The organism is Pseudomonas sp. IT-196MI5 (assembly GCF_949767415.1).
Taxonomy (GTDB): Bacteria; Pseudomonadota; Gammaproteobacteria; order Pseudomonadales; family Pseudomonadaceae; genus Aquipseudomonas.
Window position 1 is genome coordinate 512,488 of the sequence record NZ_CATKPZ010000022.1, and the last position, 57,460, is coordinate 569,947.

Sequence of the window (57,460 nt, forward strand, 5' to 3'; positions counted from 1 at the left end):
ATTTACTCTTAGGGTTATGGCTTTACATAAGGAGTGATCACGTGAAAGGCACAAATTTCAATTGGGACAAATTTGCTCAGAAGGCATCGTTTGATGAAGTGAGAGGGCTGCTGGTTCATGCTGGCCGGATACCCTCGATGTACAACCCGGAGCGTACTGAGTTGTATCTGTCGTCCATGGATCAGGCGGTAGGCGTCGATGACATTGAGCAGCTGAAAAACATTGCAAATGAGATCAAAGATTATCTCGAGAGCATTGGTTCCGGCTCTCTCAGTGATCTTCGGAAGATTGTCGACTTGCGAACAGATCACAATGAAATCAGCAATCTACTCTACGGGTTGGGCCAGGAATTTGAACCTTTGAACCTCTGAGGCACTGACACGCATCACGAAATCAACCCTCGGAGTTTTAGCTTGCACGGTTATTGTTGGATTTTCCGACGCTTTCAGCTGGTATTGAGCGAAATGGGCTCACTCTCAAAGTGATGGGTACGCCAAGCGATACAGAGCCGGGGTTTCGGCCCAGTTCTTCCTCAGATTGAAGGTGGAGGAGAGGAGACGTGGCCTCCCATTTCGATAGGTCAGGTGTCGCGGAGTCGATGTCGAGGTAAAGTCGGATTGCGGCTTTGGTTCGGATGGCTCAAATGTGAACGAGGATCACAATTGAATCGCGCCTGCTCCAGCCTGCTGTCACGCCACTTCGAACGATGGCATGAGCTAGTATCGCTAGGTACTCAATGGCCGTGCTGGAGCTCAAAGATATGGATATCCCCTCACCATTTGCTGGCCTTCATCTTGATCGAGAGCTCGTTTGTGAGTTTTTCGCTGTTTTCTCACGGTTTGAGTTTTCGCTTAAAGAGGCAGGGTATTGCAGGGAGGCTCGAGGTTTAGTTGAGCCCGCGTGGTGGAGGTATGCTGAAAAGGTGGCTGAGTTGGTGATCGTGGATCCGGGTTCGCCCCTTGAAGAGGACATTAGTTATCTTTGTGACGAGCCACCTTTGTTTCAGGTCAGTGCTCAGCGGTGGGAGCACCGGGCTTTGCATGGTGTTGGCAGGTTTGAGCAGGCGATAGATGCAGCAAAGCAAGTCAGGAACAATCTATTTCACGGTGGCAAACACACGCCACACTCACCGCCAGGGCGGGATAATAGATTGGTGAAGTCATCCTTAACTGTCCTGTACACGTGCCTCGAGGCTGATGCGGAAATACGGGACGTGTACATACAAAATCAATTTTGAACAGTTTCGAAACCGGAACTTTTCCAATCAGTGTGACCGAAATATTTCACTGAGACTAAAGCGCTTTACTGCCGCAATACACCCCTTCATGTGTTTTGCGTACTTTCCTTACTTCGATTCGTAATGACTCCCATTGCTAGGAGTTCTTTTACAACCTCCTCGGGAACTAGGGGCTTGCCGTCTCCCACGTGTTCTGCCAAATTTAGAAACCATTCGTATTTTGCAGAGTGCTGGGGATATTGTTCCCATAGCTGAGCAACCCGATTTTTCGCCGATGCGAACCAATAGTGATTGAATGGATTCACTACATTGAGGCCGTCGAAGTGCAAAAGGGGCGCTGAAAATTGCCCATCGCGAAATCTGGTAAACCATATGCCCAGCGGCACCTCAACCTCAGGTGATAGGACAACACCAGGCACTTTCACTGTCGATTCGAGATGCACAGCTCTAACCAAGGCGTCGCTGACTACAAAAAGATTCCCGTTGCTCCGATCTTCCCAGTACTTACCATAAGCAATCCCGCCCCTGATTAACCAGTTCTGCGTTAGGGTGGCAAACCACAGGCTCTGCACTGCATATAGAAGCGGAGGTAACTCATCACAAACGATGAGAATCGAGTCGGAGTAAACGGAAACATTGGCTTTTTCTGGGAATGGCCATTCTGAGATTCGTTTACTGAATTCCTTGTACAGAAGAATAGTTTGTTCGAACTGATTCTCCACTGCATGGGAGAATCCGAGTACGTCGCAGAAAGCGACATACTTATTGGGTATTGCATCATCAACGCCGAGCTGGTCTGGTTGTTCCATAGAGCGCCTTCTCCCTCTACGCGGTCTTGAAAAGCCTTTCCAATCCAGGAGCCGCAAAAATTGCCTGGTATGGCTTTTTAAAGTTTCTCCCCGGGAGCTATACGTGAACAGCACAAAACATCAGCCTCTAGCGTCACGCCCTGGCTCATCCTCTGCTACCCGAAACCGCCAATATCGATCCGGCTTCACCCAGACCACCGTGTCCTGAGTCAGCTTGCGGAAGGCGGCCAGCACTTGCTTACCGATCACCTGATTGCCGTCTGCGTTTTCGGCTAGCAATTCCTCCCGCTTAGCTTTCACCAGGTGGTCCACTACATCGTCTTGGTAGATGCACTCTTCCCGTTGGATCTGAGCGAGCATCCATTCTGCAACTGAGTCCGCGTCCATCAAACTCCCTCTGGGTTAGGCTCTACCAGTACTAAGCTATGGGGCCTAAATTCGCCTTGTTCAAGCTTCTTCCCTGCAAACCATTGGCAGGTAAAGATGTCGGAGGACGCGCGAAAACCTTTGACTGTCATATCAGGACCTCCCGACTTCAGTTTGACAATGTCCCCAATCGTAAACTCTATTTCTGTGCTCATTTCTTAGCCCTTCATGTATGCCGGGGGAAATTTCCCGAGCCTCACAGTAGCGGTGTGACAAATGGCTTTCAAGGAGGCTGGGTCGAGATTTTTACTGGGGCTCTCAGTGAGACCGAATCGTCTCACCGAGACTGATGCAACTCACTCAGACACGCCAAACCTAATATTTCTTATGGGAAAGTTAAGGGTGTAATAGTCATTATATTCTTCGCTGGCACCAGTAATTTTGAGGACGATTCGATGAAGGATGAGCTTCAGTAGCTTCGTATCTCTAATAAGAGAGATGTAGTCTCCATCGGCTAATTCATTGCCGTGGGCCGCGTCGTTGCGTCTTTGCCATGCGTTGAGCTCGGCGCTTCCCATATCCAAATTCAAATAGTCAAAAAAACGCTGTGACTTAACTTTCAAAGATACGGCATTGCCATTATCAAGTTTGTTTTGAAATGTCTTTTCAATCTCTGGTGTCAATTCAAAACCTTTCATAGCATCAAGCACTGCCCTTCTTAGAATCTTATATTCACTTTTTGGGATGATAAGATTATTGAAGCGAGTTCCCTCCCCGTCAATGTATTTCTTTTGAATCGTTTCAATAGCTGCTCCAAAGTATGCCGCAGCCATATGCACCGGCGCCGTTATTGCGTGCCAATAAACCCAGTTGAGAGAGCTAAGGCCAAAGCTGTTGTAGTTAGCAAAAAAAGAGCCTACCACTTGCTCAAGCTTGCCTTTGTCTAGCATATTGCTGCTCGCTGGCTCACAAATTGGCGCTGGTGCCATAACAGGCACGCTGAAAGCTCTGCCATCCATCGAATAGCCGTTTATCGCCTTGAAGTTGAGCAGCTTCAATTCCTCATTATATTTCGCATACCCCAAATTAACGATGGGGAAGCCAAGGGCGAAAGACAAACTATCTCTTATTCGCTTGCGAGTTTCTTCGTCTGGATTACCAATATACAGAATGTATCCCGGCTTAACATTGTCAAGTTCGGCTCCCAGCGTCGAAGAACCTAGTATCACCCGAAAACCGCCGACAGTAATGTCTAAGCAATTCCTTGACCCGCTCTCATTTGTGGAGGTCGCGGTCAAAGTCACAGGGTCAGCACCGTACCCGAAAATTCTAGTCGATACTTCCTGTGTCGAGTCTTTTACACCGTCGGGCCATAAGTAAGATCCCTTGTCAATATTAGCCAGCCAATCAAAAACATAAGTTACAGCACCTTCGGAGGAAGTAGTGCTCTCAAAATGATGCAGAGAACAAGTCTGAATCGTTTCATGCGTACCGTGTTGATGGTTCGTATGGCTTTTTGATCTCCTAATATCTACTCCAAAGGCACGAGCGGTTCCGCCACCAGGGCTGATAAAGTCCACAGCATCTTCATTCAAGCGCACGGTGCCTGGAGGATGCTCCTGTTCCCTCATGGTCGTGCCGTGCTGCGCAGATTTGGTCTCCATTACAAGGCGAAGGTTTTGATCCCTCCATACCCTCACACTGCGTACCGGGGACAATAGCTTGCCAGGATCGGAGACCCTGAAAAGGTTGTTTTCTACATACGACTCTAAGCGTTCCCATTCCCAGAACAACATGACGTTCTTCCTTGTGTCTACGATCAAGCCCGAAGGATAGCTGGTATCGTGATTTTCGATATAAGCAGATGCGCTTACTTTCACTGAGAGGTGTGCTCAGCTTTGAGCGCATTTACCCCCCATGACGCTTTCGGATGAGATGCGGTGGCGCAAAGAGTTGCCAAAATGGGCGAATGCTGCGGGAGCGGGCGACCGCCCTGAGTACGACCTGTGGTGTGGAGCAGGAAGGCATTGAATCAGGCGCTTTCGGCTCAGACGACCCGGGTGCTGATCGGCCTCGGCTAGAGGTTGAAGTCTAAGCAGACAAACAGCGAAAGCTTCGTAATAACCAAGGCACTACCCCGCAACAGGGTGGTGCCTTTTGCTGTGGACTGTCATCTGGGCCTGGCGAGTAATGACTGCTTTCAACGGCTGGTATGGTAGATATCTATAAGGGTGTATTGATTCGATACAGGAAGAATCGATTTAGTGGTATTGAATCAATACACGATGGGGCAGTTTCTGAACGCAACCGGACGGAACGGTACTTTCGGTTTTTCTACGTGTATTGATTCGATACCGCTACGTGTATTGATTCAATACCGGACTAATCCGAATTTGTCAGATCCCTTACGGTTTTCGGCGGGGTGGTAGTCGGGGATATTTCGAGTTCCTTCCCGGGACATTCGTCAATTGCATACCAGGAAAGCGCGTACAGCGCGCACCTTGACCCATGGCGGGAAAAATAGCTGGTGCGGGTCTGGATGATCCACCCCCCATTTAAGAGATCAGTCAGCGCCTTTTGCAGAATGTTCGGAGAGCTCACTCCCCACTCTTTTGCCATAGTGCGCGTGGCTGACAGATCGCCGTTGTTGTTGCCGTTGTACTGCATGTGCAATTCCATCAGCACCCCCCTGGCGGTAAAGCTCAGCGCACGATAGGGGGCAGACTGCCCCATCTGCCAAAGCATCATGGCAAATGGTTTGGCCTTGGGTTTGAACCCCTTTCTTTTTATCGCCATCAGCGGCTCACAGGCAGGCGCAAGAGGTCTCCGCAAATTACGGAGACCTCTGCGATCTCTGGATTACGACGCTTCGCGCATCAAGATGTACTTGGCCACCCGGTGCGGCGGGCGGCCTGGCTCGGTGGACTGATGCGTCCAGTAGGTGCGGATTTCGTGCCCCTTTTTCCTGAGGCGGCGAATGGTGTTTGGTGGCTGGACGATATCCAAATCCTTTGCCGCTTCGATGGTCGAAACTGGACCGTTTCGCAGCGCCTCCATCATCTTGCGGTCTTGCTCAGTTGAAGTATGGCGTGTCATAGTTTGCCCTCACGTTGGTGCTATCCAGTGTGTTTTCGCTAAGGCGGTGTTCGAGCACCGCCTTGGCAATCCTCCGCGCAGTCCTGCGCAATACTTCCCCTTTATTCTTTTCGTGTTTCACCGTGCGCCGGCCTTAGCTGCGCGCTCAATGAACACCTTCAGTTCGGACGCCAGTGCCAGGCGCCGTCGACCAATCTTGAAAGTCTTGATTTCGCCTTGGGCGATGAGCTCGTAAGTAGCAGAGCGCGAAATACCCAAAATGCGAGCAGATTCTTCGACGCTCACCGACAGCGGAGCCATTTGTTGCGGGGTTTGTTCCATGGTCGTATCCCTAAATTCCGGCACTGAAGAGGATGCCAGATGTTGCTAGGTTACAATGCATAAATCTAACAATGCAAGCAAATGCTATACAGTCTTGTACTTGCATGGATTGACAGTGGTTTGCGCGTCGAGCAAGCTGCACCTATCAGGTCGGCTGAACCGACCGCTACAGAACAGATGGAATGGTATGGCCACTAAGACGAGCAAGCGCACCGGCGAGACGAGCACAACAGTCAGTGTCGGGATCAGAATTGATCCGAAGATAAAGTTCGCTTTGGACATAATGGGGAGACTGCAAAAGCGCTCTTTGACAGCCGTAGTTGAGTGGGCAATTGCGCAGGCGATAGCCCAGCAATCTGTCGACTTTGATGGCAGTACTCTGTCCACTGTTCTCGATAAAATTTGGTCTACTGACGAGTCTTCAAGGCTAGTGCAATTGGCCATTCATATGCCTGAAGCCTTGACGTACGATGAGCTCAGGACCTGGGAAACCATCAAGGCGACTGAGCATTTTTGGCAGCGATACGCGGATGGATCGTGGTCAGCAGAACCATCTCGGCTGCTTGCATCGCGAGTACGCTCTAGCTGGAAAGAAATACTTGATCACGTTGAGAGGAACAAAGCGTCGCCGACTATATTGCCTATGACCGATGAAGATTTGATGCCTGACATTCCCTTCTAAATGAGCTCCACCGCCGCCGCCTTGGTACCCGGCGCTAAGTGGGCATACCTGAGCGTCATTTTGATATCGGCGTGCCCTAGCAGATCCCGTACCGTGTTGAGCGGTACGCCCGCCATAACAAGGCGTGACGCGAAGTCGTGACGCATATCGTGCCAGCGAAAGCCGTCGATCTTGGCTCGTTCAAGCAACTTGAGCCAGGCGCTTTTAACATCCTCTAGGCGGCCCCCTCCCTGGCTCGGGAAAACATACCGGGACTTCCCGACCTGCTTTTTCCAATCCTCCAGTACGCCGAAGGTTTCCTTGTTCATGGGGATATGTCGTGTGTCACTCGTTTTAGTGGTGGTACCGGCGGCGGTGATTGTCTTAGTGTCGAAGTTCACCGCTGACCATTTCAGGTCGAACAGTTCACCGCGCCTCATCCCAGTATTCAGCGACACCAGCACCATCGGCTTCAGGTGGTCGGTGAAGGGAAGCAGTAGCAAGCTTGGCATCAGCTCTTTGCCGCGGTCTTCCCGCCACTTGTTGGCTGTCTCGCGCTCGGCCCGCGCTTCGTCTTGGCGCGAGTCCAGAGCTTCGCGTAGTCGTTTGGTCTCATCCTGGTCCAGGTATCGAACCTTACCCATTGAGTCGACCTTGAGCTGCTTAAGCTTGGCTAGCGGATGTGTGGCGATGTACTCCCATTCAACGGCCCGGCTGAATACTCCACTGATCGAGCCCATTTTTCTATTTACTGTCGAAGGCTTGTTGCCGGCCTGCATCCATCCGGTGCGGATCTGCTCAAGGTCGCGGCCTGTGATTGAGTCGATCCGTTGAGGCATTATCGGCAAGAAATTGTTGTCGAGCGTGTGCAGGGTTTTCTCATGCCCTTTGTGGTGAGTCTTGAACCACGGCATATAGGTGTGGTCGATGAAGTCGCGCAAGGAGGGCAGGGCGGCACCCTTGCGACCTTGAGACACTGCCAAGGGCTCGCCGTGCTTTCTGGCGTCTGCTAGGTATTGCGTTGCTTCTTGGCGAGCCTGATCTAATGTGAGAATGCCAACCCGGCCCAAGGTCTTCTTGCGGCCTCTAGCCCAAGTCACCACATAAGATCGCGCACCCGCCGCGGTGACCCGCACGAATAGACCGGTTATGGTTGTGTCATGGACTTCATATTCCCGGCCAGTTACCTGCAAGCTGGACAGTAGTTTGGCGGTTAGCTTCTCTTTCACTTTGTTTCCATGGGTGCATGGTGGGTGCAAAAGGAACTATACGGCGCCGTTTTCTCGGACGCAACCGGACTGGAGGCCTGATAAATACTGGCCTTCTCCTTTCTTTGCTATGCGTAAATTGACCCTCCTAAGGGGAAGGCTGGCAGTTCGAACCTGCCCTGGGACACCATATTTCGCAGCTCCCCCGCCTGTTTCAACACTTCATTTTCATGACCTGTAGATAAAGTTCGACAAATCCTGGTGCCTGGGATTGATCGAATCCATCAACCCTGCCTCCGCGACTTTCCTTCTCCCCTCCCAAGTAGTCTGAAACTCCCATCCCGCCTGGGAGTATCGGCCGATGTGCATCGTCCGGTGCTTGTTCATAGTTGTGACCAATAGATCAGAAAATGGTCCAAGGTCGACCCCCGATGACTGGACCCGCTCAGGAGAAAGTCATGTCTATGCGCAAGAAAATCTCATCGCTAACCAATGACCTGGCCAATAACGCCGGTGACCATCCTTCCCCCGTCAGCCACGACTGGACGTTTACCTACATTCCGACCGTCACCACCGACCTTGGAGACTACGCCCCCGGCAGCACCGCCATCATCACGGCCAGCGGTTTCGCCGCCGGCAGCACCGTGACGCTCGAAGTGGACCACGCCGTCGGTGCCGGCGCGGATGGTGTGTGGGGTACATCCGACGACGTACTCAATACCAATATGGGCGCGGGGCACGAGCCCTGGTCCGTGACCGACGGCGGTGTCGGCGATCTCGACGGCCAGGTCAACGGCAGCGTCACCACCTCGTGGTACGTGAATCCCGACGACTCGGCAGGCGCGACGTTTCTGCTCACTGCGACCTCTGCGGGCGCCGACGGTGTGCTCGGCACCGCTGACGACGCCGTGGCGACAGCGTCCTTTACGGACAGTGTTTTGAGCGTCGTGGCGACCGGCGAGGACGTGACCCTGGACGAAACGGCCGGGTTGCAGAACGGCACGGCCACTCCAGGCCCCGTGGGAGACGCTGACGACAACGACATTCTGGTGACGTCCCTGCCCACGACCTTCGCTAGCCGTTTGACTGGACTTGGAGCAGGCACCGCAACGGGTGCGGCCTTGAGCGGCTATACCGGTGTCGCGGGCAATACGGGCAGCAATGCGTTCACCATCACCTCTGCACCCGGAGCCAGCATTACCGATGTCAGCTTCGTCGACAGCACTGGCGCACCGCTCAGTGGCGTGGTCAGCGGGCTGTCTACCCTCGACGGCATCAGCATCCTTCTCTATACGGATACGAACAACAACATCGTTCTGGGCCGAGCCGGGAGCGCAAGCGGCGCGATCGTGTTCGCAGCCTATATAGAAGAAACCGGATCGCCGGTCACGGGCGGCAAGATCTGGACCGTTGAGTACCAACCGCTGCTGCATACAAATACTGCGAACGCCGATGATTCGCTCAATCTTCTGAATAAGATTTTCATCGGAGCCAGCCAGGACATGGAGTTCAGCCTGGCCAGTGCACCCTCAGGTCAGAACCTCTTTCTGATGTTTACGACGGCGACCCCGACTGTTGTCAACGACGGTGGTGTGTTGCGGATCACGGACCCCACCATCATCGCCACCGGCAAGGACCCAGCAGACCAGTCAAGCGGCGCGAATATCACCACTGGCGACACGATCAATACCAGCCAGGCGGGTGGGCCGACCACCTTCGGCACCAACAATCAGATGATTACGGAACAGGAAGGTATCCGTTTTTCGTTCGTCACGGGTGCCAGGCAGAATGTGACCATTCCCAACCTGGATCAGAACGAAGCCGATATTGAATCCAACGTCGACTTTACCGGCGTCTTCAATGCGAAGTCGGCCAGTTTCGACGTCGTGCAGTTGCAAAGCGGCAAGAGTGCTGTGGTAAAAATCAGCGCATTCAGCACCGCGTCTGAACCTGGCGTGAATTTCATCAACGGATATGTCGGTGATACGTCGGTTGAAATCACCAATATTCGCGTCATCAATAAAAGCACCGGGCAGGTGCTCGAGAACTCAGACGGATCGGTGAATAGCCCGAGCATTGTCATCAGTACGGTTGGCGGGGTTGCAACCATCACCGGCGTTTTGGCCGGCTACCAGATTCAATACACCACAACGTCGGATCACAACCGCGTACTCGTCGAGAACGGGGCGGCCGTCGACGCCAAGGGCAATAACCACGCCGATTTTGATATCGGTGGCTTCAAGTTGGTCCAGGCCTCTATTACAACAGCCGAAATCGGCTCCAAGATCATCTTCGACGACGATGGGCCGAGCATCAGCACTACCGGCACGGAGCCGACGCTGACCGTGGACGAAACGGCACTGGCGACCAACGCCACCCAGAGCTTTGCCGCCAACTTCAACTCGGCGTTTGGCGCCGATGGTGCCGGCACGCTGACCTATGCGTTGGGCGTGGTGGCCGGAGCCTCCGGGTTGACGGACACGGCCACGGGCGAGGCGGTGAACCTGTCGCTCAATGGCGCCGTGGTGGAAGGCCATACGGCCCTCACCAACCAACTGGTGTTCACGGTCAGCGTGGCTGCCAATGGCAGTGTCACGCTCGACCAGATCCGCGCCGTGGTGCACGCCAACACAACCAATCCCGATGATTCGACGAGTCTGACCTCGGACAATCTGGTGACACTGACGGCAACCAAGACCGACAGGGATGGCGACAGCGCCCGGGCGACGCTGAACATCGGGCAGAATCTGGTGTTCAAGGACGATGGGCCAAGCATCACCACCACCGGCACGGAACCGACGCTGACGGTGGATGAGACGGTACTGACGACCGACGCCAGCCAGAGCTTTGCCGCCAACTTCAACTCGGCGTTTGGTGCCGATGGGGCCGGTACCCTGACCTATGCACTGGGCGTGGTGGCGGGAGTCTCCGGGCTGACCGACACGGCCACCGGCGAGGTGGTGAGCCTGTCGCTCAATGGCGCCGTGGTGGAAGGCCATACGGCCATCACCCACCAGTTAGTGTTCACGGTCAGCGTGGCGGCCAATGGCAGCGTCACGCTCGACCAGAGCCGCGCCGTGGCGCATCCCGACGCCACCAATCCCGATGATTCGACGACTCTGACCACGGACAACCTGGTGACGCTGACGGCAACCAAGACCGACGGGGACGGCGACAGCGCCCAGGCGACGCTGAACATCGGGCAGAACCTGGTGTTCAAGGACGACGGACCGAGCATCAGCGCCACCGGCACGGAGCCGACGTTGACCGTGGACGAGACAGTACTGGCGACCAACGCCACCCAGAGCTTTGCCGCCAACTTCAACTCGGCGTTTGGCGCCGATGGGGCGGGCACGCTGACCTATGCGCTGGGCGTGGAGGTCGGAGCTTCTGGGCTGACGGACACGGCCACGGGCGAGGCGGTGAACCTGTCGCTCAATGGCACGGTGGTGGAAGGCCATACGGCCATCACCCACCAGCTGGTGTTCACGGTCAGCGTGGCGGCCAATGGCAGTGTCACGCTCGACCAGATTCGGGCCGTGGTGCATCCCGACGCAACCAATCCCGATGATTCGACGACTCTGACCTCGGACAACCTGGTGACGCTGACGGCGACCAAGACCGACGGGGACGGTGACAGCGCCCGGGCGACCCTCAATATCGGGCAGAACCTGGTGTTCAAGGACGACGGACCGAGCATCAGTACCACCGGCGTGGAACCGACGCTGACGGTGGACGAGACAGTACTGATCACCAATGATACCCAGAGCTTCGCCGCCAATTTCAATTCAGAGTTTGGTGCCGATGGGGCCGGTACCCTGACCTATGCACTGGGCGTGGTGGCGGGAGCCTCCGGGCTGATCGACACGGCCACCGGCGAGGTGGTGAACCTGTCGCTCAATGGCGCCGTGGTCGAAGGCCGCACGGCTACGGATAACCTGCTGGTGTTCACGGTCAGTGTGGCGGCCAATGGCAGCGTCACGCTCGACCAGAGCCGCGCCGTGGTGCATCCCGACGCCAGCAATCCGGATGATTCGACGACTCTGACCTCGGACAACCTGGTGACACTGACGGCGACCAAGACCGACGGGGACGGCGACAGCACCCAGGCGACGCTGAACATCGGGCAGAACCTGGTGTTCAAAGACGACGGGCCGAGCATCACCACCACCGGCACGGAGCCGACGCTGACGGTGGACGAAACGGCACTGGCGACCAACGACACCCAGAGCTTCGCCGCCAATTTCAATTCAGAGTTTGGTGCCGATGGTGCGGGCACGCTGACCTATGCGCTGGGCGTAGTGGCGGGAGCCTCCGGGCTGATCGACACGGCCACGGGCGATGTGGTGAACCTGTCGCTCAACGGCACGGTGGTGGAAGGGCGTACGGCCACAGACAACCTGCTGGTGTTCACGGTCAGCGTGGCAGCCGATGGCAGCGTCACACTGGATCAGGTCCGCGCGGTGGTGCATCCCGACGCCAGCAATCCGGATGATTCGACGACTCTGACCTCGGACAACCTGGTGACGCTGACCGCGACCGTTACCGACAAGGACGGCGACAGCGCCCAGGCGACGCTGAACATCGGGCAGAACCTGGTGTTCAAGGACGACGGGCCGAGCATCACCACCACCGGGGTGGAACCGACGCTGACAGTGGACGAGACGGTACTGGCGACCAACGCGACCCAGAGCTTTGCCGCCAACTTCAACCCGGCGTTTGGCGCTGATGGGGCCGGTACCCTGACCTATGCACTGGGCGTGGTGGCGGGGGCCTCCGGGCTGACCGACACGGCCACGGGCCAGGCGGTGAACCTGTCGCTCAACGGCGCGGTGGTCGAAGGGCGTACGGCCCTCAGTAGCCTGCTGGTGTTCACGGTCAGCGTCGCTGCCAATGGCAGCGTCACGCTGGACCAGCTCCGGGCCGTGGTGCATGCCAACACCAGCAATCCGGATGACTCGACAAGCCTGACCTCGGACAACCTGGTGACGCTGACCGCGACCGTTACTGACAAGGAGGGCGACAGCGCCCAGGCGACGCTGAACATCGGGCAGAACCTGGTGTTCAAGGACGACGGGCCGAGCATCACCACCACCGGCACGGAACCGACGCTGACCGTGGACGAGACGCTGCTGGCGACCAACGCGACCCAGAGCTTTGCCGCCAACTTCAACTCGGCGTTTGGCGCCGATGATGCGGGGACGCTGACCTATGCGCTGGGCGTGGTGGCGGGAGCCTCCGGGTTGACCGACACGGCCTCGGGCGAGGCGGTGAACCTGTCGCTCAATGGAAGCGTGGTCGAAGGCCACACGGCCACGGGCAATCTGCTGGTGTTCACCGTCAGCGTAGCCGCCAATGGCAGCGTCACGCTCGACCAGCTCCGGGCCGTGGTGCATGCCAACACCACCAATCCGGATGACTCGACAAGCCTGGCCTCGGACAACCTGGTGACACTGACCGCGATCAAGACCGACGGGGACGGCGACAGTGCCCAGGCGACGCTGAACATCGGGCAGAACCTGGTGTTCAAGGACGACGGGCCGGCACTCAGTTTCGGCAACCTGATCGGGACCGGTAGCGTCCTTGCGCAATCCGGGTTCTGGAATATGGCGACGGGAGCCGACGGGCTGGGTGCAGCCGGTCTGGATATCTCGTTGGTCAATGACCAGTTCACCCTCGTCAGGCCAGACAACACGACGATGACCGGGACCGGCACGCTCCACGAGCTGTCGCCATCGCCGGATGTCAATGGCGCGTACCAGTTCGCAGGATCCTTGACCGGTGATTTCGACAACAACGCGGCAACGGCGAATACCACGGTCGACTACACGCTGACTGCCTATGCCGATGGCCACTATGCACTGGATCTGGTGCAAGGCTTCAGTTCGACCATCGTGCTCAGCAGTGCCGACGGCTCACTCACTGCCGGCGGCCCGGACTCGGTGCGCACATTGTTGATTCCGCTGACGAGTAACCCGGCTATTCCTTCGGCATCCGAAGAGATCGTGTTCTTTTCCGCGAAGGCGCTGGCGTCGACTTCGGACATCCTGACCGGCATCGGGCTCGGAGCACCCGACCCCACCGAAGCCACGCTGCAGACCAACCCCCTGCCGTCGTATATAGACCCGGCGGCCATGAACGTCAGCACGTCCGGCATTGGCGTCGCCAATAACCTTTTCCAGGGAGATAACCTGGCGGCCATCAGCGCCGCCGATGAAAGTTTCGTCATCAATCCGGAGAGCCTGCTGACGGGCATGAAGGTCTTTATCGACAACTCCGTGGCGGGATACAACACGGCGACCGAGGACCTGTACTACCGGATCTACTACGAGGATGGCACGTTTTCGAACCGCGTCGAAGTGAACACCCTGACTCCGGAGGCCGGCGGACAGGTGTCCTTCCTCATTGAGAAGGAGGGCTCGGCGCTGATCGACGCTGTTCAGCTGACGATGGGCCGGGGCGAGATCAAGATCCCGGTGATCCAGTTCCTTCAGCAGAGCGAGAGCCTGGCCAGCGATGTCCAGCTGGCATTCAGCGCGACGCTGACGGACAAGGATGGGGACTCGGCGACGAGTACGTTTGATGCCAACCTGTTCGCCAATGATCCGAACAACGCACTCTTCGACTTCACGCTGGCTGGCACGATCGCCAAGCAGGATGCGTTCAACGTCGATCTGGCAGTCAATGAGAACCGGTACCAGGTCACCGGCTTCGATACGGGGTCAGGCGTGCAAGACAAGCTGATGCTTAACGGCGACCCGAACGCTGTTGTCCAGTCGATCAACAACACCGGCGCGGACAGCGTCGTGACGGTTGCCGAGTCTGGCGGACAGGCAACGACCATCACCGTGGTCGGGGCCCACGTTGAGAGTACCGACATCTTTTTTGGCAGCGCCTGAAGCATTGCGCGCGTAAACGAATGTGAGGGTGGCGCAGGAAACCACCCTCGCATCTTTTTTGCGGTTCTGATGCGAAATTCCCGTGATCGCATGCGCTGTGAACTGGCGAGCAGCACAAGGCTTGAAGAACGCGGCGGGTAGGTACAGATTGGTGTGGCAGGATTTACCGAGAGCGACATCAGTATTGCGGGGGCACTCTGTCCCGGTCCACCGACAAGGACGGCGAAGCGGTGACGGCCTACTCCCTGAAAGTGAGGGGCAGACCGGTTTGTATCGACTTGAAATTCAATCCAGTTCCACCCAGGCGGACTCGGCCGATGCTTCGTTGGTGAGCCCGTGTTTCAGCGCATACATCAGCAAGTCGATGCGGTTGATGAGATCAAGCTTTTGATAGATGTTGCTGAGGTGGTTGTGCACGGTGTGCTCGCTGATCCCCAGGCGCCCGGCGATGCTTACATATTTGGCGGACGGTTCGCCCACGATGGCGCGAATCAGTTCTCTCTCGCGCAGCGTCAACCGTGCCTGTTTCGCCTGCTCTCGATTGCATTTCAAGGGTATATGCCCGGTGGTGGCATAGCCGGAAAGTCCGCCAGCCCAGGCTCTGTCCATTGCGAAGTCGTTATGGTGGACCTTGAGGATGGCCTGGATAATCGATTCCGTCGGGTCTTCCGCCAGTACGATGCCACGAGCGCCGGCCTCTATCGCTTGGGCAACGGGGACGACTTCGTACAGGCCCTTGAGCAGCAGTACTTTCATTTCGGCGCTACGGGTGAGTCCCGCGACGACATCCAGAGAATTCAGTGCATCCGGAAAGAAACTGAAAAAAATCACATCGGGCCGCAGCTGATCGGCAAGATCCAGCGCCTGGGTATAGGTGGTGGCCTGTGCCGTCACTTCCATCCGGGGCTTTCGGGCATTGATCAAGTCGCGAAGGCCCATGAGCACGAGGGGGCGACAATCGATCAGCATTACGCCAATTGACTCTTTTTGGTCAGTCATGATCTTCCTGACCCCTTGAAAAACCAGCGATGGCCTCCACCCGCAGGCCTACCCGGGACAGCAATTTGCTCGCCAGGTCGGCGTGATTGAAGGACGGATTAGAACGCCGGGAGGCCATGATGACGCCCGCCCAGGCATTGGCAACCACTGACCCCGGGGCCATCTCCATCAGCAGCGCTGGTGCGCGGGGCGAACGTTTCCAGAAGGCAGCCAGAGCCCGGGAGAGAAGGTCAATACGAATAATTATCAGTGGTTTACACATGATGATGTGCTCCCTCCCGGCTATCAACTGATTCTAGGTCAGCCCGGAGTGCTGCCAGCCTGCCCATCCGTCAGGTCCCCGATAGCGACCCGGTGCGGAGAGGCCTGAGCGATGTTCTCAAGGGGGAGAGTAACCCTCGAAAATCAAGGAATTAGGCTCGCCAGAGGTGGCAAGTGGCCAATGTCTGATCCTGATCAGCATCGTCAATTAATCGACGAGTGGCGTGAAGTTAGGAGTTCTAATTTCAGAGTAGTCAATTTATCGGCGGATCCTGCCTGGCCGAGTCACCGGCAAGCCAGGGCTTGGGGAGGTCTGCCGACGACCTGCATGGCAACCCGGTGACGGCTGTGCCTTACTTCTAATTCCATCTGTGGAGATCAATCGATGCGACACAGAGGCACCGGATACTGGCTCTGGACCAATACCCGCTTACCCTTTCAGACCTATGAAGAAGTGCTCGGCAACGGCGTGCAGGTCGAGGTGCGGGCGCGCATCAGCCCGCTGGGGTTTGCTCAGGTGTTTATCGGGATTTATGGCCGCAATGGCTGGGCGATCAGCGAAGAGTCCCATGATCGGCAGAGCGGTGAGCCTCGGGCACTGGCGTTGAGATGGGGCGTGGCGCGGGCAGGGGAGATTGTGCTCGAGACCCAGGCCTTCGTCGCGCCGCATCGGGTGCAACTGGCCTTGGGGCCGGTGATCACCGACGAGTCGGTACTGGCACTGCGTTGCATGGAAATGACCGAGCGTGAGCGTTTGAAGCTCAAGTCCGACGATGCCTGGATTGAGTATCAGGCCGCGAAGGCCTCCGTACTGACACTGATGCGCTCGACCAAGGTCGATCCGGGGGTGTGGGCCGAGCAAAAGGAGCGGTTGCGGCAGGCCATCGATCGACGGGCCTGCGTACAGCGCGCTTACTTGAGTTGCCTCAGGTCGATGAGTGCCGCAGAGCTTCAATAGTGTCGATCAGTTCATCGTAGGACACCGGTTTACCAACGTGCTGGTTAAACCCCGATTGCCGTGATTTCTGAATATCGCTTTGCGCGCCGTAGCCGGTCAGCGCAATGGCGGGCACATTCTTGACTTGCGGCAGCTGGCGCAGGGCGCTGATCAGCTCGTGCCCGTTCATGACCGGCATGCCCAGGTCTGAAATGATCAGGTCGAACCGGGTATTTTTCGCCGCGTCCAGCGCCGCCACCGGACGGTCGAAGGCGATCACCTGGGCGTCCTCCATCTCCAACAGCATCTTCAAGGTTTCCAGCACTTCGGCGGAGTCATCGACCAGCAGGATGGTCAAGCCGCTGAGTCTGCCGCAAGTGTCTTCGATCTGCGCGACGGGAAGGGCTTCACCGTTGGTCTCGGCCAATGGCAAGTAGACGGTAAACGTGCAACCGGCACCGACGCCGCCGGAACTCACTTGCACTGTGCCTCGTTGTGCCTCGGTCAATTGGCGGACCAGTGACAGGCCGATCCCCAGCCCTTCGCGTTGGTGCGAGGTGTGCTGTTTTTCCGCCTGGCCGAACAGGTCGAATACATGTTCGAGGTGCTCTGTCGCGATACCGATGCCGTTGTCTTTGACATCCAGCCTGGCCATGTTGCCCGCCTGACTCGCGATCAGTTGCACGCGGCCCTTGGCCGGGGTGAATTTCAGTGCGTTGTTCACCAGATTCCAGATGATCTGTTCCAGACGCGTCGGGTCGGCCTGGATCATCAGTGCCTCGGCGGGTACTTGCAGTTCGACCGTGATGTCGTGCCCGTCATTGAGGACCACGGTGTAGATGTCGCGCAAGACGTTGTTCAGGTCCACGGCAACCGATTGCAGCTTGAGTTTGCCGGTGCGGACCCGGGCGACATCCAGCAGGTCATCGATGATCCGCGCCTGGCTGGTGACGGCTTCGCAGATGGTATTGACGGCTTTGGCGGCTGGAGACAGGTTTTTCGTCACCGGCAAGCGACGCAACAGTTCGGCGTTGAGCTGGATCAGGTTCAGCGGGTGCTTGAGTTCGTGGGACATGACGGCAAAGAACTCGTCCTTGAGATAGCTGGTGTTGCGCGTCTCGGCCAGTTGCTGGCTCTGTTCTTCATGTTGGCGTTTGTGGCCGGTCAGGTCCCGGGCGATTTTCACATAGCCCCGAAGATTGTCACCGTTGAGCAAGGTGACTTCGCCGCTGCAAAAGAACCGGCTGCCGTCCTTGCGCAGGTGCCAGCGTTCATCTTCGAAGCGGCCATGGTCGCGGGCCGTTTGCAGTTCGTTTTCTGGAATGCCGTTGGCACGATCCTCGGCGCAGAAGATGAAATCGTAGCGAGTCCCTTCGGCCTCGTACTTGCTATAGCCAAAGATCAATTCGGCACCCTTGTTCCAGCTGGTGATCACGCCGTGCTCATCGAGGGTGATGATGGCGTAGTCGCGGGTGCTTTCGGCGACCAGGCGCATGCGTTCTTCGCCCAGGCGCAATTCTTCCTCGGCCGCGCGACGCTTGGTGATGTCGATGAAGGTCAGCACGGTACCGTCGATGTGGTCTTCGCTGGAGCGATAGGGCAGCAGGCGGGCGATGTACCAGCGGTTGTCGGTGCTGCTGACTTCGCGCTCGATCATGTTCAGCGATTCGAAGACCTGGGCCGCATCGGCCGCCAGGTCTTCGTAGTACAGGCGATGGGTGATGTCGAGCAGCGAGCGTCCGGTATCGACCGGCAGCATGCTGAAGATGTCGGTGGCGCGGGGGGTGAACCACTTGATGCGCATGCTGCGGTCGACGAATACCGTGGCGATGTCGGTGGAGGCGATCAGGTTGCTCAGGTAGTCGTTGATCTTGTCGGTCTCTTCGACTTTGGTTTTCAGTTCGAAGTTGACCGTCAGCAGCTCTTCGTTGATCGACTGCAGTTCTTCCTTGCTGGTCTCGAGCTCTTCGGTGGCCGAGCGCAGCTCTTCGTTGATCGCCTGCATTTCTTCATTGGAGGCCTTCAGCTCTTCGCTGGAGATTTCCGATTGCTCGATGGTGTCTTGCAAGTGCAGCTTGGTCCGTTGCAACTCACGCTCGAGGTTGGACAGCACCTGGCTTTCGGTTTGCAGCTGGGTGCTCAAGGTCACTTCTGTGGGGTCGATCTCGACCTCCTCGAAAATCACCAGAATGTATTCGCCCTCCGAGGCTTCATCCTTGTAGGGGTGGGCGACCAGATCGATCAGGTAGCGTCGTTCATCGCGTTTGATCGGCACCTCACGGGACTTGACCGAAGTACCGCTCTGCTGGACCTGGAACAGGGTGGTGCGGATTTCCAGGCGCAACTCCGGAAGAATCAGGTTCAGCAGGTTGCGCGACAGTTCGCCGCCCACATGCCGCAGGAAACGCCCGGCGCTCTCGCTCATGTGCAGGATGTCGGCGTTGGTGTCGACGAGCACGCTCGGTGGCGCTGATTGTTCGAGGGCGCGTTGGTGCAGGTCGGCCACCGACAGTTTGCGTTGCTCGCCGGTTTCCGGGGCCTGCCGGAGCATATTGGTACGTACGTAGCCGCCACGGGGCATGGTGGGCGTGCGCCGGCTGGAAGCCGTGCCGGTTTTGGCGCGGAAGATCCGGTTGCGTTTGTCGACAGGGGCAAAAAGTTCGTGGCAGGCATCGGCGCTTTCGGACGTGCCGAGGAACAGGAAGCCGCCGGGACGCAGGGCGAAGTGGAACATCTGGAGGATTTCACGCTGCACTTCGCGATCCAGGTAGATCAGCAGATTGCGGCAAACGATCAGGTCGATCTGCGAAAACGGCGGATCGGACAACAGGCTGTGCTTGGCGAACAAGACCTTTTCGCGCAGCTCCTTGCGCACTCGGTAATGATCGTTTTCCTTGATGAAATAGTGGCGCAACCGTGACGGCGGCACGTCGGTGACGATGGCTTACGGATACAGGCCGCTGCGCCCGTAGCTGATCGCGCGTTCGTCGATGTCGGTGGCAAACACCTGCAACGTGGCTTTGCTGGAGTCCAGTTGCATCTGATCGTGCAGCAGCATCGCCAGGCTGTAGGCTTCTTCGCCGGTGGAGCTGCCAGCGGACCAGACGCGTATTTCTTCTTTTTTCTCCGATTGCGCCGATGCCGTGGCGGCGCTGACCAATTGCGGCACCACATCCCGTTCCAGGGCTTCGAAGGCTTCGCGGTCTCGGAAGAAGTTGGTCACGCCGATCAGCATGTCGCCCAGCAGCGCTTTGGTTTCCTCGGGATTGTTTTGCAGGAATTTGTAATAGGAGACGAGGTCCGGTTGCGCCGTGACTTGCATCCGGCGTTCGATACGCCGCAGCACGGTGGCGCGCTTGTAGTGTTTGAAGTCATGGCCGGTGCCGGTGCGCAGCTGGATCAGAATGTCGTGCAGCACTTGCTCGGCCGCCGCGGTATCGCGCTCGGACGCCGGGGCGATGCTCTGCATCCCCTGATCACTGACCGTGGGCAGTTTGATTTCCCGGGCGTTGCTCCACAACTCCAGCAGCTTTTGCGGCATTTCAACGACCGGTAACACGAAGTCGACCATGTGCGTATCGATGGCGGCCTGCGGCATGCCGTCGAACTCGGCGTCTTCCGGCACCTGGGCCATGGTAATGCCACCCTGTTCCTTGATACGGGACAGGCCGACCGCGCCATCCGTGCCGGTGCCCGACAGCACCAGGCAGAACGCACGCTCACGGTGTACATCGGCCAGGTCGCGGAAAAACAGATCGATCGAGGAGTGACGTCCCAGACGCGGGTCGACAGGGCTGACCTCAAGCAGGCCGTCATTCATATTGAGCTGTTGCGCCGGCGAAATGACGTAGACCCGGTTCTTTTCGATAGGCACCGTGCTGCCGACCTGCAAGACCGGCATCTTGGTCGACTCCTGGATGATCTTGTCGGCGAAGCTTTGGTGGTCGGGGGACAAATGAAGAATGATCACGAAGGCCATGCCGTTGTCCTGCGGCATGTTTTCGAAGAACCGCTTGATCGCTTGCAGCCCGCCCGCCGACGCGCCGATCCCCACCACCGGAAAGTCCAGCGTGCTTGGGCTCAGGGCCTTTCGCTCTGGAACGGTATTGGAGGGTGTGCTCATGGGGTCGTCCTTTGGCGGTGGGGGAAATGCGCTTGAGTCCTGGGGAGGAAAAAGCCAATCGATAAATCAGGATAATCCTGTTTTTCGCTAACGCCTTCAAATAATTAGAGCGTGCCGCAGGGGAAGATTCTCAAGGGAACGTCACTGCTGGCCGATAACCCGGACAGTCGGGGGCCATTTTGCCTTTGCGGCCGGCTTGGGGGCCTCATCGCGATGAGAAGGTGTTTGATAGCCTAGTGCCACCCGTTATCATCTGCGCGCCAAAACAAGGGCTGCGAAGTTGAGTCCGTCCGTGTATTTGCCTTTGGGTTCTTCTTAAATTGCCTGGAAATCTTCGATGCTGTCGTATCACCAAAAGCGTTTTCTGATCGTCGATGATTTCTCGGACTTCCGCAGTTCGGTCAGGTCGATGCTGCGCGAACTGGGCGTCAAGGAAGTGGACACTGCCGACACCGGCGAGCAGGCGCTGAAAATGTGCTCGCAGAAGCAATACGACTTCGTCTTGCAGGATTTTCATTTGGGCGACGGCAAGAAGAACGGCCAGCAGGTGCTTGAAGACCTGATGGAAGAAAAGCTGATCAGCCATGAAGCGGTGTTCGTCATGGTCACCGCCGAAACCAGCCAGGCCATGGTGCTCAGTGCGCTGGAGCACGAGCCGGATGCCTACCTGACCAAACCTTTCAACCGATCCAGCCTGGCCCAGCGCCTGGAGCGCCTGGAGCAGCGCAAGACCCTGCTCAAGCCGATCCTGCAGGCCCTTGACCGGGGCAAGCCGATGGAGGTGCTCAACGCTTGCATCGCCCTGTGCAAACAAGACATCCGTTACTCGCCGTTGTGCCTGCGCTATCGCGCCGATGCCCTGCGCGACCTCAATCAGAACGAAGCGCTGGAGCGCCTGTACGACGGCATCATTGCCGACCGCCCGTTGCCATGGGCGTTTGCCGGGTTGGGCAAGTTGCTGTTCAAGCGCGGTCAGGTCGCGCAGGCCAAAGGCATTTACGAAAAAGCCCTGAAAGTCTTCCCGATGATGCCGTCGCTGTATGACGGCATGGCGGACGTGCTGGTCGCCGAAGGCGATACCAAGGGTGCACAGCGTGTTCTGGAGGAAGCAATTCGCCTGTCGCCGCTGGCGGTTCGCCGCCAGGCGTTGCTGGGCAAGCTGGCGATGACCAACGAGGATTTCGACACGGCGGCCAAGGCCTATCGCCAAGCGGTGAGCCAGGGTGCGCAGTCGCGGTTCAAGGATGCCGAGAGCAACCTCGGTCTGGCCCACGCCTTGATCAGCAAGGGCAGCGAAAGGGGCCTGGACACGCGGACCCGCCTGGAAATCAACACCACATTGAGCGCCGTGGCCAAGGAAAACCCTTCCGATCCGGGCCTGCAAATCCGCGCACGCCTGATGAAGGCCACCAGCCTGTTGCTCAACGATGCCGAGACGGCTGACAAGCTCACCGAGCAAGCCTTGTTGCGTCTGGATGGCATGGAGCAATTCATGAGCGCCGAAGCTGCACTGCTGGTGGCCAAACAGCTGAAAATGCTCGGGCAGACCGAGGCCGGTACCGCGATGCTGAAAAACTGCGTGGAAATCTACGGCGACGATCCTGTGGTCATGAAGGACATCGCCAAGCAGACCGACGACCCGAGCATCCTCAACTCCGGCACCGCCGCCGCTGAACTCAACCGTCAGGGCGTGCGCGTGTACAAGACCGGCAATCTGGTGGAGGCGCGAGCGGTGTTCCGCAAAGCCCTGGCGATGCAGCCGAAGAACATCAGTATCGCCCTGAACCTGGCGCAGTCGCTGTTGCACGGCACCGACACCGGTGTTCCTTCAGCGGAGCTGGAAGAATGCCGGACCTGCCTGAAAATGGTCGGCCTGATGCCCGACTCCGACGCGCGCTATCCGCGTTACCAGAAGCTGAAAAGCAAGGCGTTTGGCCAATGATCGACAATGAGCAGGCACTGGATTTCTCCACGGTGATCGCCTCTACCGTGCACGACATGAAGAACTCGCTGGCCATGCTGATGCAGGCCCACAGCCAGTGGCTGGCGCGATTGCCGCAGGCGGCGCAACAGACGCCGGAGCAGGGCGTGATCGACTTCGAGTTTGCCCACCTCAACGGCATGCTGGTGCAGTTGCTGGGGCTGTACAAGCTGGGCGTCAACCAGATGCCGTTGCAGCCGGCGTACCATGAACTGGACGACTTCATCGAAGCGCAACTGGCTTGCCATCAGGAAGTGTTCGCCAGCCGCGGCATCATGGCCACCTATGAAGTGGACCCGCTGAGCCCGCTGGGTTTCTTCGATCGTGAGTTGATCGCGTCGGTATTGGCCAACTGCATCAACAATGCCATCCGCTTTGCACGGCATGCCGTTTTGATCAGCGTCAGCGACGAGGCCGGGCAACTGGTGTTGACCATCAATGACGATGGCCAGGGGTATCCGGCGCAGATGATCGAGCGCCAGGCCGATTACGTGCAGGGCATCAATCAAAGCACCGGAAGCACCGGGCTGGGCCTGTACTTTGCCGGACGAATTGCCGCGTTGCATCAGCGTAATGGCGTCGGCGGACGCACCGAAATCGGCAATGGCGGTCCGTTGGGCGGTGGGGTGTTCCGTCTTTACCTGCCCTGACTGTTTGTCGTAGGAGGTTTTGCGTCTTTATTGATGAGGGCTGCTTGAAATTCCGAACACGCGGAGCCTATTTTGTACGGTCGCCGTTCGCGGCTCGCACAATAACAAGGATTGCGTCATGACGAGCGTAGGCCTGAGCTCACTCGCGCAGCGATTGACGGGCATCGATGAAGTTGAGTGTGTCACGCCGGATTTGAACGGCGTTCCACGGGGCAAAGTGATGACCTGCGAGGGGTTTCTCGACGGTCGACGTTTGCAGATGGCGCGGGGCGTGCTGTTGCAATGCATCATGGGCGGATACCCGCCGGCGCGTTTTTACGGCAGCGATGATGGCGACCTGGCGCTGATCCCGGACCCGGCACAAATCCACCGCTTGCCCTGGAGCCATCCACCGCGGGGCTTCGCTATTTGCGACGCGAATGAACTGGGCACCACCACCAGCTCCAGCCTGTCGACCCGTGGTCAGCTCAAGGCCGTGATTGCCCGTTACGCGGCCCGCGGCCTGGCGCCTGTGGTGGCGACCGAACTTGAGTTCTTCGTTTTTGCGCCCAACACCGACCCGACTCAGTCGTTCCAGCCACCGCTGGGGCTGGATGGTCGTCGCGAGGATGGTCAGTCGGCGTTCAGCGTCAGCTCCAACAATGGGCTGCGACCCTTCTTCACTGAAGTCTACGAATGCATGGCGGCGTTGGGGCTGCCCCGCGATACGTTCATGCACGAAATGGGCGTCAGCCAGTTCGAGATCAATCTGCTGCATGGCGATCCATTGCTGCTGGCCGACCAGACGTTGCTGTTCAAGCACTTGCTCAAGGAGGTTGCCCTCAAGCATGGCCTGAGCGTGGTGTGCATGGCCAAGCCGCTGGCGCATACGCCGGGCAGTTCGATGCATATTCACCAGAGTGTCGTCGAGATCGATTCGGGGCAAAACGTGTTCAGTGACAAGGCGGGGCAGGAGACGGCAACCTTCCGTCACTTCATTGCCGGACAGCAAGTGTGCATGGCCGACTTCACTGCGTTGTTTGCGCCGAACGTGAACTCCTATCAGCGCTTGTGCCATCCTTACGCCTCACCGAATAATGCCTGCTGGTCCTATGACAACCGGGCCGCCGGCTTGCGCATACCGGCCAGTTTGCCGGTGGCCCGTCGGGTCGAGAACCGCTTGCCGGGCGCTGATGCCAATCCGTATCTGGCGATTGCCGCAAGCCTGGCGGCGGGGTTGCATGGCATCGAGAACGCGTTGGAGCCGAGCGCGCCGATCCAGGGGGCGTTCGAAGTGCCGGACAATCTTTCGTTGCCCTGTACCTTGCATGCGGCACTGGAGCGTCTGAAACGTAGCCAGTTGGCCAAGGAACTGTTCGGCGTGGAATTCATCGAAGGCTACATCGCTTCGAAGACCCTGGAGCTGAGCAGTTTCCATAATGAAATTACTCCCTGGGAACGGCGTGTTTTAGCAGCCCAGGCCTGACGATCCGTCGACATCCGGCTATCGTTTAGCGATAGCCGATTCTCACTGCAAGGAGCCGCTCGGAACGCCGATGCGCCAAATCTGGAAATCCTTTCGAGCACTGTATTTCGCCTCGCTGATGATGTTGATCGGCTCGGGCCTGTTGAGTACTTACCTGGGCCTGCGCCTGGCGGCCGACCATGTCGACAGCCTGTGGGTCGGTGCGTTGATGGCCGCCAACTACTTCGGCCTGGTGCTGGGGGGCAAGATCGGTCACCGGTTGATTGCCCGGGTCGGGCATATCCGGGCCTACTCGGCCTGTGCCGGAATCGTCGGCGCGGCGGTGTTGGGCCATGGCCTGATCGACTGGCTGCCGGCCTGGTTGTTCCTGCGGGTGATCGTCGGCCTCGGCATGATGTGCCAGTACATGGTGATCGAGAGCTGGCTGAACGAGCAGGCCGAAGCCAAACAACGCGGGTTGGTGTTCAGCGGTTACATGATCGCCTCTTACCTGGGCCTGGTGATGGGGCAACTGATTCTGGTCATGCACCCGGCGTTGGGTCTGGAGTTGCTGATGCTGGTCGCCCTGTGTTTCGCCCTGTGCCTGGTGCCCGTGGCCCTGACCCGGCGGATCCACCCGGCACCGCTGCACCCGGCACCGATGGAACCACGGTTCTTTATCAAGCGTGTGCCGCAGTCATTGAGTACGGTGCTCGGGGCAGGGCTGATCGTCGGTTCGTTCTATGGCCTGGCGCCGCTGTATGCCTCGCAGCAAGGTTTGTCCACGGAGCTGGTCGGTCTGTTCATGGGTAGCTGTATTTTTGCCGGGCTGCTGGTGCAGTGGCCGTTGGGCTGGTTGTCCGACCGCTACGATCGGGCCGTGCTGATCCGCAGTTTTGCCTTCAGCCTGGCCCTGGCTGCACTGCCGCTGGCGATCATGCCGCAGGTGCCGTTGGAGGTTCTGTTTATCGCCGGTTTTGTCTGTTCGCTGGTGCAGTTCTGCCTGTATCCGTTGGCGGTGGCGTTCTCCAATGACCACGTCGAAGGCGATCGCCGGGTGTCTCTGACGGCCATGTTGCTGGTGACCTACGGCGTTGGCGCGAGTATCGGGCCGCTGGTGGCAGGCGTGCTGATGAAGCTGTTCGGCAGCCAGATGCTCTATGCCTTCTTCAGTTTCTTTGCGTTGGTGCTGGTATGGCGGATTCGCCCGAAAGCGGTGACCAACCTGCATCAGGTCGACGACGCACCGCTGCATCACGTGGCCATGCCGGACAATATGACGAGTTCGCCACTGGTGGCCTGCCTCGACCCGCGTGTTGATGAGCAGATGGTGCAGGAGCAGATGCAAAATCCGGTGAGTACCGGGCCAGAGCCTGAATCTGAACCTGTCAGCGAAACTGAAACCGATCAACCACCGAAAGACCCTGATACAGGACGGGACCCCAATTACAGCGAGGCCAGGCCTTAAATCCAGGGCACAAAAAAACGGGCAGTCACCGCAAGGGGCTGCCCGTTTTTTGTTGACGCTCTATCAGATGTCGTCTTTGTCGAAGCGACGCGCTTCGCGTTGCAACTGGTAGACGAAGCGTTCGACCTGACGCTGCACCAGCCCGCTCATGTTATGGAAGCGAACGCCGGCGAAGGTGGTGGAGATCTTTTCTTCGAAGTGCAGATAACGCAACTCGACCGGCGCGGTCATCTTGCCAAAGGGCAGTTCGGCACCGAAACGGTCGTAAACCTGACCCAGTTGCAGGCTACCGGTGATGTCACCGTCGAAACGCAGTTTGCAGCCGGTAGCGGAAATATCCAGCAGTTTGCCGCTGATGGAGGCCTTGAGCTTTTCGCCGTCGAGGTTGACGTTGACCAGTTGTGCCAGCTTCAGTGCCGCACGGAACGCATTACGGCGCTGGTGGTACACCACTTCATCGGGCAGGGCGCCGCGATAGCAGCGGCTGCCAGCGGATTCGTCGATGTTCAATCGGCCGTTGCTTTCCCAGGCAATGCGTACGCCTTCGTGGAAGCCTTCGACCCTGAACGGTTCGCCCGCCAGCAGGTAGCGCTCGCCATCACGGGGAATCATTTCGTCCAGGGCAATCATATTGCTGTCACGGTCCAGATCCACCAGGTAGCTCTGGAAGCGCTGGCTGCGCTCGTGGAACGTGATGATCAGCGGGTCATGGCTTTCGAGCAGCTGGCGCAGGTTGCTGGAGATTTCCAAGGGCGTGGAGAGCACCTTGGGTGGCTGCGGAGCATCATCCACGGATAAGGCATTGGACACGGTTTATCAATCTCCAGACAAAATTTGACGACGGCAGGATAGCAGTTTGCCAGTATGTTGCGCGTCTTGATAGAGCGGGGGCATTGACCGGCTCATGCCTGACTGAGCGGGCGCGGCTTGGCAAGCTTGGAGAATGTTCCGCTGGCATCGTAAAGCGCTGGGGTTTCCCCGCCGTTGAGGATTTTCAGCTGGGTGGCTGTAGCGGCTTGCTGGGTGAGGATCGACTGGCCGTTGTTGGCGTTGATGGCCTGGCATTGGGCCAGCAGATCAGTCAGCACGTCACTTTGCGCCAGCAACTGGTCGCCAATGCTCGACTGGCTGGCCAGTTGCTCAAGACCGCCACGGTTGGTCGGCAGGTTGAGGCTGGCGAGAATTTCACTGCGCTTGCGGCCATGCTGTTCGAGCAAGACGATCAATGCCTGTTTCTGCGCCAGGATGTCCTCGAGCAATGGCATGTCGCGGCCATGCAAGGCGAGGGATTCGGTCTGCAGTAATTCCAGCAAGTGTTGCGCTGGAGCAAAGTCGTCGGTGATCAGTTGCAGTAGATGAGTGTCGTGCATGGCTGGCCTTGGGTTTTAAGCGTCCAAAAGCCTGGCGCCGGCGGTGGCCTAGCGCTGGGCTTCGAAGTTGAGCAGTTTGCTGGCTACACGGTTGCTGTCGACTTTATAGCTGCCATCGGCAATCGCTGCTTTCAACTCGGCCACGCGGGCGTTGTCGACGGCGGGCTGATCGCGCAGCTTGTCAGTGACCTTCTGCAACTGTTGAGCCTCTTCGCTGAGATGTACCGATTCCCCGCTTTTGACGGTACCGGCCTGTTCGGCCGCGGACTCCAGCGGCGCGGATTTGCCGGTTTCGGCGTTTTCCTTGCTGGCGCTGGTACGTGTACTGCCCGTAAGGGACGAGGAGCTGTTCAAACGGCTGAAATCGATGACCATGATAAAAAAACCTCTGGGAATTTGGACGCTTGCCATGGTTTCGGCCATTCCCTGGAAAACTTTAGGCCCATTTATCAATGAACCTCGCGCGCGCCAGCGCTTGCCCTGCATGGAGCACAGTCTAGGGAACAGCCGGGGCAAGCGCCACATTCCGATGAGCAGGGAGTCTTACATGGACACTTCCACCTGCCCCGGCGCCATGACCTGCGCCTTGATGACTCGCTGGGAATTGAGGTTTTTCACCCGGATCTGTTCGCTCAGGCTGCCGTTTGACAGGGCTTCGCCCGGCATGCGCACGCTGAGCGTACCGCTGCGGGCGGTAATCACCACCTGATCACCCTTGCGGATGACCTCGGCCTGTTCGATATGCACCAGGGTCATCACCTGGTCGGCGACCATTGGTCGGGTCAGTCGCTGCCCGATCGCCTGGTCCAGGGAGGTCAGGTAGCCCTGGCTGATGAGGCTGATATCGCGTTCGCGCAGGACCACATCTCCAGGCTCGACAATGTTGGCGCGGCGCAGTGGTCGGGCGCTGGTCACGACATCGCGAAACAGGCGGACTTGAGCGGGTACGAACACGGTCCAGGGGGAGGCGCCCTCGCAGCGGACCTTGACCGTGACCCGTCCCAGCGGCTTGGGACTCTCAAGGGTTGCTGTCAATTCCTTGTCGCACATGGGCATGTGCATGCGCGGATCGAGCGGGTTGACCTGGATCTCGTAGCGACCTTCCGTTTGGCTGGTCGCCAGATAGTCTTCTACGGTGAATTCAAGAAAGCCCTGGGTGACGCCGATAAGCATGTCAGGCAAGGTAAGCGCGTCAGCAAGGGCAGGGCTGCCAGCGTTGAACAGGCAAACAGCCGCCAGCACGCCGAGGAGTTTTCGGCAGGGGGTGGTCAGGCGTCGGGAAAATGTCGGTTCTGTGTTCATAACGATTAAAAAAGCAAGCGCCGTGCCGTTTAGTGATGAAGGCGCGTCGCAACAACACTTGGCGTTGGTGTAGGAGTCTGGGCATGGCGGGTGTAATGGATTCGGTGAACCAGCGCACGCAACTGGTGGGGCAGAATCGCCTTGAGCTGTTGTTGTTCCGTCTCGACGGCCAGCAGCTGTACGGGATCAACGTGTTCAAGGTTCGGGAGGTGCTGCAATGCCCCAAACTGACGCTGATGCCCAAGTCCAGTCCGGTCGTGTGCGGCGTGGCGAACATCCGGGGGGCGACCATTCCGATCCTTGATCTGGCGATGGCGACCGGCTCCGGTGCGTTGAAGGACAAGCACAATCCTTTCGTGATCATCACGGAGTACAACACCAAGACCCAGGGTTTCCTGGTCCGCTCGGTGGAGCGCATCGTCAACATGAACTGGGAGGAGATCCATCCGCCGCCCAAGGGCACCGGGCGCGATCACTACCTGACGGCGGTGACGCGGGTCGACAATCAGTTGGTCGAAATCATCGACGTCGAGAAAGTGCTGGCGGAAGTGGCGCCGACGCCGGAAGCGATTTCCGTGGGTGTGGTGGATGTCGAAACCCAGCACAAGGCGCTTTCGTTGCGTGTGCTGACGGTCGATGACTCGTCGGTGGCGCGCAAGCAGGTCACGCGTTGCCTGCAAACGGTCGGCGTCGAAGTGGTGGCGTTGAACGACGGTCGGCAAGCGCTGGACTACCTGCGCAAACTGGTCGACGAGGGCAAGAAGCCGGAAGAAGAGTTCCTGATGATGATCTCCGACATCGAGATGCCGGAGATGGACGGGTACACCCTGACGGCGGAAATCCGCAACGACCCGCGCATGCAAAAGCTTCATATCATCCTGCATACTTCGTTGTCGGGTGTGTTCAATCAGGCGATGGTCAAGAAGGTCGGTGCCGATGACTTCCTGGCCAAATTCCGTCCCGATGACCTGGCATCCCGGGTAGTCGACCGGATCAAGGCAGCAGATATCAGCCAGGGGCCCGCGCCCCTGGCAGTCAACACGATTTAAGAGGCGGCATCATTGTCTACGGGTAATTTGGATTTCGAACAGTTCCGGGTATTCCTGGAAAAAGCCTGTGGCATTTTGCTCGGTGAAAACAAGCAGTACCTGGTCTCCAGCCGTCTCAACAAACTGATGGAACAGCAAGGCATCAAGTCTTTGGGTGAGCTGGTTCAGCGCATGCAAACCCAGCCGCGCAGCGGTTTGCGCGAGCAGGTGGTAGACGCCATGACCACCAACGAAACCCTGTGGTTTCGTGACACCTACCCGTTTGAAGTCTTGAAGAACAAGGTTCTGCCCGAAGCGATCAAGGCCAGTCCCGGCCAGCGTCTGCGTATCTGGTCGGCGGCGTGCTCGTCGGGCCAGGAACCCTATTCGCTGTCGATGTCCATCGACGAGTTCGAGCGGGTCAACATGGGCCAGTTGCGGATGGGCGTGCAGATCGTTGCCACCGACCTGTCCGGCACCATGCTGAACAACTGCAAGACCGGCGAGTACGACAGCCTGGCCATCGGCCGCGGTCTGTCGCCTGAGCGTCTGCAGCGTTATTTCGACCCGAAAGGGCCGGGACGCTGGGTGATCAAGGCGCCGATCAAGAGCCGCGTGGAATTCCGTTCCTTCAACCTGTTGGACAGCTACGCGAGCCTGGGCAAGTTCGACATCGTGTTCTGCCGCAACGTGTTGATCTACTTCTCCGCCGAGGTGAAGAAGGACATCCTGTTGCGTATCCACAGCACGTTGAAGCGGGGCGGTTACCTGTTCCTCGGCGCTTCCGAAGCGCTGAACGGGTTGCCGGATCATTACCAGATGGTCCAGTGCAGCCCGGGGATCATTTACCAGGCGAAGTGATTTCGTTGGTGTTGTCAAAAAACGGGAGTCCACAGGGGGCTCCCGTTTTTTTATGCCTGCTGATTTCTTGCAAACGCTGGCGGCCCCTGTGGGAGCGAGCTTGCTCGCGATGGCGTCCTGACAGTCGGGTTCAGCTTTACCTGACACACCGCAATCGCGAGCAAGCTCGCTCCCACAGGGTTCGGTGGTGCCCTGGAAAGTGTGCCAAGCGGCAGAAAAGCGGCATCCGGCGGAAAACCGTTGCCGCTTTTCTGGCATTGCCGCGTTGCCATGGCCGGCAAAGCCCCGGTTTCCGGCCTTTTTTGAATTGGCATGGGGCTTGCTAAGTTGATCCTACGAAAAATCAGGTCACCCGAAGGTTTCCCGACATGAGCATCAGCTTCGATAAAGCGCTCGGTATCCACGAACAAGCCCTGGGCTTTCGCGCCCAGCGTGCCGAAGTCCTGGCCAACAACATCGCCAACGCCGATACCCCGAACTACAAGGCTCGGGACCTGGACTTCTCGAAAGTGCTCGCCGAGCAGAACGAGAAAACCAAAAGCGGCACCTTCGCCTTGAACATGACCAACAGCCGTCACATCGAAGCTGAAGGCCTGGGCAATGGCGACGAGTCGTTGCTGTATCGCACGCCGATGCAACCGTCGATCGACCAGAACACCGTGGACGCCCAGCTGGAACAGTCGAACTACGCGGAAAACGCGATCGGCTTCCAAGCCAGCTTCACCCTGCTCAACAGCAAATTCAAAGGGCTGGTGTCAGCCCTGCGCGGAGAGTAAGCCATGTCTCTATCCAGTGTTTTCAACATTGCCGGTAGCGGCATGAGTGCCCAGACCACGCGTTTGAACACCGTCGCTTCGAACATCGCCAACGCGGAGACGGTTTCGTCGAGCATCGACCAGACCTACCGCGCGCGTCACCCGGTATTCGCCACCCTGTTCCAGGGTGGCCAGAGCGGCGGCAGCGACTCGCTGTTCCAGAGCCAGGATGCCGCCGGTCAAGGCGTGCAGGTGCTGGGTGTGGTCGAAGACCAGAGCAACCTCGAGGCGCGCTACGAGCCCAACCATCCAGCGGCCGATGCCAAGGGCTACGTCTATTACCCGAACGTCAACGTGGTGGAAGAAATGGCCGACATGATTTCCGCGAGTCGTTCGTTCCAGACCAACGCCGAAATGATGAACACCGCCAAAACCATGATGCAAAAGGTCCTGACCCTCGGTCAGTGATAGGGGACGACTCAGATGAGTGTTACCGATTCCACCAGCGGTTTGAGCCTCAACGACATCCTGGCCAATTCCTCGATCAAGACCAACACCACGACTGACGGCCTCGCGTCGGCGACCGGCGGCGCCACGGGCAACCAGGCCCTGGGCAAGGATGCGTTCCTGCAGTTGCTGGTGACCCAGCTGAAAAACCAGAACCCGCTGGAGCCTCAGGACAACGGCGCGTTCGTGGCCCAGCTGGCGCAGTTCAGCAGCCTGGAAGGCATCACCACGCTCAACAACACCGTGAGCGGCCTGGCCAGCAACTACAACTCGTCCCAGGCCTTGCAGGCATCGTCGCTGGTGGGCCGTTCGGTCATCGCGCCGGGCGACAAGGCTGTGGTCGATACCACCAAGAGCCTCAGCGGCACGGTGGTGGTGCCGTCTTCGGTGGCGTCCGCCACCCTGAAGATCACCGACGCAGCCGGCAAGACCGTGCGCACCATCGACCTCGGTTCGCAGAAGGCCGGCAATGCCAGCTTCATCTGGGACGGCAAGAACGATGGGGGTGAGACGGTACCTGCGGGCACTTACACCTTCGGCGCAACGAGCACGATCGATGGCCAGTCCGTCGCGTTGATCACCAACCTGCCCGCGACCGTCAACAGTGTGACCATCAGCCAGACCGGCGGTGAGTTGATGCTCAATCTGGCCGGGCTGGGCAGCGTTGCCCTGTCCAAAGTTCAAACCATTGGTATGTAGAGCCGACTAACACGGCACAAAGGAGTGGATGATGTCTTTCAATATCGGCCTTAGCGGTCTCTATGCAGCCAATAAACAACTGGACGTGACCGGCAACAACATTGCCAACGTCGCGACCACCGGTTTCAAATCGTCCCGTGCAGAATTCGAAGACGTGTACTCGGCGACCCGCCTGGGAACCGGCAGCAAGACCATCGGCAACGGCGTGCGCCTGGCCAACGTTTCCCAGCAGTTCGGCCAGGGTGATGTGAGCAACACCGGTAACGTGCTCGACATGGGTATCCAGGGCAATGGTTTCTTCGTCCTGAGCAACAACGGTTCACTGACCTACAGCCGTGCCGGCACATTCAAGACCGACAAGGAAGGCTACGTCACCAACAGTGACGGCACTGCCCGCCTGCAAGGTTACGGTGTGGACTCCAACGGCAAGATCGTCAATGGCGTGCTGACCGACCTGCAGATCGACACCTCCAACCTGGCACCGAAATCCACTAGCACCGTGTCGTCGACGATCAACCTGAACTCCACCTCGGCGGTGATCGACCAGACAGTGGCGGCGAACAAGTTCGACCCGTCCAAGACCGAGACCTTTACCAAATCGTTCAGCACCCCGATCTTCGATACCCAGGGTAACCAGCACACCATGGATCAATACATGGTCAAGACTGGGGCGAATACGTGGGACACCTACACGCTGATCGATGGTCGCAACCCGGATGGCAGTGATCCTACCGTTACCGCTCCGGTTGCTTCGACCATGTCGTTCGATTCCACCGGCAAACTGACTTCGGTCAGCACGCCGGTGACGCCGCCAACCACGCCACCGACTTCGGTGATCAGCAGTGACCTGAAAATCACCAATTGGACCCCTGGCTCCGTGACCAATGGCGTGTGGACCGCCAACGGCGCCGCAGCCGATCCGGCTGGATTGACCATCGCCATGGCCAGCAGCACCCAGTTCAACGCCGACACCGCGCGTTCGATTCCGGCACAGAACGGTTACGCCACTGGCCAGATCACCAACCTGACCATAGACGGCAGCGGTGTGTTGCTGGCCAACTTCAGCAACAACCAGACCAAGCCGATCGGCCAGATCTCCCTGGCCAGCTTCACCAACGAACAAGGCCTGCAGCCGGTAGGCGGCACCAGCTGGAAAGAAACCTACGCGTCGGGCATTCCTGGTTACGATGCACCGGAAACCGGCACCCTGGGTTCAATCGTTTCGAACTCCCTGGAAGAATCCAACGTCAACCTGACCAACGAACTGGTCGACCTGATCAAGGCGCAGAGCAACTACCAGGCGAACGCCAAGACCATCTCCACCCAGAGCACCATCATGCAGACCATCATTCAGATGGCTTGAGGCTGGAAAGTGCTGCACAAAAAAGCCCCTCGAGAGAGGGGCTTTTTTGTGCTCGCCGAAACCTGTAGGTGTAGGAGCGAGCTTGCTCGCGATGGTCGTCAACGATAACGCGTGTTGTCTGAAAACACGCGGCGGCCTCAAGACCATCGCGAGCAAGCTCGCTCCTACAGGCTCAGCTTATTGGCAAGCTTCGCAATCCGGCTCGTCGATGGCGCAAGCCTTCGGCACTGGAGCAGGACCGGCAGGCGCTGCCAGGACCGAGTCGTCACCGTGGTTGCCGCCGCTGGAAACCGCGTTCAGCTTGCCGGTGTTGATGGTCGACTTCTCGGTGCTGGTCGCGGCCAGGGCACGGAGGTAGTAAGTGGTTTTCAGGCCACGGTACCAGGCCATGCGGTAGGTCACGTCCAGCTTCTTGCCCGAAGCGCCAGCGATGTACAGGTTCAGCGACTGAGCCTGGTCGATCCACTTCTGACGACGGCTGGCCGCATCGACGATCCACTTGGTGTCCACTTCGAACGCGGTCGCGTAGAGCTCTTTGAGTTCTTGCGGGATGCGCTCGATCTGCTGCACCGAACCGTCGTAGTACTTCAGGTCGTTGATCATGACCGAGTCCCACAGACCGCGAGCCTTCAGGTCGCGAACCAGGTACGGGTTGATCACGGTGAATTCGCCCGACAGGTTCGATTTCACATAGAGGTTCTGGTAGGTCGGTTCGATCGACTGCGAAACGCCAGTGATGTTGGCAATGGTCGCGGTCGGTGCGATGGCCATGATGTTCGAGTTACGAATGCCTTTCTGTACACGGGCGCGAACCGGTGCCCAGTCCAGGGATTCGTTCAGGTCGACATCGATGTACTTCTGGCCACGGGACTCGATCAGGATCTGTTGCGAATCCAGCGGCAGGATGCCTTTGGACCACAGCGAACCGTTGAACGTCTCGTACGCACCGCGCTCGTCGGCCAGGTCGCAGGACGCCTGGATCGCGTAGTAGCTGACCGCTTCCATCGACTTGTCGGCGAACTCGACGGCAGCATCGGAACCGTAAGGGATGTGCTGCAGGTACAGCGCATCCTGGAAGCCCATGATGCCCAGGCCGACCGGACGGTGCTTGAAGTTGGAGTTCTTCGCTTGCGGCACCGAGTAGTAGTTGATGTCGATCACGTTATCGAGCATGCGCACGGCAGTGTTCACGGTGCGTTGCAGCTTGGTGGTGTCCAGCTTGCCGTCGACGATGTGGTTCGGCAGGTTGATCGAGCCCAGGTTGCAAACGGCGATCTCGTCCTTGTTGGTGTTCAAGGTGATCTCGGTGCACAGGTTCGAGCTGTGGACCACGCCGACGTGCTGCTGCGGGCTGCGCAGGTTGCACGGGTCCTTGAAGGTCAGCCATGGGTGGCCGGTTTCGAACAGCATGGACAGCATCTTGCGCCACAGGTCTTTGGCCTGGATGGTCTTGAACAGCTTGACCTTGCCCGGGTACTCGGTCAGGGCTTCGTAGTACTCGTAGCGCTCTTCAAAGGCCTTGCCGGTCAGGTCGTGCAGGTCCGGTACTTCGGACGGCGAGAACAGGGTCCACTTGCCGTCATCGAAGACGCGCTTCATGAACAGGTCAGGGATCCAGTTGGCGGTGTTCATGTCGTGGGTACGACGACGGTCATCACCGGTGTTCTTGCGCAGCTCGATGAACTCTTCGATGTCCATGTGCCAGGTTTCCAGGTAGGCACAGACAGCGCCTTTGCGCTTGCCGCCCTGGTTAACCGCTACGGCGGTGTCGTTCACTACTTTCAGGAACGGCACGACGCCCTGGGATTTGCCGTTGGTGCCCTTGATGTAAGAACCCAGCGCACGCACCGGCGTCCAGTCGTTGCCCAGGCCGCCAGCGAATTTCGACAGCATGGCGTTGTCGTGGATCGCGTGGTAGATGCCCGACAGGTCATCCGGCACGGTGGTCAGGTAGCAGCTCGACAGCTGTGGACGCAGGGTACCGGCGTTGAACAGGGTCGGAGTCGAAGCCATGTAGTCGAAGGACGACAGCAGGTTGTAGAACTCGATCGCGCGGTCTTCTTTGTGCTTCTCTTCGATCGCCAGGCCCATGGCCACGCGCATGAAGAAGATCTGCGGCAGTTCGAAACGCACGCCATCCTTGTGGATGAAGTAACGGTCGTACAGGGTTTGCAGGCCCAGGTAGGTGAATTGCTGGTCGCGCTCGTGGTTGATCGCCTTGCCCAGTTTTTCCAGGTCGAAGGTGGCCAGCACAGGGTTCAGCAGTTCGAACTCGATACCCTTGGAGATGTAGGCCGGCAGCGCCTTGGCGTACAGGTCGACCATTTCGTGGTGGGTGGCGCTCTCGGCCACACCGAGGAAACCCAGGCCTTCGCCGCGCAAGGTGTCCATCAGCAGTCGCGCGGTCACGAACGAGTAGTTCGGCTCGCGTTCAACCAGGGTGCGGGCAGTCATCACCAGGGCGGTGTTGACGTCGTTCAGGGCCACGCCGTCGTACAGGTTCTTCAGGGTTTCGCGCTGGATCAGGTCGCCGTCGACTTCTTCCAGGCCTTCGCACGCTTCGGTGACGATGGTGTTCAGGCGGCCCATGTCCAGCGGCGCCAGGCTGCCATCGGCACGGGTGATGCGGATCGACGGGTGAGCGTTGACCGCTTCCTCGGCCGGTGCGTGGGCAGCGCGTTCTTTCGAACGACCGTCACGGTAGATCACGTAGTCGCGAGCCACTTTCTGCTCGCCGGCACGCATCAGGGCCAGTTCGACCTGGTCCTGGATTTCTTCGATGTGGATGGTGCCGCCCGATGGCATGCGACGCTTGAAGGTCGCGGTGACCTGTTCGGTCAGGCGGGCAACGGTGTCGTGGATTCGCGACGAGGCAGCAGCGGTGCCGCCTTCAACTGCGAGGAACGCTTTGGTGATGGCGACGGTGATCTTGTCATCGGTGTAGGGAACGACAGTGCCGTTACGCTTGATCACGCGCAGTTGGCCAGGCGCGGTGGCGGACAGATCCGAATTCGAATCAGCGGCCTGCGGCAAGGTGCCCTGCGGGTTCTCGCGAGTTGTGTCGGTTTGCATGGGGGAGTGTCTCCACATTCTCTATGTTTGTTTGGGCACCATCACGGTGCCCACCGTTCCGTCCTGAAGCACTACAACCGGCGAGCGCCGGGCATAACGACTTCGGGACAGTAGGAAGGGGGCTTTATCGGGCGCCGCTTCCATGCCGAAGTCTTTGGTCTCACGCCTTGGGCCTGAAACCTTGGTCCATTGCAGGTGACAGTCGGGACTGCAACACCCGTACCGTTTTCACCACTCGGGGCCGAAATACAGTAGCCATCCGCATGCGCGGTTTGGTCTTTCGAAAATACGTTTGGTTCAACCGGACAGAGGCAATAAAAGCGCTTGAAATTGGTGTCTGGTTTGTGTTTGGTTTTTTGCGCAAAACCCTACATCTAGGGTTTTTTTGGCGCCGGGCTACAAGATAATGCGTTTTGGGGGGCGATTGCAACGTACTGCCTGTGGATAAACCTGTGCGTAAATTGTGTGTGAAAGAGCGAATCGACGTGTAGGCCGCGACCTTGCTGGACCGGACCTTTTTTCAGCATTTTTCTATGATCGAAAATGCTTCGGCGGATTTTTAAGGGCGCGAACCCTATCACAAAACACCGCGTCGTCCGAACGCATTTACCCGCTTGTGTTCTCGACGGGCGGCGTTTATACAATCGGCCCAGCGTGTATACATATTTGTCCCCCCGAATCATTACAAAAAGACGGGTGGATCCTTCCTTATTAGTGTTTCTGGCAAGTAGAGGTCACCCGTGGAGCAAGAAGCCTGGCAGGTATTGATTGTGGAGGACGACCAGCGACTGGCTGAACTGACCCGCGATTACCTGGAAGCCAATGGCCTGCGCGTATCGATCGAAGGCGATGGTGCGCTCGCTGCGAACCGCATCATCAAGGAACAACCGGACCTGGTGATCCTCGACCTGATGCTCCCCGGCGAAGATGGCCTGAGCATTTGCCGCAAGGTCCGCGCCCGCTATGACGGCCCGATCCTGATGCTCACCGCCCGCACCGATGACACTGACCAGATTCTCGGCCTGGACCTGGGCGCTGACGACTATGTGTGCAAGCCGGTACGCCCGCGTCTGTTGCTGGCGCGCATCCAGGCCCTGCTGCGTCGCAGTGAAGCACCCGAAGTCGCCCCGGAAAAACAGCGGCGAGTCCAGTTCGGCCCGCTGATCGTCGACAACGCCTTGCGCGAAGCCTGGTTGCAGGGCGACGGCATCGAGTTGACGAGCGCCGAATTCGACTTGCTCTGGCTGTTGGTGGCCAATGCCGGGCGCATTCTGTCCCGGGAAGAGATTTTCACCGCACTGCGGGGCATCGGCTATGACGGTCAGGACCGCTCCATCGATGTGCGCATCTCGCGTATCCGCCCGAAGATCGGCGATGACCCGGAGCATCCACGGCTGATCAAGACCGTGCGCAGCAAAGGCTATCTGTTCGTTCCTGAGGCCTGCGTAGACCAGACCCTGTGAACTCGATCTTCCTGCGTATCTATGGCGGCATGTGTGCTGCGCTGATTCTGGTGGCGGTGCTCGGTGTGCTGGCATTGCACCTGCTCAATCAGGTGCGCAGCGAGCAATACCGCGAACGCCTGGCCCACGGCACGTTCTCGCTGATGGCCGACAACCTGCAACCGATGAACCAGACCGAGCGCCACCGGGCCTTGCTGGTGTGGGAGCGGCTGCTGGGCATTCCGCTGGCGCTGAAAAACTTTGCCGAGACCGACCTCGACCTGACCCAGCGCACTCGTGTGTTGCGCGGCCAGGCATTGGTGGAACAGACCGGCCCGCATGCGGCGAAGGTATTCAAGCTGGTCAGCGACAAGGAACAGTTGATGCTCACCGGGGAAGTGCAGCAGATCAGCGAGCAACTGGCCCGGGCGACCATCTACCTGTTGACCGATGAACTGGTGCGCACCCCGGTCGCCGACCAGCCCCTGCGCCTGGCGCAATTGAAGCAAGACAAGGGCTTCGGTTTCGACCTGCGTCTGGTCACGGTTGACGAGGCGGACATGGACGAAGACCAGCGTCGTCGGGTGTCAGAGGGCGACACGGTGATGGCGCTGGGCAAGGGCGGCGATTCGATCCGGGTATTTGCCGGCATGGTCGGCACGCCGTGGGTCCTGGAAATCGGCCCGTTGTATCAGATGAATCCTTATCCCCCGGAATGGCTGGTGCTGATTGCCGCGCTGGGCCTGACGCTGATCGGTTTGATCGTCTATCTGCTGGTGCGTCAGCTGGAGCGACGCTTGCGTGGCCTCGAAGCTGCCGCCACGCGCATTGCCAAGGGCAGCCTGGAAACCCGCGTGCCGGCGCGCGGCGCGGACTCTGTGGGGCGGCTGGCCTCGGCGTTCAACGGCATGGCCGAGCACTTGCAGCAGTTGCTGGCGATCCAGCGCGAACTGGTGCGCGCGGTGTCCCACGAATTGCGCACGCCGGTAGCCCGCCTGCGCTTTGGCCTGGAGATGGTCGGTTCGGCCACCACGCCGCAAGCCCTGGAAAAATACTGCCAGGGCATGGACCACGACATCGAGGACCTCGACCGGTTGGTGGACGAGATGCTGACCTATGCGCGGCTCGAACAGGGTTCGCCGGCGCTGAACTTCCAGCGGATCGATCTGGATGCCTTGGTCAATCAGGTGATCGAAGAACTGGCGCCGTTGCGTGCCGACGTCACGGTGCAACGTGGGTTGTGCCTGTCGGCCGCCGATAACGACGATGCCTGGGTCGAGGCCGAGCCGCGCTACCTGCACCGGGCGATCCAGAACCTGGTGAGCAACGCCATGCGCCATGCGCAATCACGGGTGACTATCAGCTATCAGGTGGGGCAGCAGCGATGCCGGGTGGATATCGAGGATGACGGGCCGGGTGTGCCGGAGTCGGCGTGGGAGAAAATCTTCACGCCGTTCCTGCGACTCGACGACAGCCGCACCCGGGCGTCAGGCGGGCATGGATTGGGGTTGTCGATCGTGCGGCGAATCATCCATTGGCATGACGGGCGGGCGTTGATCGGCAAGAGCAAAAGCCTTGGCGGGGCGTGTTTCAGCTTGAGCTGGCCGAGAAATCAGGAGAAGCGCTGAATTTTGTAATGAGTCTACTGCCGCCATCGCGAGCAAGCTCGCTCCCACACTGGATCTGTGTCACGCCACAAATCCCTGTGGGAGCGAGCTTGCTCGCGATGGGGGCATTCCAAACACCGAGAGTCTTCAGGCCTTGATGCTGACCAGACTCAACAACTGCCCATCCTTGACCCCGAACTGCGCATCCAGCTCGGTGCCGTTGCGCCATTCGCTGGACAAATCAGTAAGCAATCGCAACCGCACCTCACCCGACTCACGCCACTCCAGCACTTCGGCGTGTTCGAAATAAAAGCGTTGCTGAACGATCGGATAGAGCGCCTTGAACAGGCTTTCCTTGACCGAGAAGGTCAGGGTGACCAGCAATGCCCGTTGATCGTGACCACCTGCCGCCATGCGCTGTAGCTCCGGCGGATTGAGGATTTCCCCGGCCAGGCGTTCGGCCCGTTCGGCATTGAGCAGGTTTTCCAGATCCATGCCCAGGCCGCGCCAATGGTTTTTGTTCGCCACGATCGCCGCAGCCCGGCCAGTGCTGTGGGTGATCGAGCCAGTGATATGAGCAGGCCAGACCGGTGCGCGGTCTTCACCGATGGCCGGAATGAAGCTCAAACCTTCGAGCTGCTGTAACGCGGCCCGGGCACACACTCGCCCGGCGAGAAACTCTGCCTGTCGTTTGGCGACCGAGCGCTGGATGCTCGCCGGCGCTTCGACGGCGCTGCGCTGAAAATCATCGCTGGTCAGTCGGGCGCTATCGAAGTGAGTACTCAACAGGACCGTATCGGGCAGCACAAACGGCAGCGGCCAATGGTCATCGAGGGGCGTGCAGCAGACGGGCAGGGCGGGGCTTGAATTCATATCAGGCATTTTGCCGGGTTGGCTCAAGGCTGGGTAGTGCAAAGCTTCAGGTCGGTGGTGCTGCCTTCGCGAGCAGGCTCGCTCCCACAGCAATTGTGCAAATGACATAAATCCACTGTGGGAGCGAGCCTGCTCGCGATAGCCGCGACGCGGTCTACCGGTTCAACCAAAGATCTTCTTGAAAAACGCCTGCATGTCCGCCCAGGATTTTTCATCGGCGGCCTTGTTGTAGCCAATGTCCGGCCCGCCATGGTCACCATGGCCCAAACGATCGGCATCGGGATTGGTGAAACCGTGTTTGGCGCCGTCGAGGCTGACGAATTGGTAGTCGGCGCCGGCCTTGTCCATCTCGCTCTTGAAAGCCGTGATGTTTTCCGGGGTGACGATGCTGTCCAGCGACCCGTGTTCCACAAGGATCTTCGCCTTGACGCTGCCTGGCGTTGCCGGTGTATTGGTCGCCAGCGCGCCATGGAAACTCACCACGCCTGCCAATGGCACGCCCTGTCTTGCGGCATTGAGCACCACGCCACCACCGAAGCAGTAGCCGATGGCGGCAATTTTACGCGGATCGGTTTGCGGTTGTTTTTTCAGCAGGTCGAGCCCGGCCTGAAACCTGGCGCTCGACACGGCACTGTCTTTTGCCACAGCTTGCATGAACGCCATGGCGTCTTTGGGGTGCTCGGTATTTTTACCGTCACCGTACATGTCAATGGCCAGGGCGCTGTAGCCCAGGCCGGCGAGATCCCGGGCGCGACGCTTGGCGTAGTCGTTCAGGCCCCAGAACTCATGCACTACCACGACCCCGGGGCGCGGGCCTTTGATGGCATCGTCATAAGCGTAATAGCCGATCATTTTCGTGCCATCGGCACTTTGGTAGGGGATTTCCTTGGTCTGGATGGCGGCCTGGCTGAGCCCGCTCAAGGCCAGTAGGAGGACGGCGAAGAACATGCGCATGGTCGGATCTCCTGTTGAAAACTGTCGAAGCATCGGGAAGGGACGGTTCAGCCCAGGTTCAGAGTGTGTTCAGGGGGAGTTCAGGGCGCGGTGCGTAACCTTGCCCCGTACCCAAAAAACAAACGGCACATGAGGAAACTCCCCAATGACTGGATTCAAAAAACTGCTTCTGGCAATCACGGTTCTGGGCGCAAGCACTGCAGCCTTCGCGTCCGACGACAACTTCGCCAGCCTTACTCTTGGACAGACCAGCGACAAGGTCAAAAAGTCCCACGCCCTGAACGACAACCTTAATCATCCGAACGCCGATGGCGTGATCGGCAAGGACACTACCTGGGGTGTTCGTCTGGGCCAGCAAAACACCAAGGGCCGGTACTACGCCACCTACGACAACGTGTCGGGCTCGCACAATGGCATTAAACTGCGTCAGGAAAACCTCCTCGGCAGCTACGATCTGTTCTACCCGGTGGGCGGCAGCACCAAATTGTTCGGTGGCGCCACGGCCGGCCTGACCAAAATGACTCAGGAGTCGCCAGGCTTCAGCCGCGACAGCAATATCGGCTATGCCATCGGTGGGCAGGTGGGTGTGCTGCAACAGGTTACGCAGAAAACCTCGGTGGAACTGGGTTACCGTTACCTGCGCACTAACGCCAGCACCGAGATGAGTGAGCGCGGTGGCAGCAAGCAGGGTTCGCTGGACCTGACCAGCAGCGCCCAGACTTACCTGTCCGCCAACTACGCTTTTTGACAAGCGTTTCGTGAGCAGCCTGCGCCGGATCAACCGTAATGGTTGATCCGGCGTTGCCATGTTAGCTATCGAGGTGCGACGTTGCGCCTCTGGAGATGTTGATTTGCCCGGGAGAGCGTTATGAAACTGCTGGTCGTCGAAGATGAAGCGCTGCTGCGTCATCACCTGAAAACCCGCCTGACGGAGAGCGGCCACGTGGTCGAGTCCGTGGCCAACGCCGAGGAGGCGCTGTACCAGACCGCGCAGTTCAACTTTGACCTGGCGGTGATCGACCTCGGACTGCCGGGCATGAGTGGCCTCGACCTGATCCGCCAGTTGCGCTCAAGTGGCAAGACCTTCCCGATCCTGATCCTCACCGCGCGCGGCAACTGGCAGGACAAGGTCGAAGGCCTGGCCGCCGGCGCCGACGATTATGTGGTCAAGCCGTTTCAGTTCGAAGAACTGGAGGCCCGCCTGAATGCCTTGCTGCGCCGCTCCAGCGGTTTCACCCAGTCGACCATCGTTGCTGGCCCGTTGCTGCTGGATCTGAACCGCAAGCAGGCGTCCCTCGATGAACAGCCGCTGGCACTGACCGCGTACGAGTACCGCATCCTCGAATACCTGATGCGCCATCACCAGCAAGTGGTGCCCAAGGACCGCTTGATGGAACAGCTCTACCCGGATGACGAGGAGCGCGATCCGAATGTGATCGAGGTACTGGTCGGCCGCCTGCGCCGCAAACTGGAGGGGCCGGGCGGGTTCAAGCCGATCGACACCGTGCGCGGCCTGGGCTACCTGTTCAATGAGCGTTGCACTTGATCCGCTCGCTGCGCATTCGCTTGATGCTCGCCGCCACGCTGTTGGCGGTTTTGTTCATGCTGGCGCTGCTGCCGGCGATGCAGGGGGCCTTCAGCCTGGCGTTGCAGGATTCCATCGAGCAGCGTCTGGCATCGGACGTGACCACGTTGATCTCCGCCGCCCGGGTGGAGAACAACAGCCTGCAGATGCCGGCGCAATTGCCTGACGAACGCTTCAACCTCGCCGACAGCCGATTGCTCGGCTATATCTATAACCGGGAAGGGCGCCTGGTCTGGCGTTCGAAGGCGACCCAGGAAGAACGCATCAATTACAAGCCGCGCTACGACGGGCGTGGCAACGAGTTTGCGCGGATTCGCGAAGCCAATGGCCAGGAGTTCTTTGTCTACGACGTCGAGGTCAAGTTGCTCGGCGGCAAAAGTGCGGCCTTCAGCATCGTGGCGCTGCAGCCGGTTCGCGAATACGAACTGACCCTCGAAGGCCTGCGGGAAAATCTTTATCTGGGTTTTGGCGCGGCACTGCTGGTGCTGCTGGCGTTGCTGTGGATCGGTCTGACCTGGGGCTTGCAGGCATTGCGGCGCTTGAGCCAGGAACTGGACCAGATCGAAGGTGGTACCCGTGAAAGCCTCAGTGAGGAACATCCCCGGGAGTTGCTGCGCCTGACCGGTTCTCTCAACCGTTTGCTTTACAGTGAGCGTGAGCAGCGCAGTCGCTACCGTGATTCCCTCGATGACCTGGCCCATAGCCTGAAAACGCCGTTGGCGGTGTTGCAAGGCGTCAGTGAAGACCTGGCCCAGCGTCCTGAGGATCGCGATCAGGCCTGGGTGCTGCAAACCCAGATCGAGCGCATGAGCCAGCAGATCAGCTACCAATTGCAGCGCGCCAGCCTGCGCAAAAGCGGTCTGGTACGTCATCAGGTGCGCTTGCACCCGGTACTGAAAAGCCTGTGCGACACACTGGACAAGGTCTATCGCGACAAGCGCGTGCATGTCGCGTTCGATTTGCCCGACCCGTGTTACGTACCGATCGAGCAAGGCGCTCTATTGGAAATGATGGGCAATTTGCTGGAAAACGCCTATCGCCTGTGCCTGGGCGAAATACGCATCAGTGTGCGTGAAACTCTCAGCGGCACCGAGTTGTGTGTCGAGGACGACGGCCCCGGCGTACCACAAAATCAGCGCGCACGGATTCTCGAGCGCGGAGAGCGCCTGGATCGCCAGCACCCGGGGCAGGGTATCGGCCTGGCGGTGGTCAAGGACATCATCGAGAGCTACAGCGCCAAGCTGACCTTGGGCGATTCACCGATGGGTGGTGCGGCGTTCCGGATTCTTTTTCCGGTGGTTTAGTGGTGTTTTATCGGACGCCATCGCGAGCAACCTCGCTCCCACAGTTGATCATGTGCCCAAGGAAAATGTGGTCCCCTGTAGGAGCGAGCCTGCTCGCGATGGGGCCAGTGCGTTCACCCGGTAGCTGAACCTTGAACCTCAATGTTCCTGCGCCCGATAAGCCCCAGGTGTCAGCCCCGTCCACTTCTTGAACGCCCGGTGAAACGCCGACGGTTCGGAAAACCCCAGCTGCTCGGCGATCTGTTGCAATGACAGATCAGCGCGGCTCAGGTGATAAATCGCGATGTCCCGGCGCAACTGGTCCTTCAACTCCTGAAAGCTCGAACCCTCTTCCCGCAAATGCCGGCGCAAGGTCTGCGGACTGATGTGCAGGTGGGCGGCCACGGCTTCCAGGTCGGGCCAGCGTGAACTGTCGCGACTGAGCAGGCGCCGCAGACGACTGCTCAAACTGTCGCCGTCATCCGGGCGCGAGAGCAGGTCGGCGGGGGAGCGCTCGAGGAACTGCTTGAGGGTGCGTTCGTCCTGCAACAGCGGCATGGCCAGGTAGCGGCTGTGAAACAACAGGCTGCTCTGGGGCATGGAAAACTCAAGCGGACAGGAAAACAACAGGTCGTACTCGGCGCCGTGTTCGGGCCGGGGGTAGCTGAACGAGGCCTGTTCCAGGCGAATGCGCTGGCCGATCAGCCAGCTGCCGAAACGGTGCCAGATCACCAGCAGGCTTTCGCTGAGGAAATGGTCCGGGTCCCAGAGTTGCGAATCGTCCAGGCTCAGGCGCACCCATTCATCTTCTCGGCTCAGGGTCAAACGCGGAGCCCCGGGGAATAGGCTATAAAACAATAAGCCGCGATGGAGTGCCTTATCCAGGTTGCGACAGTGAATCACGGCATGGCACATCATCGCGAAGCTGCCCGGCCTGCTTGGGGCTTGCCCGAACCCCAGGTACTCGTCGTCCAGCGCCAGCCATAACGCCTGGATCAGTTGGGTAAATTGCTCAGGCGCGATGCGTGCCCGGGGCTCGTCCAGCAACTCGGGGCTGATCCCCAGTTGTTGTAGCACGGCGCAATAGTCGTAGCCGTGCCGACGCGCACCACCAAGGGCGGCGCGGGCGAAATGACTGGCGATGGTGCGTTCGCGCATGGCAGCAGGTCTGACCGTTGATCGACGGATGTTAGCTGCGCACCGTGGGCATGAACAGGGCGGATATCCGCCAAATAGCAGGACGACTTTTAATGGAAGGGCGGAAATCCGCCACATGCTTGTAACCGTTCGGTGTCAGGGGAATCGCTGCAACCCCGGATATCAACAGGCTTGCAGGGATTTTACGGAAGGTGGCACGGGCCTTGCGATACAACGTGCAGATGCCTGCCGTTGCGCAGCTCGAAAAAACAAATCCCTCCAGTGCAGGAGGGTTCGCAATTGCGGTGTTGCGGGCAACAGATGGATGTTGTCACCGGGCACCCTTGAGGAACTTTGCAATGACGACTCGTCAGCCACTGTACAAATCCCTGTATTTCCAGGTGATCGTTGCAATTGTCATCGGTATTTTGCTCGGTCACTTCTATCCGCAGATCGGTGTGGCGGTAAAACCGCTGGGTGACGGGTTCATCAAGCTGATCAAAATGATCATCGCCCCTATCATCTTCTGCACCGTCGTCAGCGGAATCGCTGGCATGCAGGACATGAAAGCGGTCGGCAAGACTGGCGGTTACGCACTCCTTTACTTTGAAATCGTTTCGACCATCGCTTTGCTGGTGGGTCTGGTCGTGGTCAACGTCGTGCAGCCAGGTGCTGGCATGCATATCGACGTAAGCACCCTGGATGCCTCCAAAGTCGCTACCTACGTAGCGGCTGGCGCTGATCAAAGTGTCATCGGCTTCCTCCTCAACGTGATCCCGGCCACCATCGTTGGCGCATTCGCCACGGGTGACATCCTGCAAGTGCTGATGTTCTCGGTGATCTTCGGTTTCGCCCTGCATCGCCTGGGTGCCTACGGCAAGCCGCTGCTGGACTTCATCGATCGCTTCGCCCATGTGATGTTCAACATCATCAACATGATCATGAAGCTCGCGCCGATCGGTGCCTTCGGTGCCATGTCCTTCACCATCGGCGCCTACGGTGTCGGCTCGCTGGTGCAACTGGGTCAACTGATGGCTTGCTTCTACATCACTTGCCTGCTGTTCATCCTGATCGTACTGGGCTCCATCGCTCGCGTGCATGGCTTCAGCGTGCTGAAGATGATCCGCTACATCCGTGAGGAACTGCTGATCGTGCTCGGTACGTCTTCTTCGGAATCGGTGCTGCCACGCATGCTGATCAAGATGGAGCGTCTGGGCGCGAAGAAATCCGTGGTAGGCCTGGTGATCCCGACCGGATACTCGTTCAACCTCGACGGTACCGCCATCTACCTGACCATGGCCGCGGTGTTCATTGCCCAGGCAACCGACACCCACATGGACATCACGCACCAGATCACCCTGCTGGTGGTGTTGCTGCTGTCCTCCAAAGGCGCTGCGGGTGTGACCGGTAGCGGTTTCATCGTACTGGCAGCGACCCTGTCCGCCGTGGGCCACCTGCCGGTTGCCGGCCTGGCGCTGATTCTCGGCATCGACCGCTTCATGTCCGAAGCCCGTGCCCTGACCAACCTGATCGGCAACGCCGTTGCCACTGTCGTTGTAGCCAAGTGGGTCAAGGAACTGGACACCGACGTGCTGCAAGCCGAACTGGCTTCGGGCGGTCGCGGCATCGCCGACGAGCCTAAAGACGATGTTCTGGGCCACGTCGAAGGGGTAGCCCCGACTAACGCCAAGTAAGCCTTGTTGTAATGAAAAACCCGCTTCGGCGGGTTTTTTCATGTTCGGCGATTGAGCGTAACGGTCACTGCGCGTGGCGTATAAGGTGATTGCTGCAAAGTGATCGGCTGCCTAGGCTGTGGGCATCGTTAAGGGAGAATGCTCATGCTCGGTCCACTGGCATCACTCAAGGTTCTGGATTTCTCGACACTGCTGCCGGGGCCGTTCGCCTCGTTGCTGCTGGCGGACATGGGCGCCGAGGTGCTGCGCATCGAGTCACCGACGCGCATGGATCTGCTGCGGGTGTTGCCGCCCCATGATCGAGGCGTGTCAGCCAGCCATGCCTACCTCAACCGCAACAAACGCAGCCTCGCCCTGGACCTCAAACAGCCTGAGGCCCTTGAGGTGATCAGGTCGTTGCTACAGGACTACGACATCGTGCTCGAGCAGTTTCGCCCGGGTGTCATGGAACGTCTGGGCCTGGGCTACGAAGCCCTGAAGGCGATCAACCCCAAGTTGATTTATGTGTCGATCACCGGTTACGGCCAGACGGGCCCCTACAAGGACCGCGCCGGCCATGACATCAACTATCTGGCCCTGTCCGGGCTGGCGAGTTACACCGGCCGTGCCGACAGTGGGCCGCTACCGTTGGGCATGCAGGTGGCGGATGTCGCCGGTGGTTCGCTGCACGGGGTGATCGGCTTGCTGGCGGCGGTCATTGCCCGGCAGCAAACCGGTCAGGGCCAGCACCTGGATGTCAGCATGACCGACTGCTCGTTCAGCCTGAATGCGCTGGCAGGTGCCGGGTATCTGGCCTGTGGCGTGGAGCCGGGGCCGGAAGACCAGGTGCTCAATGGCGGCAGCTTCTACGATTACTACCAATCCCGGGATGGGCGCTGGCTGTCGGTGGGCAGCCTGGAACCGGCATTCATGAAACAGTTGTGCGCGGCGTTGGGGCTTGAGGAACTGGCCGGCCTCGGCCTGTCTGCGGCGCATCAGCAACAGCTTAAAGCCGCGCTGAAGGTCGAGTTCGAAAAGTATGACTTTGCCGAGTTGTGCGCGCTTTTCGCGGAGTTGGATGCTTGTGTCGAGCCAGTGTTGAGCCTGGGAGAAGCGCTGCGTCATCCGCAGCTGCAGGCGCGGGAGTTGGTGACCGACGTGCCCCGTGGCGATGGCTCGACCCAGGCGCAGATGGCGTGTCCGTTGAAGTTTTCGCAAGGGATGCCTGAGCCCCGGCATATTGGCGCGGCGCTGGGGCAGCATACGGATCAGGTGTTGGGGGAGTTGGGGTTCAGTGCTGAGCGGATTGCAGAATTGCGGTTTGCCAAGGTGATTCTCTAGTGCCTCAGAGGCCGCCATCGCGAGCAAGCTCGCTCCCACAGGGATCAGCATTGATTACAAATTTTGTGGGCAACCCCGACCACTGTGGGAGCGGGCTTGCCCGCGAAGAGGCCAGTACAGCCACCACACATCCCGCTACTCGACTCGCATCTCCCCACTGAACACCAAGGTATGGCGACACCGCCGGCACAAATACCGCCGACCTTGCCGAACCAGGCTGTGGCGCTGGGCGGAAAACGGGAAGTCGCTGTCGGCGCACGGGCATTTGTAGATGTAGCGGGTCACGCGGCGGCGTTTGACGTCATAGGTGTGGCAGCGGTTGGGCGGCAGTTCGTATACGCCGCGCATGATCAATTGCCACTCTTCGCCATGGGGCTGAATGCGGTCGCCGAACAACTGATGGGCGATCAGGTGCGCGACCTCATGGGCCACGGTCTGCTTGAGGAAGTCTTCGGTGTTTTCCCGGTACAACTGCGGATTGAAGCGCAGCAGGTTCTCGTGCAGATGCGCGACACCGGCTTTTTGCCCGCGCAGCTTGAGGCTCACCACGGGGCGTTTGAAAGGTCGTTTGAAAAAGGATTCGGCTTGTTGGAAACAGTCTTCGACGCGGGTATTGAGTTGCTCGGGCATGCTCGATGGATCTCCAGAGACGTCGAGTATGCCGCAACCCTCGGGCCTTGCGAATCGCCAAGGTGCCGAATGGTCGTGTGCCTGCTCTTTGCTGAAGAATGAAAAGGCCGCCTTGCGGCGGCCTGTGTCGGTTGTTTCTGATTATCGGTGATGAGCGGCTAACTGGTGTAGACCGGGCCTACGCCGAGTCCCCAGACAATCACGGTGAACGCCATGATGGCGACCAGCACCACCAGGCCTACGGCTAGCACCGAACTTGAAAACAGGAAACCTTCGTCAGATGGAATGTTCATGAATGTCGGCAAGCCCACGTACAGCAAGTACACCGTGTAGCAGATGGCGGCGGTGCCGACGATCATCCCCAGCCACAAGTGCGGGTACAAGGCAGCGAGGCCGCCGATGAACAGCGGCGTGGCGGTGTAGGTTGCGAACGCAATGCAGCGGGCCAGGCTTGGGTTGGCGTCATAGGTGCGGGCCATCCAGTGGATGAATGCGCCCATTACCGCGACACCCCCGAGCATCGCCAGGTACGACATGATGGTCATCCATATCGCGCTTTCTACGGTCAGCATTACGGGAGGCCGATTGCCGATGACCCAGCCGACCTGCGTGGTGCCGATAAAGGCAGACACGGCGGGGATCGCCGCGAGGATCAGCGTATGGGTCAGGTACATGTGGCCGATGCTTTCCTCCTGGTCGCCACGGATTTCTTTCCATTCTTGGTCAGGGTGGGTGAAGAGCCCCACTACGTGATGGATCATGCCAGTCACTCCTCTTGTCTTTACCGTCGCCCCCCAGTGGAGCGCCTACGGGCCAATGCGGCCAAGCAAGTCACAGGTCTGAAATTTGTATATGACCTTATGTCGCAGTATAGGGAGGAGTTTCCCCAGAGGAAGTAGGGGCTTTAGAGCAAATCGCGCTGTAAACCCCGTTGTTAATCGCGGCCGGGTCTGTAAGGGAATTGAAGATGGGGAAGCTTTCTGTGGCGAGGGGGCTTGTCGGAACGCCGCAGGAAGCCCCCTCGCCACAAGTGCAAAGAATTTGCGTAAAATGCCCGCCTTTCGTCATACCTCACGGATTTCGCGTCATGGGCACTCTCACGGTCAACCAGAACAAACTGCAAAAGCGCCTTCGCCGACTGGCCGGTGAGGCGGTTGCCGATTTCAACATGATTGAAGACGGCGACAAGGTCATGGTCTGCCTGTCCGGTGGCAAGGACAGCTACACCATGCTCGATGTGCTGATGCACTTGCAGAAGGTCGCGCCGATCAAGTTCGAGATCGTGGCCGTGAACATGGACCAGAAGCAGCCGGGCTTCCCGGAGCACGTGCTGCCGGCCTACCTCAAAGAACTGGGTATCGAGTACCACATCGTCGAGAAAGACACTTACTCGGTGGTCAAGGAGCTGATCCCGGAAGGCAAGACCACCTGCTCGCTGTGCTCGCGCCTGCGTCGCGGAACGCTCTACACCTTCGCCGACGAAATCGGCGCGACCAAGATGGCCCTCGGTCACCACCGCGACGACATCGTCGAAACGTTCTTCCTGAACATGTTCTTCAACGGTTCGCTCAAGGCTATGCCACCGAAGCTGCGCGCCGACGATGGCCGTAACGTGGTGATCCGCCCGCTGGCCTACTGCAACGAAAAAGACATCCAGGCCTACTCGGACTTCAAGCAGTTCCCGATCATCCCGTGCAACCTCTGTGGCTCCCAGGAAAACCTGCAGCGTCAGGTGGTCAAGGAAATGCTGCTGGACTGGGAGCGCAAGACCCCGGGCCGTACCGAGAGCATTTTCCGCAGCCTGCAGAACGTGATCCCGTCGCAACTGGCGGACCGCAACCTGTTCGATTTCACTAGCCTGAAGATCGACGAAAGCGCGGCTTCGCGATTCGTTAACGTGGTCAATCTTTAGCCAAAAACTGTAGGAGTGAGCCTGCTCGCGATCGCGCAGTGTCAGTCGACATCAAAGTTGAATGGCTCACCGCGATCGCGAGCAGGCTCACTCCTACATTGGTTTTTTCGTTTGTAACCTTCAGGAGAGGGCATGCGCGATTACAAGTGGCTCAATGAATACTGTCTGAACCGCTTCGGTTCGGCGGCTGAACTGGAAGCCCATCTGCCCGTTCCCAAAAACCCGGAACAATTGCGCAGGATCAGCGACGATCGCTACCTCTCGACGATGGCACTGCGGGTATTCCGCGCCGGGCTCAAGCACAGCCTGGTGGATGCCAAGTGGCCAGCCTTCGAAGAAGTGTTCTTCAAGTTCGACCCGGAAAAAGTCGTGCTGATGAGCGCCGAGCACCTGGAGCGGCTAATGCAGGACACGCGGATCATCCGTCACCTGGGCAAGCTCAAGAGTGTGCCGCGCAATGCGCAGTTCATACTGGACGTGGCCCATGAAAAGGGCAGCTTCGGCGCGCTGATCGCCGATTGGCCAGTGACCGATATCGTCGGGCTCTGGACCTTCCTGAAAAAACGCGGACATCAGTTGGGTGGTCTGTCTGCCCCGCGCTTCTTGCGGATGATCGGCAAGGACACCTTTGTACCGAGCTATGACGTGGTGGCGGCGCTGAATGCGCAGGACATCATCGACAAGGTGCCGAGCAGCCTGCGCGACCTGGCGTTGGTGCAGGACGTGTTCAACCAGTGGCATGAAGAAAGTGGCGGACGGCCGATGAGCCAGATTTCGATGATGCTGGCTTATACAGTGAATCATTGAGACCGGGTTGCCCCAATCGCGGGCAAGCCCGCTCCCACAGGTTTTTGCGTCGATCACACATTTGTGTTTCAACAGTGATCCTGTGGGAGCGAGCTTGCTCGCGATAGCGTCAGATCAGGCGACGGAGATTTCGCCTTCACCCGCCAGCTTGCGGTTCAACTGATACCGCCAGCGCACATACAACAGCGCCGAGCAAAACACCGCCAGGCTTGCGCCCATCTCCAGCAAACCGAACATCTGCCGGTTCGGGTCATACGCGGCCAATGCGCCTTTGATGAAATACAGGTTCACCACAAAGCACATCCACGAATGCCCGCGTGGGCTGCCGACGATCATCCCCGGTGCCAGGATCAGCAACGGCACCAGCTCGATCGACAGAATCACCCATGGCCGGGCGCCGTGCAGGTCGGCGACCAACAGGTAGTAGATGCACAGCAATCCCACCAGGCCGAAAAAGCACAGCAGACTGATGACACGCATCGCCTTGACGCGTGGCTCGAGCCATTCGAGGGCGGGCAGAATCTTTGGCTTTTTTGCCACCTCAGCTCTCCAGTTTCTGTGCAGTCTTCGCCAGGCGCATACCCAGCGCGCGGCACAGCGCCACTTCATGGGCATCCAGACCGCTTTTGCCGTCGGCACCGGCATGGTGGCTGGCGCCGTATGGCGTGCCGCCGCCCTGGGTTTCCAGCAGTGCCGCTTCACTGTACGGCAGGCCGGTGATCAGCATGCCGTGGTGCAGCAACGGCAGCATCATCGACAGCAGCGTGGTTTCCTGGCCGCCGTGCAGGCTCGCGGTGGAGGTGAATACCCCCGCCGGTTTACCCACAAGGGCGCCGGTCAGCCACAGGTTGCTGGTGCCGTCGAGGAAGTACTTGAGCGGTGCGGCCATGTTACCGAAGCGAGTCGGGCTGCCGAGTGCCAGGCCTGCGCAGTTCTTCAGGTCGTCGAGGCTGGCGTACAGCGCGCCTTCGTCGGGAATCTGCGCAGACACGGCTTCGCATTCGGTCGAGATCGCCGGCACCGTGCGCAGGCGCGCTTCAAGCCCGGCCTGTTCGACACCGCGGGCAATCTGCCGGGCCATTTCGTTGGTCGAGCCGCTGCGGCTGTAGTACAGAACCAGAATGTACGGTGCACTCATGGCAACAGTTCCAGGATCTGCTCCGGTGGGCGGCCGATGATGGCTTTGTCACCGACTTCGAGAATCGGTCGCTCCATCAGTTTCGGGTGGGTGGCGATAGCGGCGATCAATTGCGCTTCGCTCAGGCTGTCGTCGGCCAGGCCGAGGGTTTTGTACTCGTCCTCGCCGGTGCGTAGCAATTGCCGGGCGCTGATCCCGAGTTTGCCCAGCAGGCTCTGGATTTGCGCGGCGTCCAGCGGAGTGTCCAGGTAACGGACCACGGTAGGCGTCAGGCCACGGGCTTCAAGCAGTTCGAGCGCACCGCGGGATTTCGAGCAGCGCGGGTTGTGATAAAGCGTCAGATCGGTCATGAGCGGGTCGCATCTTGCGTAAGGTGGCGGCTATTCTAACTGTGCAGCGCGCAATCCAGAACCGTGAGAGGCGATGGGTCGCAGGCGTATTCAATATTTGACAAGGAACACGACATGACAAGGCGACTGGCAGCGGCATTGGCGATCATCGGTGCATTGATGCTGGGGGGCTGCGGGAATGACTATGGCATCGACCAGGACGGCCACAAGATCGCCGCCGACCGACTGGATGGCAAATGGTTGGTACTCAACTACTGGGCAGAATGGTGCGGGCCTTGCCGTACCGAGATCCCGGAGTTGAATGCCTTGGCCGAGCAGCTCAAGGACAAGAAAATCGGCGTGTTCGGGGTCAACTTCGACAACGTCCAGGGGCAGGAGCTGAAGGGCGCGAGCGAGAAGCTGGGGATCAGGTTCACCGTGCTGGCACAGGACCCTACCGAGCTGTTCGAGCTGCCGCGCAGCGAGGCGTTGCCGGTGACATATATCATCGATAACAAGGGCAAGGTGCGTGAGCAGTTGATGGGGGAACAGACGGCGGCGGGGGTGATGGCGAAGCTTGAGGCGTTGCAGGCGAAAAACTGATCTGTGAAGGAACACTTCGTGGCAAGTGTGCTTTTGTGGCGAGGGAGCTTGCTCCCGCTCGACTGCGTAGCAGTCGCAAAACCGTTCTACACGGTTCAACTGACGAAAAGTGGTGACTGGGTTTAGGGCTGCTTCGCAGCCCAGCGGGAGCAAGCTCCCTCGCCACAGTTATTCACCAGGATGCAGGAGAGGGGTGATCAACCCTCCTCAAGCCACCAACGCAGCGGCTTGCCTTCGGCTGGCCAGAAGCGGATCTGCTCGATCGGGGAGACGTCCCAGCGCTGGACGTTTTCCAGAGCCTGGAGGAAGCGTTTTTCCTGTTCCATCAGCGCCGGTGCACACAGTTTGCGGGTGCTGCCGATTTTGCCGAAAGTCAGTTTGTCGCCATCGAGGGTGTACGGTGCGAACCAGTGGTTACAGCCGCCATTGCCATAGGCCCGGCCGTCTTCAGCGAAGGTGATGGTCAGGTGGCTGTAGTCCATCAACGGCCGCTCGCCGATCCATTCCAGAATGTAGCTGCGGTTTTGTTGCAACTGCACCGGCTCGGCGGCGCAGCCCAGCAGGCTGGCACCGGCCATCGCGCTCAGAGCGAGGCGTTTCATCACGCAGGCTCCTGGCATTTCGGGCACAGGTGTTTCTCGCCAACGGTGGTCCAGCCCAGCTCGGCAATCCGCGCAGTGGCGGCAGGCTTTTCGGCCTTGTTGCCCAGCTTGGCATCGACGGCGAACTCGAAGCTCAGCTCTTTGGCGCAGCTGTCACAGTTCACCTGCCAGGTATGAATAGCCAGTTCGCCGAATACCGGACCACTGGCCACCGCGACCCATTGACCGGGCGGGTTGATCAGGTGGCGAACCGTTTCGACGGTCAGGCGCATGGACAAGTCCTTGGCACCCTTGAGGGTCACGACCAGCACGTCGTTGTTGCGAATCGAGCCACCGTTGCCGGTGACCTGATAACGCCCCGGCACCAGGGCGCGGCATTCGGTGAGGGTGTGTTGCGGGTTCATCAGGCTGTAGCGGAAATCGTGTTCGACCATGGGTCCTCCAAATATGCGCGATATGCTAGCACGGGCTTGCACGCGGCATCGCGCAGGCAGATGACCTTCGATCCGTTTCAGTCTCCCGTCACCTGATTTTCCGGTGTGCCCGCCATCCAGGCTGCAATGTTGCGTAATGTGGTGGCGGCAATCGCGTCCAGGGCTTCGCGGGTCAGAAAGGCCTGGTGCGCGGTGACGATCACGTTAGGGAAGGTCAGCAACCGGGCCAGTACATCGTCTTGCAGTGGCAGGTCGGAGCGGTCCTCGAAGAACAACTGCGCCTCTTCTTCATACACATCCAGGCCCAGGTAACCCAGGCGACCTTCTTTCAGGGCATCGATCAGCGCCGGCGTGTCCACCAGGCCGCCACGCCCGGTGTTGATCAGCATCGCACCCGGTTGCATCTGCGCCAGGGATTGGCGATTGATCAAGTGCTTGCTTTGCTCGTTGAGCGGGCAGTGCAGGCTGATGATCTGCGATTCGGCCAGCAGCTGTGGCAGGCTCAGGTAGCGGGCGCCGAGGGCTTCGACCTGCGGGTTGGGGTAGGGGTCGTAGGCCAGTAACTGGCAGCCAAAACCGTTCATGATTTTGGCGAAGGTGGCGCCGATCTGCCCGGTGCCGACCACACCGACGGTCTTGCCCGCCAGGTCGAAACCGGTCAGCCCCTGCAATCTGAAATCCCCTTCGCGAGTGCGGTTGTAGGCGCGGGGCAAGCGGCGGTTGAGCGCGAGGATCAGCGCCACCGCGTGTTCGGCCACGGCGTGGGGCGAATAGGCCGGGACGCGCACGATGGCCAGCCCCAGACGCTTTGCCGTCGGCAAGTCGACGTGGTTGTAACCAGCCGAGCGCAGGGCGATCAGGCGTGTGCCTGCGGCGGCCAGGCGCTCGAGCACCGCCGCGCCGAGGTCATCATTGATGAACGCACAGACCGCTTCATACCCATGGGCGAGCGCCACCGTGTCCAGGCTCAGGCGCGCAGGCTGAAAGTGCAGCTCGATGCCCGCCGGTTGCCCGGCCGCGAGAAAACTGTCGCGGTCGTAGTTCTGGCTGCTGAAAAGAATCGTACGCATGATGTCCTCTCTCCCGTTTCTGCAGGCGCTGGCAAGCCAGCTCCTACAGGGTTTGCGCTGAGCTTACGCTGATGTTTGATTGACGCAGTTGCGCTGCATCAAGCATTCATGCGCGCCTGAGCCGCCAGGCGATTGATCGCCCGGTCGAGCTCCTCCAGTGCCACGCTGGCATTCGGGTCCCGTTGCTTGAGCAGGGTTTCGCTGCGTTGGCAGGCCGCACGCAATTGCGGTACGCCGCAGTAACGCGTCGCGCCATGCAGGCGATGGACCCGTTCGATCAGGGCGTTGTGGTCGTTGCTTTGCTGAGCGAGGCGGATGGCTTCGCGGTCAGCCTCCAGGGACGCCAGCAGCATCGCCAGCATGTCCGCCGCCAGATCAGCCTTGCCGGCGGCCAGGCGCAATCCTTCGTCGTGGTCGAGTACCAACAGTTCGTGGGCGCCAGCATGCCCATCGCCGGAGCGCTCCGGGCGGTGATTGCGCAACGCCAGGCCGCTCCATTTCAGCACCACCTGCGCCAATTGACGTTCGCTGATCGGTTTGGTCAGGTAGTCGTCCATGCCGCTTTGCAGCATCGCGCGTTTTTCGTTGGCCATGGCGTGGGCGGTGAGGGCCACGATCGGCAG

The 57,460-nt window shown here is 59.0% G+C and carries 51 protein-coding genes and 1 pseudogene (1 of these 52 cut by a window edge); 24 read left to right on the top strand and 28 right to left on the bottom strand.

Translation table 11 applies throughout. The annotated features are described in order from the left end of the window. Positions 1-41 precede the first annotated feature (41 nt). Entirely contained in the window at positions 42-371 is a 330-nt protein-coding gene (locus ACM6IK_RS16670; RefSeq protein ID WP_414875190.1) for a hypothetical protein, read from the top strand. Positions 372-1,323: 952 nt separating this feature from the next. Here the strand turns inward: ACM6IK_RS16670 and ACM6IK_RS16675 are convergent. The 7 genes from ACM6IK_RS16675 to ACM6IK_RS16705 all read right to left on the bottom strand — a co-directional run bounded on the left by ACM6IK_RS16675 (position 1,324) and on the right by ACM6IK_RS16705 (position 5,829). Then, complete coding sequence (locus tag ACM6IK_RS16675; protein ID WP_414875191.1) at positions 1,324-2,046, bottom strand: hypothetical protein; 723 nt, start codon at positions 2,044-2,046, stop codon at positions 1,324-1,326. Positions 2,047-2,166: 120 nt separating this feature from the next. Next, positions 2,167-2,433, bottom strand: a complete 267-nt coding sequence (locus ACM6IK_RS16680) for a DUF6953 family protein (protein WP_414875192.1) — start codon at positions 2,431-2,433, stop codon at positions 2,167-2,169. Continuing rightward, a complete protein-coding gene (locus tag ACM6IK_RS16685) occupies positions 2,433-2,627 on the bottom strand; it encodes a YodC family protein (protein WP_414875193.1) in 195 nt (64 codons plus the stop codon). Before ACM6IK_RS16685 ends, ACM6IK_RS16680 begins: the two co-directional genes overlap by 1 nt. 141 nt (positions 2,628-2,768) lie before the next feature. Continuing rightward, complete coding sequence (locus tag ACM6IK_RS16690) at positions 2,769-4,208, bottom strand: hypothetical protein (RefSeq protein WP_414875194.1); 1,440 nt, start codon at positions 4,206-4,208, stop codon at positions 2,769-2,771. A gap of 586 nt (positions 4,209-4,794) precedes the next feature. Then, complete coding sequence (locus ACM6IK_RS16695) at positions 4,795-5,208, bottom strand: hypothetical protein (protein ID WP_414875195.1); 414 nt, start codon at positions 5,206-5,208, stop codon at positions 4,795-4,797. Positions 5,209-5,271: 63 nt separating this feature from the next. Next, positions 5,272-5,508 carry a helix-turn-helix domain-containing protein gene (locus tag ACM6IK_RS16700; RefSeq protein ID WP_414875196.1) on the bottom strand — a complete coding sequence of 79 codons (237 nt, stop codon included), beginning with the start codon at positions 5,506-5,508 and terminating at the stop codon, positions 5,272-5,274. A gap of 117 nt (positions 5,509-5,625) precedes the next feature. Beyond that, positions 5,626-5,829, bottom strand: a complete 204-nt coding sequence (locus ACM6IK_RS16705; RefSeq protein ID WP_305483389.1) for a helix-turn-helix domain-containing protein — start codon at positions 5,827-5,829, stop codon at positions 5,626-5,628. A 187-nt stretch (positions 5,830-6,016) separates the two neighbouring features. Between ACM6IK_RS16705 and ACM6IK_RS16710 the strand changes: the two genes are divergently transcribed. Next, positions 6,017-6,511, top strand: coding sequence for a hypothetical protein (locus ACM6IK_RS16710; RefSeq protein WP_414875197.1), 495 nt, complete (start codon positions 6,017-6,019; stop codon positions 6,509-6,511). Here ACM6IK_RS16710 and ACM6IK_RS16715 read toward each other — a convergent pair. Further along, a complete protein-coding gene (locus tag ACM6IK_RS16715; RefSeq protein WP_414875198.1) occupies positions 6,508-7,719 on the bottom strand; it encodes a tyrosine-type recombinase/integrase in 1,212 nt (403 codons plus the stop codon). The two genes, ACM6IK_RS16710 and ACM6IK_RS16715, sit on opposite strands and share 4 nt — an antisense overlap. A 437-nt stretch (positions 7,720-8,156) precedes the next feature. Here ACM6IK_RS16715 and ACM6IK_RS16720 point away from each other — a divergent pair, with 437 nt between their 5' ends. Further along, the gene (locus ACM6IK_RS16720) at positions 8,157-14,597 is read left to right on the top strand and encodes a DUF5801 repeats-in-toxin domain-containing protein (protein WP_414875199.1); all 6,441 of its coding nucleotides are present in this window, start codon (positions 8,157-8,159) and stop codon (positions 14,595-14,597) included. A gap of 285 nt (positions 14,598-14,882) precedes the next feature. On the opposite strand, the gene ACM6IK_RS16725 is transcribed toward ACM6IK_RS16720, so the two are convergent. Then, positions 14,883-15,596: a response regulator transcription factor gene (locus tag ACM6IK_RS16725; RefSeq protein ID WP_414875200.1), complete on the bottom strand. Its 714-nt coding sequence runs from the start codon at positions 15,594-15,596 to the stop codon at positions 14,883-14,885. Then, positions 15,589-15,858 carry a hypothetical protein gene (locus ACM6IK_RS16730; protein ID WP_414875201.1) on the bottom strand — a complete coding sequence of 90 codons (270 nt, stop codon included), beginning with the start codon at positions 15,856-15,858 and terminating at the stop codon, positions 15,589-15,591. Before ACM6IK_RS16730 ends, ACM6IK_RS16725 begins: the two co-directional genes overlap by 8 nt. Before the next feature lie 384 nt (positions 15,859-16,242). Between ACM6IK_RS16730 and ACM6IK_RS16735 the strand changes: the two genes are divergently transcribed. Beyond that, positions 16,243-16,815: a hypothetical protein gene (locus ACM6IK_RS16735; RefSeq protein WP_414875202.1), complete on the top strand. Its 573-nt coding sequence runs from the start codon at positions 16,243-16,245 to the stop codon at positions 16,813-16,815. On the opposite strand, the pseudogene ACM6IK_RS16740 reads toward ACM6IK_RS16735, so the two are convergent. Beyond that, positions 16,784-20,917 (bottom strand): annotated as a pseudogene (locus ACM6IK_RS16740) (CheR family methyltransferase). The gene ACM6IK_RS16735 and the pseudogene ACM6IK_RS16740 sit on opposite strands and share 32 nt — an antisense overlap. Positions 20,918-21,254: 337 nt before the next feature. On the opposite strand from ACM6IK_RS16740, the gene ACM6IK_RS16745 reads away from it, so the two are divergent. The 4 genes from ACM6IK_RS16745 to ACM6IK_RS16760 all read left to right on the top strand — a co-directional run bounded on the left by ACM6IK_RS16745 (position 21,255) and on the right by ACM6IK_RS16760 (position 26,460). Next, entirely contained in the window at positions 21,255-22,859 is a 1,605-nt protein-coding gene (locus ACM6IK_RS16745) for a response regulator (RefSeq protein WP_414875203.1), read from the top strand. After that, on the top strand, positions 22,856-23,548 hold the full coding sequence (locus ACM6IK_RS16750; protein WP_414875204.1) for a sensor histidine kinase: 693 nt from the start codon (positions 22,856-22,858) through the stop codon (positions 23,546-23,548). Before ACM6IK_RS16745 ends, ACM6IK_RS16750 begins: the two co-directional genes overlap by 4 nt. Before the next feature lie 220 nt (positions 23,549-23,768). Further along, entirely contained in the window at positions 23,769-25,013 is a 1,245-nt protein-coding gene (locus ACM6IK_RS16755; protein WP_414875266.1) for a glutamine synthetase family protein, read from the top strand. A gap of 70 nt (positions 25,014-25,083) precedes the next feature. Continuing rightward, positions 25,084-26,460 (top strand): MFS transporter, encoded by a 1,377-nt coding sequence (locus ACM6IK_RS16760; RefSeq protein WP_414875205.1) that lies wholly within the window; start codon positions 25,084-25,086, stop codon positions 26,458-26,460. Positions 26,461-26,523: 63 nt separating this feature from the next. Here ACM6IK_RS16760 and ACM6IK_RS16765 read toward each other — a convergent pair whose 3' ends face one another. The 4 genes from ACM6IK_RS16765 to flgA form a co-directional block, all read right to left on the bottom strand. Next, the gene (locus ACM6IK_RS16765; RefSeq protein ID WP_414875206.1) at positions 26,524-27,270 is read right to left on the bottom strand and encodes a flagellar brake protein; all 747 of its coding nucleotides are present in this window, start codon (positions 27,268-27,270) and stop codon (positions 26,524-26,526) included. A gap of 92 nt (positions 27,271-27,362) precedes the next feature. Next, complete coding sequence (locus tag ACM6IK_RS16770) at positions 27,363-27,830, bottom strand: flagella synthesis protein FlgN (RefSeq protein ID WP_414875207.1); 468 nt, start codon at positions 27,828-27,830, stop codon at positions 27,363-27,365. Between the two features lie 48 nt (positions 27,831-27,878). Next, positions 27,879-28,205: a flagellar biosynthesis anti-sigma factor FlgM gene (flgM, locus tag ACM6IK_RS16775; protein WP_414875208.1), complete on the bottom strand. Its 327-nt coding sequence runs from the start codon at positions 28,203-28,205 to the stop codon at positions 27,879-27,881. Positions 28,206-28,373: 168 nt separating this feature from the next. Further along, on the bottom strand, positions 28,374-29,132 hold the full coding sequence (gene flgA, locus ACM6IK_RS16780; RefSeq protein ID WP_414875209.1) for a flagellar basal body P-ring formation chaperone FlgA: 759 nt from the start codon (positions 29,130-29,132) through the stop codon (positions 28,374-28,376). Positions 29,133-29,215: 83 nt separating this feature from the next. Between flgA and ACM6IK_RS16785 the strand changes: the two genes are divergently transcribed. The 6 genes from ACM6IK_RS16785 to flgE all read left to right on the top strand — a co-directional run bounded on the left by ACM6IK_RS16785 (position 29,216) and on the right by flgE (position 34,345). Next, positions 29,216-30,181 (top strand): chemotaxis protein CheV, encoded by a 966-nt coding sequence (locus tag ACM6IK_RS16785; RefSeq protein ID WP_115947304.1) that lies wholly within the window; start codon positions 29,216-29,218, stop codon positions 30,179-30,181. A gap of 12 nt (positions 30,182-30,193) precedes the next feature. Continuing rightward, positions 30,194-31,021 (top strand): protein-glutamate O-methyltransferase CheR, encoded by an 828-nt coding sequence (gene cheR / locus ACM6IK_RS16790; RefSeq protein WP_414875210.1) that lies wholly within the window; start codon positions 30,194-30,196, stop codon positions 31,019-31,021. 368 nt (positions 31,022-31,389) lie between these two features. Further along, a complete protein-coding gene (gene flgB, locus ACM6IK_RS16795; protein WP_008051530.1) occupies positions 31,390-31,797 on the top strand; it encodes a flagellar basal body rod protein FlgB in 408 nt (135 codons plus the stop codon). A 3-nt stretch (positions 31,798-31,800) separates the two neighbouring features. Continuing rightward, positions 31,801-32,244 carry a flagellar basal body rod protein FlgC gene (gene flgC / locus ACM6IK_RS16800; RefSeq protein ID WP_414875211.1) on the top strand — a complete coding sequence of 148 codons (444 nt, stop codon included), beginning with the start codon at positions 31,801-31,803 and terminating at the stop codon, positions 32,242-32,244. Positions 32,245-32,259: 15 nt separating this feature from the next. Then, positions 32,260-32,982 carry a flagellar hook assembly protein FlgD gene (flgD, locus tag ACM6IK_RS16805; RefSeq protein ID WP_414875212.1) on the top strand — a complete coding sequence of 241 codons (723 nt, stop codon included), beginning with the start codon at positions 32,260-32,262 and terminating at the stop codon, positions 32,980-32,982. Positions 32,983-33,013: 31 nt separating this feature from the next. Beyond that, complete coding sequence (gene flgE / locus ACM6IK_RS16810) at positions 33,014-34,345, top strand: flagellar hook protein FlgE (protein ID WP_414875213.1); 1,332 nt, start codon at positions 33,014-33,016, stop codon at positions 34,343-34,345. A 177-nt stretch (positions 34,346-34,522) separates the two neighbouring features. Here the strand turns inward: flgE and ACM6IK_RS16815 are convergent, their stop codons facing one another. Beyond that, positions 34,523-37,417, bottom strand: coding sequence for a ribonucleoside-diphosphate reductase subunit alpha (locus ACM6IK_RS16815; protein WP_414875214.1), 2,895 nt, complete (start codon positions 37,415-37,417; stop codon positions 34,523-34,525). Between the two features lie 740 nt (positions 37,418-38,157). On the opposite strand from ACM6IK_RS16815, the gene ACM6IK_RS16820 reads away from it, so the two are divergent. Both ACM6IK_RS16820 and ACM6IK_RS16825 read left to right on the top strand, forming a co-directional pair. Then, positions 38,158-38,880, top strand: coding sequence for a response regulator (locus ACM6IK_RS16820; RefSeq protein ID WP_414875215.1), 723 nt, complete (start codon positions 38,158-38,160; stop codon positions 38,878-38,880). After that, entirely contained in the window at positions 38,877-40,487 is a 1,611-nt protein-coding gene (locus ACM6IK_RS16825; RefSeq protein WP_414875216.1) for an ATP-binding protein, read from the top strand. Before ACM6IK_RS16820 ends, ACM6IK_RS16825 begins: the two co-directional genes overlap by 4 nt. A 126-nt stretch (positions 40,488-40,613) precedes the next feature. On the opposite strand, the gene ACM6IK_RS16830 is transcribed toward ACM6IK_RS16825, so the two are convergent. Both ACM6IK_RS16830 and ACM6IK_RS16835 read right to left on the bottom strand, forming a co-directional pair. Next, on the bottom strand, positions 40,614-41,339 hold the full coding sequence (locus tag ACM6IK_RS16830) for a 4'-phosphopantetheinyl transferase family protein (RefSeq protein WP_414875217.1): 726 nt from the start codon (positions 41,337-41,339) through the stop codon (positions 40,614-40,616). Positions 41,340-41,501: 162 nt separating this feature from the next. Beyond that, positions 41,502-42,293, bottom strand: coding sequence for a dienelactone hydrolase family protein (locus ACM6IK_RS16835; RefSeq protein ID WP_414875218.1), 792 nt, complete (start codon positions 42,291-42,293; stop codon positions 41,502-41,504). Between the two features lie 145 nt (positions 42,294-42,438). On the opposite strand from ACM6IK_RS16835, the gene ACM6IK_RS16840 reads away from it, so the two are divergent. The 3 genes from ACM6IK_RS16840 to ACM6IK_RS16850 all read left to right on the top strand — a co-directional run bounded on the left by ACM6IK_RS16840 (position 42,439) and on the right by ACM6IK_RS16850 (position 45,182). After that, complete coding sequence (locus ACM6IK_RS16840) at positions 42,439-43,041, top strand: porin family protein (RefSeq protein WP_218427327.1); 603 nt, start codon at positions 42,439-42,441, stop codon at positions 43,039-43,041. 120 nt (positions 43,042-43,161) lie between these two features. Beyond that, a complete protein-coding gene (locus ACM6IK_RS16845; RefSeq protein WP_414875219.1) occupies positions 43,162-43,839 on the top strand; it encodes a response regulator in 678 nt (225 codons plus the stop codon). Further along, positions 43,836-45,182, top strand: coding sequence for an ATP-binding protein (locus ACM6IK_RS16850; protein ID WP_414875220.1), 1,347 nt, complete (start codon positions 43,836-43,838; stop codon positions 45,180-45,182). The genes ACM6IK_RS16845 and ACM6IK_RS16850 overlap by 4 nt, the downstream gene beginning before the upstream one ends. 138 nt (positions 45,183-45,320) lie before the next feature. On the opposite strand, the gene ACM6IK_RS16855 is transcribed toward ACM6IK_RS16850, so the two are convergent. Then, a complete protein-coding gene (locus ACM6IK_RS16855) occupies positions 45,321-46,319 on the bottom strand; it encodes an AraC family transcriptional regulator (protein WP_414875221.1) in 999 nt (332 codons plus the stop codon). Between the two features lie 338 nt (positions 46,320-46,657). On the opposite strand from ACM6IK_RS16855, the gene ACM6IK_RS16860 reads away from it, so the two are divergent. Together ACM6IK_RS16860 and ACM6IK_RS16865 are read left to right on the top strand one after the other, a co-directional pair. Next, positions 46,658-47,992 carry a dicarboxylate/amino acid:cation symporter gene (locus ACM6IK_RS16860; protein WP_414875222.1) on the top strand — a complete coding sequence of 445 codons (1,335 nt, stop codon included), beginning with the start codon at positions 46,658-46,660 and terminating at the stop codon, positions 47,990-47,992. Positions 47,993-48,136: 144 nt separating this feature from the next. After that, positions 48,137-49,312, top strand: a complete 1,176-nt coding sequence (locus ACM6IK_RS16865) for a CaiB/BaiF CoA transferase family protein (protein ID WP_414875223.1) — start codon at positions 48,137-48,139, stop codon at positions 49,310-49,312. 135 nt (positions 49,313-49,447) lie between these two features. Here ACM6IK_RS16865 and ACM6IK_RS16870 read toward each other — a convergent pair whose 3' ends face one another. Next, a complete protein-coding gene (locus tag ACM6IK_RS16870) occupies positions 49,448-49,942 on the bottom strand; it encodes a SprT family zinc-dependent metalloprotease (RefSeq protein ID WP_108215275.1) in 495 nt (164 codons plus the stop codon). Between the two features lie 158 nt (positions 49,943-50,100). Next, complete coding sequence (locus ACM6IK_RS16875) at positions 50,101-50,703, bottom strand: Yip1 family protein (RefSeq protein WP_108215276.1); 603 nt, start codon at positions 50,701-50,703, stop codon at positions 50,101-50,103. Between the two features lie 326 nt (positions 50,704-51,029). On the opposite strand from ACM6IK_RS16875, the gene ttcA reads away from it, so the two are divergent. Next, on the top strand, positions 51,030-51,854 hold the full coding sequence (ttcA, locus tag ACM6IK_RS16880; RefSeq protein WP_008051493.1) for a tRNA 2-thiocytidine(32) synthetase TtcA: 825 nt from the start codon (positions 51,030-51,032) through the stop codon (positions 51,852-51,854). 132 nt (positions 51,855-51,986) lie between these two features. Beyond that, on the top strand, positions 51,987-52,661 hold the full coding sequence (locus ACM6IK_RS16885) for a DNA-3-methyladenine glycosylase I (RefSeq protein WP_414875224.1): 675 nt from the start codon (positions 51,987-51,989) through the stop codon (positions 52,659-52,661). 114 nt (positions 52,662-52,775) lie between these two features. On the opposite strand, the gene ACM6IK_RS16890 is transcribed toward ACM6IK_RS16885, so the two are convergent. From ACM6IK_RS16890 to arsC, 3 genes are read right to left on the bottom strand one after another with little or no spacing between them, the layout of a single operon-like run. After that, positions 52,776-53,201, bottom strand: a complete 426-nt coding sequence (locus ACM6IK_RS16890; protein WP_414875225.1) for a DUF2069 domain-containing protein — start codon at positions 53,199-53,201, stop codon at positions 52,776-52,778. Between the two features lies 1 nt (position 53,202). Beyond that, positions 53,203-53,799, bottom strand: a complete 597-nt coding sequence (gene wrbA / locus ACM6IK_RS16895; protein WP_218427344.1) for an NAD(P)H:quinone oxidoreductase — start codon at positions 53,797-53,799, stop codon at positions 53,203-53,205. After that, entirely contained in the window at positions 53,796-54,149 is a 354-nt protein-coding gene (arsC, locus tag ACM6IK_RS16900; RefSeq protein ID WP_414875226.1) for an arsenate reductase (glutaredoxin), read from the bottom strand. Before arsC ends, wrbA begins: the two co-directional genes overlap by 4 nt. A gap of 114 nt (positions 54,150-54,263) precedes the next feature. Between arsC and ACM6IK_RS16905 the strand changes: the two genes are divergently transcribed. Further along, complete coding sequence (locus ACM6IK_RS16905; RefSeq protein ID WP_108215282.1) at positions 54,264-54,731, top strand: TlpA disulfide reductase family protein; 468 nt, start codon at positions 54,264-54,266, stop codon at positions 54,729-54,731. Between the two features lie 197 nt (positions 54,732-54,928). Here ACM6IK_RS16905 and ACM6IK_RS16910 read toward each other — a convergent pair whose 3' ends face one another. From ACM6IK_RS16910 to ACM6IK_RS16925, 4 genes are all read right to left on the bottom strand, one after another. Continuing rightward, the gene (locus tag ACM6IK_RS16910; RefSeq protein ID WP_115947291.1) at positions 54,929-55,333 is read right to left on the bottom strand and encodes an META domain-containing protein; all 405 of its coding nucleotides are present in this window, start codon (positions 55,331-55,333) and stop codon (positions 54,929-54,931) included. Next, positions 55,333-55,767 (bottom strand): hypothetical protein, encoded by a 435-nt coding sequence (locus ACM6IK_RS16915; protein WP_007988765.1) that lies wholly within the window; start codon positions 55,765-55,767, stop codon positions 55,333-55,335. The genes ACM6IK_RS16910 and ACM6IK_RS16915 overlap by 1 nt, the downstream gene beginning before the upstream one ends. A gap of 77 nt (positions 55,768-55,844) precedes the next feature. Continuing rightward, positions 55,845-56,837, bottom strand: a complete 993-nt coding sequence (locus ACM6IK_RS16920; RefSeq protein ID WP_414875227.1) for a 2-hydroxyacid dehydrogenase — start codon at positions 56,835-56,837, stop codon at positions 55,845-55,847. 98 nt (positions 56,838-56,935) lie between these two features. Next, positions 56,936-57,460, bottom strand: the final stretch of a protein-coding gene (locus ACM6IK_RS16925) for a response regulator (RefSeq protein WP_414875228.1). Its footprint extends 2,229 nt past the window's final position; the window shows 525 of its 2,754 coding nt (coding positions 2,230-2,754); the start codon falls outside the window, past its right edge — the gene reads right to left on this strand; the stop codon is at positions 56,936-56,938.

Bases quoted from the DNA above. Each gene is read 5' to 3' on its own strand.
- ACM6IK_RS16835 (WP_414875218.1), bottom strand. From the start codon at position 42,293: ATGCGCATGTTCTTCGCCGTCCTCCTACTGGCCTTGAGCGGGCTCAGC.
- ACM6IK_RS16705 (WP_305483389.1), bottom strand. From the start codon at position 5,829: ATGGAACAAACCCCGCAACAAATGGCTCCGCTGTCGGTGAGCGTCGAA.
- arsC (WP_414875226.1), bottom strand. From the start codon at position 54,149: ATGACCGATCTGACGCTTTATCACAACCCGCGCTGCTCGAAATCCCGC.
- ACM6IK_RS16745 (WP_414875203.1), top strand. From the start codon at position 21,255: ATGCTGTCGTATCACCAAAAGCGTTTTCTGATCGTCGATGATTTCTCG.
- ACM6IK_RS16720 (WP_414875199.1), top strand. From the start codon at position 8,157: ATGTCTATGCGCAAGAAAATCTCATCGCTAACCAATGACCTGGCCAAT.
- ACM6IK_RS16750 (WP_414875204.1), top strand. From the start codon at position 22,856: ATGATCGACAATGAGCAGGCACTGGATTTCTCCACGGTGATCGCCTCT.
- ACM6IK_RS16815 (WP_414875214.1), bottom strand. From the start codon at position 37,417: ATGCAAACCGACACAACTCGCGAGAACCCGCAGGGCACCTTGCCGCAG.
- ttcA (WP_008051493.1), top strand. From the start codon at position 51,030: ATGGGCACTCTCACGGTCAACCAGAACAAACTGCAAAAGCGCCTTCGC.
- ACM6IK_RS16755 (WP_414875266.1), top strand. From the start codon at position 23,769: ATGACCTGCGAGGGGTTTCTCGACGGTCGACGTTTGCAGATGGCGCGG.
- ACM6IK_RS16920 (WP_414875227.1), bottom strand. From the start codon at position 56,837: ATGCGTACGATTCTTTTCAGCAGCCAGAACTACGACCGCGACAGTTTT.
- ACM6IK_RS16840 (WP_218427327.1), top strand. From the start codon at position 42,439: ATGACTGGATTCAAAAAACTGCTTCTGGCAATCACGGTTCTGGGCGCA.
- flgA (WP_414875209.1), bottom strand. From the start codon at position 29,132: ATGAACACAGAACCGACATTTTCCCGACGCCTGACCACCCCCTGCCGA.
- ACM6IK_RS16860 (WP_414875222.1), top strand. From the start codon at position 46,658: ATGACGACTCGTCAGCCACTGTACAAATCCCTGTATTTCCAGGTGATC.
- ACM6IK_RS16785 (WP_115947304.1), top strand. From the start codon at position 29,216: ATGGCGGGTGTAATGGATTCGGTGAACCAGCGCACGCAACTGGTGGGG.
- flgM (WP_414875208.1), bottom strand. From the start codon at position 28,205: ATGGTCATCGATTTCAGCCGTTTGAACAGCTCCTCGTCCCTTACGGGC.
- ACM6IK_RS16760 (WP_414875205.1), top strand. From the start codon at position 25,084: ATGCGCCAAATCTGGAAATCCTTTCGAGCACTGTATTTCGCCTCGCTG.
- ACM6IK_RS16845 (WP_414875219.1), top strand. From the start codon at position 43,162: ATGAAACTGCTGGTCGTCGAAGATGAAGCGCTGCTGCGTCATCACCTG.
- ACM6IK_RS16865 (WP_414875223.1), top strand. From the start codon at position 48,137: ATGCTCGGTCCACTGGCATCACTCAAGGTTCTGGATTTCTCGACACTG.
- ACM6IK_RS16700 (WP_414875196.1), bottom strand. From the start codon at position 5,508: ATGACACGCCATACTTCAACTGAGCAAGACCGCAAGATGATGGAGGCG.
- ACM6IK_RS16910 (WP_115947291.1), bottom strand. From the start codon at position 55,333: ATGAAACGCCTCGCTCTGAGCGCGATGGCCGGTGCCAGCCTGCTGGGC.
- flgC (WP_414875211.1), top strand. From the start codon at position 31,801: ATGTCTCTATCCAGTGTTTTCAACATTGCCGGTAGCGGCATGAGTGCC.
- ACM6IK_RS16830 (WP_414875217.1), bottom strand. From the start codon at position 41,339: ATGAATTCAAGCCCCGCCCTGCCCGTCTGCTGCACGCCCCTCGATGAC.
- ACM6IK_RS16870 (WP_108215275.1), bottom strand. From the start codon at position 49,942: ATGCCCGAGCAACTCAATACCCGCGTCGAAGACTGTTTCCAACAAGCC.
- ACM6IK_RS16690 (WP_414875194.1), bottom strand. From the start codon at position 4,208: ATGTTGTTCTGGGAATGGGAACGCTTAGAGTCGTATGTAGAAAACAAC.
- ACM6IK_RS16680 (WP_414875192.1), bottom strand. From the start codon at position 2,433: ATGGACGCGGACTCAGTTGCAGAATGGATGCTCGCTCAGATCCAACGG.
- ACM6IK_RS16885 (WP_414875224.1), top strand. From the start codon at position 51,987: ATGCGCGATTACAAGTGGCTCAATGAATACTGTCTGAACCGCTTCGGT.
- ACM6IK_RS16695 (WP_414875195.1), bottom strand. From the start codon at position 5,208: ATGGCGATAAAAAGAAAGGGGTTCAAACCCAAGGCCAAACCATTTGCC.
- ACM6IK_RS16905 (WP_108215282.1), top strand. From the start codon at position 54,264: ATGACAAGGCGACTGGCAGCGGCATTGGCGATCATCGGTGCATTGATG.
- wrbA (WP_218427344.1), bottom strand. From the start codon at position 53,799: ATGAGTGCACCGTACATTCTGGTTCTGTACTACAGCCGCAGCGGCTCG.
- ACM6IK_RS16915 (WP_007988765.1), bottom strand. From the start codon at position 55,767: ATGGTCGAACACGATTTCCGCTACAGCCTGATGAACCCGCAACACACC.
- ACM6IK_RS16875 (WP_108215276.1), bottom strand. From the start codon at position 50,703: ATGATCCATCACGTAGTGGGGCTCTTCACCCACCCTGACCAAGAATGG.
- ACM6IK_RS16710 (WP_414875197.1), top strand. From the start codon at position 6,017: ATGGCCACTAAGACGAGCAAGCGCACCGGCGAGACGAGCACAACAGTC.
- ACM6IK_RS16770 (WP_414875207.1), bottom strand. From the start codon at position 27,830: ATGCACGACACTCATCTACTGCAACTGATCACCGACGACTTTGCTCCA.
- ACM6IK_RS16730 (WP_414875201.1), bottom strand. From the start codon at position 15,858: ATGTGTAAACCACTGATAATTATTCGTATTGACCTTCTCTCCCGGGCT.
- ACM6IK_RS16855 (WP_414875221.1), bottom strand. From the start codon at position 46,319: ATGCGCGAACGCACCATCGCCAGTCATTTCGCCCGCGCCGCCCTTGGT.
- ACM6IK_RS16675 (WP_414875191.1), bottom strand. From the start codon at position 2,046: ATGGAACAACCAGACCAGCTCGGCGTTGATGATGCAATACCCAATAAG.
- ACM6IK_RS16735 (WP_414875202.1), top strand. From the start codon at position 16,243: ATGCGACACAGAGGCACCGGATACTGGCTCTGGACCAATACCCGCTTA.
- ACM6IK_RS16725 (WP_414875200.1), bottom strand. From the start codon at position 15,596: ATGACTGACCAAAAAGAGTCAATTGGCGTAATGCTGATCGATTGTCGC.
- ACM6IK_RS16685 (WP_414875193.1), bottom strand. From the start codon at position 2,627: ATGAGCACAGAAATAGAGTTTACGATTGGGGACATTGTCAAACTGAAG.
- flgE (WP_414875213.1), top strand. From the start codon at position 33,014: ATGTCTTTCAATATCGGCCTTAGCGGTCTCTATGCAGCCAATAAACAA.
- flgB (WP_008051530.1), top strand. From the start codon at position 31,390: ATGAGCATCAGCTTCGATAAAGCGCTCGGTATCCACGAACAAGCCCTG.
- flgD (WP_414875212.1), top strand. From the start codon at position 32,260: ATGAGTGTTACCGATTCCACCAGCGGTTTGAGCCTCAACGACATCCTG.